Raw genomic sequence first — 57,671 nt, 5'->3', positions numbered from 1 at the left:
CGGTACATCGTGCCGAGCGAGTTGCAATAGGCATCCCAGTCGGTTTCCTCGCGAAGCTTCGCCAGCCACGAATCGTGCCGGCTTGCGTGCACCACGTGAGGCTCGCACGAGGCGAGCTGGTACAACTCGATCCCTTCGTTCATGTAGGGCAAGTGGACGAAATCCGCTTTGCACCGATGACATACCGCGTGCCACGCACCCGCCACGAGGGTCGGCGCGGATGGACCGCCTTCCATCAGAACGCTCGTATAGTCACCCGCTTCAGGGCTCAGCGGAACCATGTACGTCCACAAATACCGCTTGTGGGTGACAAGCGGCCAGACCATGACCATTCGCCCCTTCTCGCGGCCGACAATGCATCGGAGCTTTCTGCCGCGAGGTTTGGCGACATGCCGCCACGCTAGCCAGCAGACGCGGAAGGCCTGATCATACCGGCCGTGCGCGCGTGCCCAAAGATCATCCCATTCATGCTGCAAAGCGCGAAATCCGTCTTCATCGCCGACGATTTCGTACTGCAAGTCTGTATCGTTCATATCGCATGTATAGAATGATCGTGACTGCATACCGCTGAGCCGCCGCTTCGCGCCAGCAGGGATCCGAACGCATTCCAATCGTGACGCGGCCGATACAGGTTCATGCCAATCAATACGGCCGTCATGCGGCAATCATACTGACGGCAAAATGAAATAACAATGAAGTGCAAAAGAATGGTTTATGAAAGCACGGCAATAGAGTGCTCTTTGCTTCGATAGTCAAATCAGCAGGAAACCGCGGCGACAAAGAAGTGCTCGCCCCGCGTGACTGATTCCATCAAAGTATGGATCTGAATCGACGAATACCTGTCTTGCGGCGTCTTTCATCAAGACTTCTTTTTGACACATTGATCCACTTTTCTCGGCGTTGAATGAGCCCTCTAGAACCGACTATGCGTGATATCAAAAAGGTCACTCTTCCCTGCGGCCTCCCGGTCCCGGCACTTGGACAGGGCACATGGAACATGGGTGAATCAGCGGGAAGCGCGGCCGCCGAAGTCCGGGCGCTGCAGCGGGGCATCGAACTCGGCATGACCCTGATCGACACCGCCGAGATGTATGCCGACGGTGGCTCCGAAAAGGTGGTGGGCAAAGCCATCGCGGGGCGCCGCGACAACGTCTTTCTCGTCAGCAAGGTATTGCCTTCGAACGCATCGCGCCGCGGCACGATCGCCGCGTGTGAAGCGAGCCTGCGCCGCCTCGGCGTCGAACAGCTCGACCTCTACCTGCTGCATTGGCGTGGGCGGTACGCGCTCGCCGAGACGATCGAAGCCTTCGAGACATTGATCCGCGACGGCAAGATCCGGCAATGGGGCGTCAGCAACTTCGACACCGACGATATGGAAGAACTTCGCGAGCTGGCAGGCGGCGATCGGGTGCAGACCAATCAGGTCCTTTATAACCTTAGCCGCCGCGGCATCGAATATGATCTTCTGCCGTGGTCAATCGAGCACGGGGTGCCGGTCATGGCGTACTCGCCGATCGAACAGGGCCGCCTGTTGCTGCAGGCATCCGTCATGGACGTTGCGCGCCGGCATTGCGCGACACCGGCCCAGATCGCACTCGCATGGGTGATGCGCAATCCTGGCGTCATTGCAATCCCGAAGACCGGCTCGATCGCGCATCTCGAGGAAAACCGCGCGAGCCTGGACATCGAGCTCGACGCCGTCGATTTTGAAGCGCTCGAGCGCGCCTTCGCCACACCGAAACGTAAACGCCCGCTCGAGATGCTATAGCGAAATCCTGCGCCAGGTCACTTGCTCCATGACTCTGCCGGCATCAGGCGGCCCACGGTGACGAGTGCCTGCTCGATTTCCCTCGGCCATGGAAAACTGTCATTCAGCCGGACATCGTTCTGGTACACGTGCTTGCGTATCGCTCGCCGGGCAGCAACACCCCTGCCTACTTGACTCGACTTCCTCGGGCGCTTTGACGAGTGAGGTCACGGGCGTAGTCCGGTTCGCCGGGCCACCTCCGCCGCCGACTGCGCCCGTGTGAAAACCACCAGCTTCGCCACCAGGCGCTGGACCATATCCCCCGCCTGGTTGAACGTCTCGGACGTCATCGTGACCACACCCTGACCCGGCTTCGATTTCGAAGGCCGGATCTCGCCAACCGTGCTCACGACATGCAGCCTGTCCCCCGGTCGAGTCGGCCGCGGCCATGAAATTTCGCCACCGAGACCCACGATGCCGTCGGCAAGCGGTATGCCGCCGGCAGTCATCAGACGCATCGTGAGTGCCGCCGTATGCCATCCGCTCGCGGCGAGCCCGCCGAAAAGCGACTTTCGCGCCTCGGCGTCATCGAGATGAAAGGGCTGCGGGTCGAACTCGCCCGCGAAGCGCTTGATATCGGCTTCCGTGACTTCGAGCTCAGACGATGTGTATTGCGCGCCGGTTTCCAGATCGTCGAGATAGAGCTTTTCCATGCATGTCTCCGGTTGTGCGGGCCTGTGACCCTTTGTTTTGTCCGTCGGCGCGGCGATGTGAATTCGCGCCGGTTGCGCATCGAGGTGCCAAGACCTGAGACCCAAGTGTTCCGGAATGTGGGATTCGGGAAGCCCCGGGAACCGGGGGTTCCTTTAGTGGCCGTTATACCCGAGAATACCCTCGCTCCGCGGCATTTGCCTGGCTATGAGGCACCCCTCGGTGGACCCTCCGCTCGCCCCCTAGCGACGCCCGCCCCTCGGGGAACGTCGGGTACGAGTGGTCGACCGGAGCACTTTGCTGCAACGCAAGAAAATCTGCCGTCCACAGCTGCCGTCCGAATCCGCCGAAGCCCCGTCCAGCAAGCCTCAGAGCCACCATAGCCTATCCTAATCGTCCGCATTGATTTAAGTGATTTCACAAATCATAGCGGGCTAAGGATACTGGTGTAGTTGCAAAAAACTTCTAACCCAGCAAGGAACTCTAGATGCCTATCATCAATACCCAAGTCAAACCGTTCAAGGCAACCGCTTACAAGAATGGCGAATTCGTGCCGGTCAGCGAAGCGGATTTGAAGGGCAAGTGGTCAGTCGTGGTGTTCTATCCGGCCGACTTCACGTTTGTCTGCCCGACCGAACTGGGTGACTTGGCGGACAACTACGCTGAATTCCAGAAGCTCGGCGTTGAAGTCTACGGCGTGTCGACCGACAGCCACTTCGCACACAAGGCCTGGCACGACACGTCGGACACGATCAGCAAGATCAAGTACCCGCTGGTCGGCGACCCGACCGCCGTCCTGGCTCGCAACTTCGACGTTCTGATCGAAGAAGAAGGCATGGCCCTGCGCGGCACGTTCGTGATCAACCCGGAAGGCCAGATCAAGCTGTGCGAAGTGCACGACAACGGCATCGGCCGCGACGCCAAGGAACTGCTGCGCAAGGTGCAAGCCGCGCAATACGTCGCAGCGCATCCGAATGAAGTCTGCCCTGCCAAGTGGACGCCGGGCGCTGAAACGCTGGCTCCCTCGCTGCACCTCGTCGGCAAGATCTAAGTCTAAACGCCGGGAAAAACCGGCTTGGCGAGGCCTCTCGCACAAGCCGGTTCCATTGCCGCAAAGTCCGGGCGCAGCGGGCGCTGCCCGGACCCCACTCTCTTATACGCTGTATCGCTACGGATCGGATATTGACATGCTGGATGCAAATCTCAAGACCCAGTTGAAGAGCTATTTAGAAAAAGTCACCCAACCGATCGAGATCACTGCCTCCATCGACGATAGCGACAAATCGCGCGAGATGGGTGCATTGCTTCAGGAAATCACGACATTGTCGGATCGCATCACGCTGATCGAGCGACGCGACGACAGTCACCGCAAGCCCTCTTTCTCGCTGAACCGCCCCGGTTCCGATATCGGCATCCGTTTTGCCGGTATCCCGATGGGCCATGAATTCACTTCTCTCGTGTTGGCCCTGCTGCAAGTCGGCGGCCATCCGGTCAAGCTCGAAGATGACGTGATCGAGCAGATTCGCAATCTCGACGGCGACTTCGAATTCGAGACCTACATCTCGCTGTCTTGCCAGAATTGCCCGGATGTCGTGCAGGCGCTCAATGTGATGGCGCTGATCAATCCGCGCATCCGCCAGGTCACGATCGACGGCGCGCTGTTCCAGGAAGAAGTCGAGCAACGCCAGATCATGGCCGTGCCGACGATCTATATGAACGGTGAAGTGTTCGGCCAAGGCCGCACAGGTATCAAGGAAATCATCGCCAAGCTCGACAGCAATGCTGGCGCGCGCAGCGCGGAGAAGCTCGCCGCGAAGGACCCGTTCGACGTGTTGATCGTCGGCGGCGGCCCCGCGGGCGCGGCTGCCGCGATCTATGCCGCACGCAAGGGTATCCGCACCGGCGTCGTCGCTGAACGGTTCGGCGGCCAGGTACTCGACACACTGGCGATCGAGAACTTCGTCTCGGTCAAGGAAACCGAAGGACCGGAGTTCGCTAACGCGCTCGAAGAGCATGTGAAGACTTATGAAGTCGACGTGATGGACGTGCAGCGTGCCGAAGCACTCATCCCGGGTGAGAAGCTCATCGCAGTCAGACTGGCGAACGGCGCGGTGCTCAAGAGCAAGACCATCGTGCTTGCGACCGGCGCTCGCTGGCGCGAAATCAACGTGCCGGGTGAACGCGAGTATCGCAACCACGGTGTGGCCTATTGCCCGCACTGCGACGGCCCGCTGTTCAAGGGCAAGCGCGTGTCGGTGATCGGCGGCGGCAACTCGGGCGTCGAGGCCGCGATCGATCTCGCCGGCATTGTCAGCCATGTCACGCTGCTCGAATTCGGTGCCGAGCTGCGCGCCGATGCCGTCCTGCAACGCAAGCTGCACAGCCTGCCGAACGTCACCGTGATCACGCAGGCTCAGACCACGGAGATCACCGGCGACGGCAAGAAGGTCAACGGCATCTCTTACACGGACCGCACGAGCGGCGAGTCGAAGCATGTCGAGCTCGAAGGCGTGTTCGTGCAGATCGGCCTCGTGCCGAACACGGAATGGCTCAAGGGCACGGTGCAACTGTCACGGCATGGCGAGATCGAAATCGATGCGCGCGGACAGACTTCGGTGCCCGGCGTGTTCGCCGCGGGTGATGTGACGACCGTGCCTTTCAAGCAGATCGTGATCGCAGTCGGTGAAGGTGCGAAGGCCTCGTTGAGCGCATTCGATCACTTGATCCGCAGCTCGGTGGACGATGATGCCCCGGTGACGGCGAAGGTTGCCGTTGCGGCCTGAGTCTGGCCTCGGGATGACGCGGGGCCTGGCCTGAATATGGCCTGAACGTCAACCGTTGAAATCGCGCGTCCTGAGCCGCGCGGACCTTGATCCCGTCTCAAGGTTTACAATTCGCCGTAGTTCCCGGTCCGCCGGCCGGCTTGCCGATGCCTTTCTCAAGGGATCGACAAGCCCGCCGGCGGCTGTGCTTCCTGTCCGGCCGCTTACCCGGACGACGTGTGCCCGGGTGAGATAAACTCGGCGTGTCGACCCGGCAGCACTCGAAATGACTCAGAACAACGCACATAAAGCCCTGCTATGGATCGTCGCGGCAGGTTTTTTCATGCAGTCGCTCGACACGACGATCGTCAACACGGCGTTGCCGAGCATGGCGCAGAGCCTGCATGTCGGTGCGCTCGAGATGCGCCCCGTCGTCGTTGCCTATGCGCTCGTCATGGCAATGCTCACACCCGCGTCGGGCTGGCTCGCCGACCGCTTCGGTACGCTGCGCGTCTATTTCACGGCGATCGTGATCTTCGTGATCGGCTCCTTGTTGTGCGCGCTCGCGCATTCGCTCAATGCGCTGGTGATCGCGCGCGTGCTCCAGGGCATCGGCGGCTCGATGTTGCTGCCGATCGGCAGGCTCGCGATTCTGCGCAGCGTATCGAGCGAGGAATATATCGCGGCGCTCGCGTTCACCTCGGTTGCCGGACAGATCGGTCCGCTGCTGGGGCCGGTGCTCGGTGGCTGGCTTGTGCAAGCTGTGAGCTGGCACTGGATCTTCCTGATCAACCTGCCGATCGGCGTGGTCGGCATGCTGGCCGTGCGCCGCTATCTGCCACGCGGCGCCACCGTCGCGGCGCCGCCTTTCGATACGGCAGGGTTCACGTTATTGTCAGTCTGCATGGCGAGCTTCACGCTCGCGCTCGATTGCCCGGTCGACACGCATCGCGGGGCGATCAGTGGTGCGCTGTTCGCGCTGAGCGCACTGAGCGCCGGTCTCTACATCGCACATGCGAAACGGCGGCCGCTGCCCTTGTTCGACCTAGCCCTGTTCCGCGAACGCAATTTCAGCGTCGGCTTGATCGGCAACCTGCTGGCGCGCATCGGCAGCAGTGCGTTGCCGTTCCTGTTACCGCTGCTGCTGCAGGTTCAACTCGGCTTCTCGCCCCTGCACTCCGGGCTGGTCATGCTGCCGATCGCGATCGTCGGCACGATCGCCAAACGCTGGGTCGCGCCCCTGATCCATCGCTATGGGTACGGACAGTTCCTGCTCGTCAATACGCTGCTGGTCGGCGGTGCAATCGCGTCGTGCGCGGCAATCTCACCAGGCTGGCCACTGAGTATCGCCTTGATCCAGCTCGCCGTATTCGGTGCGACCAACTCGATGCAGTACGCTGCCATGAACAGCGTGACCCTCAAGGGCCTGACGCCGATTCAGGCGAGCAGCGGCAACAGCCTGTTCTCGATGATCCAGATGCTCGCCATGAGCCTGGGCGTCACCATTGCCGGTAGCCTCGTGGGCGTTTTTGCGCATGCCTTCGGCGGCGGCGCGGGGACCGGCTTCCGCCTGACGTTCGCCAGCGTCGGCGCCATCACGCTCGCTTCGGCGCTCGTGTTCCGGTATCTCGATGCGTCCGCATCGAAAACACGCGGGGCGTCGATGCCCTTGAAAGCATAGGGTTTTATGGGAGCGTAAAGGCTTCGCGCCGACAAGAATCGATAAAATCCAGGGGTGGATCAGAAGTTTGCGGAACAAGCAGCGCCTATATCCGTCAAACAAACACACCTTACACATTGTAAGGTAAGGGCCAGTCAGGTATGCTGACTGCGCAGGTCCCCCCTCAGTCAAAAGGATTCGCGATGCCTTCATTCGCTGTTAAGCCCTCCCGCCGCACCGGCCTGTTTGGAAGACGGCTCGCGGTCGTGGGTCTCGTCGGCGTGCTTGCGATGGGTGCGCTGACGCCGATTGATGCGGAAGCCAAGCGGATAGGCAGCAGCCGGAGTATCGGCCGCCAGTCGCAAATGGCGCCCAGCCAGTCGCCGTCTTCCACCAACCAGCCGCAGCGTGCCCAACAAGCGCAGCCGGCTCAGCAAACGCCGCCGGCCGCCGCCGCGGCGGCCCAGCCGCGCAACCGCTGGCTGGGGCCGCTAGCCGGTCTCGCGGCAGGCCTCGGCATCGCCGCACTGCTCTCCCATTTCGGGCTTGGCGCAGGGCTCGCCGAGTTGCTGTCGAATTTCGTGCTGATCGCGCTGGTCGTGATCGCGGCTGTCGCCTTGTTCCGCTTCATCCAGCGCAAGCGTCATCCGCAACTCGCCTATCCGCAGAACGGCTCCGCGCCGCGCGACGGCGATTTCTCGCGGCCGTCCCAATATGCGGCTCAACAGTCCGCGCCAGCTTATGCGGCACCGGGAGCAAGTGCCGCGGCGGCGTCACTCGCGAGTATCAATGCGCCAAAGCTCGGCAGCATTCCCGCCGGATTTGACCGTGACGCGTTCGCCCGCGAGGCCAAGGTATCGTTCATCCGTTTGCAGGCGGCCTGGGACAAGGGCGATCAGGGCGACATCTTCGAATTCACGACGCCTGAGATGTTCGCGGAAGTGAAGATGGATCTCGAGACACGCGGCGGCCAGACGAACAGGACCGATGTGGTGCAGCTCGATGCGGAATTGCTGGGTGTCGAGGAACGAGGCAACGAGCAGCTTGCAAGCATCCGGTTCCACGGCCTGATCCGTGAGGCGGAACATGAGGCCGCGCAGCCGTTCGAGGAAGTCTGGAACTTCCTCAAGGACACGCGCAGCGAGCAAATCTGGCGTCTGGCCGGAATTCAGCAGCTCGCCTGATCAAAGAGTTGTTCATGTGTTTGGGCAATCAACCGTGTCGGTTGATTGCCCTTTTTTTATGCTGCTTTTCTGTGTAACAAACGACCAGGGAACGCGATTGCGGCATTCGCCTTGATCGTTTCAGCGCCTTGACACCGTTTTTCCGGCAAGCACTTGCCAGCCCTCAAGCAGTCACATGCGTCGGCTTGCGTACGATACTGCCCAGGCTTCCATCAGGACGTGCATACATCGTCGAGCCATAGCCGTTCTGATCGACTATCTGGATCGAGAGTGTCTGCGTGAACCCGATTTCGATCTCGGACAGGGTGTTACCGCTGGCCTGGCTGGAAGGCGTGCCGGAATCACTGCCGGATGGCTTCGATCCGTGAGCGTCGCCGGACGAAACTTTCGAACCTGCCGCATCGCCGGTGTAGCCGCTCGCCGTATTTCCCGGACTACCTGCGTCACTCTGCCCTTGTGCGCCATTTTCCGCGCCTTGCGTGCCGCCGTTCACTCCTGCACCTTGCTGTGCCTGATTGGCGAGCTTGAGCAGATCTTCGAGCAGTTTCGGCAGATCCTTGCTCGCGACGAGCGACGTCTTCGACAAGTCCGTCAACATCTGCGAGACCGTATCGTCCATGCTCTTGAGCGCCGCGCCAAGCGTTGCGGCCTCGGATGCGCTCGAACTGCCGGTACCGCTCGTCACACCGTTGTTCGACGATGCGCCAGCATTCTGGCCGCCCGTGGAGGATTGCGATCCGTCCGGACTTCCCTGGCCATTGCCCTCGCCGTCGCTGCCATTCGCGCCGCCCGAGGACGGTGTCGTAACGGTCGTGTTCACGAGCAAGACACTGGTCAGGCTCGCTTGTTGGAGCGTATCGGCCTCTGATTCAGTTACCGGTGAAGCGGCCGACGCTTGTCCGAAGCCGTTCTTGAACACATCCGGGGTGTCCTGTGCGAACTGTGAGGCGGCGGCCTGAGCCGCTGTGCCGAATCCCACGAACGACGGGGTGCCCGAACTCGAGCTTCCGGAGCCGAGGTCCCCTGCTGTCAGCGCGGTCGAGCCTGGAACGTTGCCTTGGCCCGGCAGCAGTGCAATGGTCACGACGGGCGCATTCAGCGTACCCGTACCCTTGACCTCGCCCTCATATTGCGCAGTCGAGGTCGTCTGCTCCTTGAGCGAAACATTCAGCGTACCGCTTGCGTCGATGCTGATGTTCAGCGATCCCGCACGCTCCGTCTGCGTGACGCTCTGCGCCGACCAGGTCGCGTTCGAACCGTAGGAGCCGCTGGCCGACAACGAGGACTGGGAGATGTTGTCGTAGCTCATCGAGAGCGTGAGCGGATCGCCGTTCGCGAGTTCAGTCTTGAGATTCGCCGCGGCGGCGCCGGCCTGCGCGGTGCTGAAGCCGTTCTGGACCAGCAAGGCGGTAATCGCGCTAGTCAGCTTGTCGCCCGCGCCGTTCGTGAGTTCGCGTTGGCCAGTCGTCGGATCGACGGTCGTCGCTGACTGGATCGCGCTCGCAAACGCGACGGCGAGTTGGCCAGTGCCGGTCGCGGTCGACACGCCCGACAGGTTGGCGCCGAGCGATACCGAGGCCGATCCGCTTGCCGTGGTGATCTGCTGGAGTTCGACTTCGCTGACGTCATCGAAAGTGCTCGAAGAATTCGGGCTCGAAGAATTCGGGCTCGAAGAATTCGCGAATGGCGTGAGATTCGGGGAATGCTGAAGTGTGCTGACGATGCTGGACATATCGCTTCCGTCGGAGACAGTTTTTATGGCGAGGAAACCGATGCGAAATCCCCCGCGACGGTCATTCCGCGTCGGGTCGTGGCTTCGGTTCCCTGCTTCGTGAGCTGCTTCTGGCGACCGCGTCTGGAAATTGCGTAGAGTGACCGTTCGCAAAGCTCGCTACTGATCTCGTTAACGGCAAAGTACCTTACGCCTTGAGTAATATTTCGAGAGGCTTTCGGGATATCCGCATCGTGAATCCGCTGCGAGACTCTGAGGTCGGGCGGCTGGGAAGCCGCCATGGCGCACGTCTACGTCTGTCCAAAGCCGGTGAGCCCAATCAGGCTTCCTGCAAGCAAGAGCCACAACGGGTGCACGCGCGTCTTCACCCCAAGCGCGGCGCAGGCACCCGTGATCGCCCAGAGTACCCAGCCGGTATCGGACGCCTTTGCGATCAGCATCGCGCTCGCCGCAACAATGCCGGTCGTCACGGGCACGAGACCTGCCTGGACATAGCGGCGCCACGGACGGTCCTTGAAACGCTCCCACAGATGGAGGCCGAGAAGCGTCACGATCGATGAAGGACCCATCTTCGCGATCGTCGTCACGAGCGCGCCGGGCCAGCCCGCGACATGCCAGCCGATCAGCGTGACGATCATGAGGTTTGGCCCGGGCGCCGCCTGCGCCAGCGCGAACAGCGAACTGAACTCGACCGCTGACATCCAGTGGTGCACTTCGACGACCTGCCTCTGCATCTCGGGCAAGGTCGTCGCGCCTCCGCCGAAAGCAAGCAGGGAAAGCTGGCTGAAGATGAGTGCCAGTGAAACTAGCGTGTCGGTCATCGCGCCGTCCTCGACGCAATGAAGATGCTCAATGGCGTGAGAACCAGCATCGTCGGGACCAGGGGCAGGCGCAATAGAGCGATGGCGATAAAACCGAGCACGGCAATCGCGATGGCGGCAGGTTTACCACGCAAGGGCAGTGCAACCTTGATGGCGGTCGAAATCAGCAGCCCGGCCGCCGCCGCCGAGAGACCCGCGAACAGATGATGCACCGTCGGCAAGTCCTGCGTGCGCTCGTACAGCACGCCAAGGCCGATCACGATGAGAGCCGGCCCTCCCACAAAGCCGAGCAACGCCGTGAAGGCCCCCGCCAACCCGCGGAACCGCATGCCGATCGCTACCGACATATTGATCACATTACCGCCGGGCAGGAACTGGCACAGGCCCAGCAGTTCCGTGAACTCCTCGGGCGTCAGCCATTTGCGCTTCTCGACGAACGCTCGCCGCGCGAGTGGCAACGCACCGCCGAAGGAAGTCAGGCCGAGGCTCAGGAAACCACTGAATAAATCGCGCAGCGTGACGGAGGGAGGGGAAAGCGTCGGGCTCCCGGATTCGGCGTGCATCTCTATCTCCAGCATTGCTCTTGGCAAACTTTACAGCACAGAAAAGGTGAGCTGACATCCTCCCTTCCCTCACCGTGCCATCGCAAATTCCTGCAAGGCCATGCGCACGCGATCGATCACGCTGTCCCAGTCGCCGAGCGAAGGCTGGCGAAACAATCTAGCGCTCGGATACCACGGGCTGTCGTCACGCTCGAGCAGCCAGCGCCAGCAGGTGTCGAAACGGTTGAGAATCCAGACAGGCCGCCCCATCGCACCTGCAAGGTGTGCCGTCGACGTGTCGACCGAGATGACGAGGTCGAAGTTCGCGAGCAACGCCGCCGTGTCGGCAAAATCGTCGAGCTCGCCGGTGTGGTCGACGATGGCGTGTGCATCGATATGCCGTGCGTCGGCGTGCCGCTGCGCGGCCGATCCCTTTTGCAGGCTGTAGAACTGCACGTTCGGGACGTCGAGAATCGGGCCGAACTGTTGCAGGGCAATCGAACGCCGCAAGTCGTTCTTGCGAAGTTCAGGAACGTGCGATCGGTTGCCGCCTGCCCATACGAGTCCGACTTTCAGCTTGCCTGCGGCCTCGGCCTGCATCCGGTGGCCCCACTCCGTGGCTTGTGTCTCGTCGGCGAAGAGATACGGTATGGCAGCTGGAATCGTGTCGAGGTCTGTGCCGAACGCCAGCGGCAAACTCAACAACGGGCAATGCAGATCGAATGGGGGAAGCGCCCGCCCCTGTTCGATCAGCTGCGATACGCCTTCGAGCCCCGTCAAGAGCCGCATCAGTGCTGCAGGAACTTCGAGCAGCACGGTCGCGCCGAGTTGCGCAACCAGCGCCGCGTACCGGCAAAACTGCAAGGTGTCGCCCAGCCCCTGCTCGGCATGGAGCAGGATGGTCTTGCCGGCAACCGGCGTGCTGCCAAGCCATAGGGGCACATCGAACACGCGCTTGCTTGCCTTGAGGCTCGCGCGCTCCCAGCGCCATTCATATTCGCGCCAGCCCTGGTCTAACTGCCCCATTTCCAGCCGGCAAAGCGCGCGGTTCCAGTGGCCCTCGACGTAATCGGGCCTGATCGCCAGCGCGCGTTCGTAGCACTGCAAGGCGTTCGCGTGCTCGCCGAGATCGACCAGCGTGAGGCCGAGATTGCTCCATGCTTCGGCAAAGTCCGCACGGATGTCGAGTGCGCGGCGGTAGCTGGCCTGCGCTTCACCGGGCCGGTTCAGGTCGCTCAAAGCGTTGGCCCGATTGCTCCACGCGTCCGCATAGTCTCGCCGCATCGCGATCGCCTGGTCGCAGCTTGCCACCGCCTCGGACGGCTGTCCCAGATCACGCAGAACGCAGGCACGGTTGTTCCATGCCTCAGGACTATCGTGCTTCAGTGCGATCGCATGCTCGAAACTCGCCAGCGCGTCGACAGGTTGATCGAGACCCGCAAGCGCGTTGCCGCGGTTGTTCGCGGCATCGACCAGGTCCGGCTTGAGTGCGAGCGCACGTTCCGCACTCGCCAGACCCTCTTCAAAGCGCCGAAGGGCGTTGAATGCGAAAGCGAGGTTCGAATGGATGACCGCTTGTCTGGGCTCGAGCGAGACGGCACGCTCCAGAAGCTCGACGCCTTCGTCGAGTCGCCCCCCCTGCAAAGCGAGCGTACCGAGTAGCTGGATCGCATCGAAATGCTGGGGCCGCAGCACGAGAATCTCGCGGTATAGCTCTTCGGCCAGCTCGAACGCGCCGTTCTGATGCAAGGCCAGTGCTTGCTGCAAAAGGGCATCGGCGCGTCGTTTCGAGGGAGGGGTTGCTTTACTCATGCCAATGAAAGGTAACGGTTAGCAGATCACTGGCCGACGGCGATGCGCTTGCGAGCGACGGCATGCGGCTAGGGTCTTCGACTCGGCTCGAAAACCGGTCGTGCAGTCCCTCTTATACCAGCATGACCGACTACGCATGCTGATACCGGCGCTCCTGCGTCTTGCCACCATAACCATATGCGGCGGCCCTGACATCCTGGACGTAGATGTAGCTCTCCTCATGCAGGTTGCCTAGAAGCCGTTCGAACGCCGCAAAGGCCTCGGAGATGTATTGGGCTTTCTCGGCTTTGGTATTGGTTTCGTCCGTGATCTTGATATCGAAGTAGATGCTGCTCTTGCCCTGCTCTGACAACGACTTTCCTCCGACGATCCAGTCCTCGGGATCGACATACTCGATGGCGATTGCAGTCAAGTGCGGATCCTTGCCCAGAATCCGTGTGGTGAGGTCCAGCAGGATTGCCGATATCTTCGTGGTCAGCTCGCTCGACCTCTTCGCGCCGACCTTCACATTGAGAATGGGCATGTTCAACTCCTTAATTAGCAATGCAACTACAAACAGGAAAAAACCCCCTGAAAGCCAGAAGTGCTGTTGACTCAACGGTCGCCCCATTCGGCGCTATCGATCGACTCTTCCAGTCGGTCTCTCTCTACGTGCTCTGCCAAGCACGAGCGAAGCATAGTCCAACATAGTTCCATATGCAACTATATGACCAACAATCGTCGACCACGATGCACACAGGTATGCATGCGGAAACGCCGGTCGGCAATGAAAACTCGTCGACTACATGTTCCAGCGCTTCAGATACGAATCGATGATTTCCACCAGCCGCGCCCAACCGAAGCTCGGATCGTGGCCGGCATGGACGACTTGGATCGGCAGCGTTTTGAGCCGGCGCAACGAATCGGCATAGATGTCCAGATCCATGCCCGGCCCTTCGTAGACAAGTGGACCGTCGTAGATAAGGTCGCCCGAATAGAGCGCCCCGGTCGCCTCTTCCCAGAGACAGATGCTGCCCGGCGAATGGCCGGGTGTGTGGATGATCTCGAAGCGCCGATCGCCCAGATCGACGATGTCGTCCTCGGTCACCAGGCGGGTTGGCGCCACGCCGCGCAGACGATAGTCAAGGGGGTTGTAACCCGCATGCGGAAAAGCGTCGATCAGCAATTCGTCGAACGGTGGATAACCCGCCTCGACGAACAACTGGCACAGCATGGGCGGAATGTCCGCGCAAACCAGTGTGACGATACCGGACGGATGCTCCATCTGGCTGGCTTCCGCAGGATGGACCCAGCGATGATCGAATTCGTGGATCGCGCCGATGTGATCGATATGCGTATGGGTGGCCACAGCAATGACCTCCCGCTTATCGAACAAGTCAGGAAAACTCTCGCGCAGGGGCACGATACCCATTCCGCTGTCGATCAGCAGATCGCGTTCACTCCCCCGGATATGCCAGAAATTGGCTTGCTCCAGAGGATGTACATAGGGCTCCCAGATCCGGGTCACGCCGTTGTCCAGGTCGAGGCGCCTATACCAGGCACCGGCGACCGGATAGTTCCTGTTGGCGGACAGTTGCTGTGGAGCCGAATCGACACCGGTCCGTGAATTCATGTGATTCCTTTGGTAGCGTCTGTCGACCCACTTCATGACCCACGCAAAGGTCATGCCTAGCTGGATCGATAATGACGATTCCCTACGATACCAGAGGAGCAAGCCGGTCAAGGTCGCCTGTCCAGTCGTTGCGCCGCCGGGCACGCGCCACGTTCGCTATGACGGACTGCATGCGCTGCGCCATCTGCCAGGGCACAGCCCCCACGCCAGCACGCCGAAAAACCCACCTTAAACGCCCAAATTATTCGAATCTATTCGAAAAAAAAGAACATTAGACATCCCGCAGATGAACGATCACATTTTGAGTGCCGGGAGGTCTAAATTCGATATCTAGCGCCACTAGCGGCTCACGTATATTCAAGAATTCGCTACGCACCGCATCCACAAGGTCAACGATGAGCCTCAACGCGTTTATCCAGTCCATACCCAAGGCCGAACTGCATATGCACCTGGAAGGCGCGATCGAGCCCGCCCTGATGCTCGAACTTGCGGACCGCAACGGCGTGAGCTTGCCGTGGCAATCCGAAGCTCAGATCAAGGAAGCCTATCGCTTCACCGATCTTCAGTCCTTTCTCGATCTGTTCTATCAAGGCTGCAAGCTGCTGATCACACGCGAGGATTTTCACGACCTCACGCGCGCGTACTACCAGCGGGCTCACCGGGACGGCATCGTCCACGCCGAGGTATTCCTGTCGCTGCAGAGTCACCTGACGCGCGGCATCGCACTCGATACGATTCTCGACGGCGTGCTCTCGGCGATCGACGATGCGGCCCGGACCGATCAGATCTCGGGCGGCCTCCTGATCGGAATTCAGCGGCACCGTCCCGAGGACGATGCGATCGCCCTGCTCGAGCGGCTGCATCCCTGGCGAGACCGTATTGCGGGATTCGGCCTCGGCGGTGCCGAACGGGGCAACCCACCGGCCAAGTTCGCGCGGTTCTTCGCTCGCTGTAAGGAGCTCGGCTATCGAACGACCGCTCACGCCGGCGAAGAAGGACCTGCGGAATACGTGCGCGACACGGTGCACATTCTGAAAGTGCACAGGATCGATCACGGCAACGCCGCGATGAACGATCCCGAGCTCGTCAGGGAACTCGCGGCAAGCAAGATTCCGTTCACCGTATGCCCGTTATCGAACCTCAAGCTCAATGTCGTCGCGTCACTCGAATCGCATCCGCTACGCGCCATGCTCGAGGCGGGCCTGCATGTCACGGTGAACTCGGACGATCCGGCATTCTTCGGCGGCTACCTCAACGAGAACCTGATCGCCTGCGCGGACGCGCTGGAACTCGACGTCAACCATCTTCACCGCCTCGCGCACAACAGCCTCACGGCTGCATTCATGCCCGCGGCACAACGCGACAGCCATCTTCGGCAACTCGACGCCGTGACCGCTAGCTATCGGGCGAACTGAACGAGAGTCGCCCGTCGCCCACCCCATCGCCCATCGCCCATCGCCCACCGCCGAACACCTGCGGCGGGCGGCCCGTCCTCGCTCACATCACCTTGAATTTCTGCACCTCTCCAAAACGCCGCACGAGATAGTCACCCGCCTTGACCGGCTCGTAGCGCGGAGGATTGTCGTCCGCCTGGCAGCTTGGAAGACAGGCGACTGGCGCGTCGTAGTCGAGATTGAAGAACGTCGGAATCGAGTAGCGTTCCTTGCCCGTTCGATTCACGACCCGATGAAAGTTCGAGACAAACAGGTCGTTGGTCCATACCTTGAACATGTCGCCGAGGTTCACGACGAAGGTGTTCTCGATATAGGGTGCGCTGACCCATTCGCCGTCGCGCTTCCTGAGTTCGAGTCCACCGATCGGATCCTGGGCAAGGATCGTCAGCATGCCGTAGTCCGTGTGCGGCGCGACCCCAAGTGCGCGATCGGTGTCCACCACTTGCGGCGGATAGTGGAAAAGGCGCGACTGGACCATCGGCTTGTTGCACCACTGCAGGAAAAACGACTCATCCTGTTCAAGCGCGAGTGCGAACAGCCGCAACAGGTTTTTGCCGAGTTGCGTCGTGTGCTCGAAATAGCGCATGCTCGCCTGCTCGAGCCACGGCGCCCAGGCGGGCCAGCGATTCGGTCCATGCAGGGGGCGCCGGGCGATGACTTCAGGGTCGTCGAGCGGCAAGTCCAGCGCGAATTCGTAGCTTTCCTTGAGGTCGGGCTCATAGCCCGGATGCTGGTTGATCCCGTAGGGCATGAAGCCACGCCGGAAACGGTCGTCTATCTTATCGTCGAGTCGGAGCGCCTCGGGCTCGGCGAAATAGCGGCGGGTCGCATCGAACACCCCCTCGACGGCCGACACGGGCACGCCGTGCCCCGTGACATAGAAAAACCCCGTGCCGGTACAGGCGGCATGAAGATCCTTGACGAGCGGGTCGGCCGGGCCGCCGGCAAGCCAGCCGGACAGGTCGAGCACCGGCATCTCTGAGAACGAAGCCTGGCGTGGAGCAGGAATCATGGAAGTCCCCTAAACGGTGGAAGGATCATCAGGCGCCGGTCGGATCGACCGTCGTCTCGGCCCAGAAGATGACGCGCCGGCCGATTGCGGCGACAAGTGCATGCAAGCCGATGCCGATCAGCGACAGCACGATCAGGATCGCGAACACGCCGGGCGTATCCATTGAAAAATTGCGCTGCAGGATCAGGTATCCGAGGCCCGCCTGTGCGCCGACGAACTCGCCCACGATCGCCCCGATGACCGCGAGCACGATGCCGATATCGAGGCCCGCGAAGATATAGGTCAAGGCATGCGGGATGCGCACCATCCGGAAGACCTGCCAGCGCGACGCTGTCATTGCCGTCATCAGGTCGACAAGGTCGGCGGGTGCCGAGCGAAGACCGACGATGGTATTGGCCAGCACCGGAAAAAAGACGATGGTCGCCGTAATCACGATCTTCGACGCGACACCGAAGCCGAACCAGACCACGAACAGCGGCGCGATGGCAACCTTGGGCATGGTCTGGAAAGCAACGACGTACGGATAGAGCATGACCTCGGCCCAATACACCTGCCCGATCAATGCACCGAGGACAAAGCCCGCGATGGCACCGATCCCGAAGCCCGCGAGGATCTCATAGAGCGTGACGCCGAAATGCACCGCGAATTCACCGGTACGGACACCGCTCCACAAAGCCTTCGCAACGCCGACCGGCGTCGGGAAGAGCAACGGCGACACATCGAACGCCGAGATCCCTACCTGCCACGCGACGATCACGAATACAAAGAATGCGCCGACCGTCAGGCGCTCGACACGACGGTTCGTCTTGTTCGGACGCGAAGTATTCATTTCAGTCCAGCCCCCCGACGGCATTCAAGTGCGCGCGAATGCCCGACACATAGGCACCGAACATGTCGGTGTTGATGATGCTGATCGGCCGCGGCTTGGGCAGATCCACCTCGACGATCTGCGTGACACGGCCTGGACGCGGCGACATCACGACGACCCGGTCGCCCAGGAAAACCGCTTCCGGAATGCTGTGCGTCACGAGCATGACAGTCGTGCCGCTGCGCTCCTTGATCTTCAGCAACTCGACATTCATGGTCTCGCGCGTCATCGCATCGAGCGCGCCGAACGGTTCGTCCATCAGCAGCAGCGCCGGATGGTTGACGAGCGCCCGCACGATCCCGACACGCTGCTGCATGCCGCCCGACAATTCACGCGGATATTTGGTCTCGAAGCCTTTCAGGCCCACCAGTTCGAGATAGTCCATCGCCGTCTTGCGCGCCGCGGCCATATCGCGGCCCTGCACTTCGGCGGGCACCAGCACGTTCTGGAGAATCGACCGCCAGGGCATCAAGACCGGCGACTGGAAGACAATACCGATATCGCGGTCCGGCCCGATTACGACGCGGCCACCGATCGACACGGCGCCGCTGCTGGGTCGCCCGATGCCGGCGAGAATGCGCAACAGCGTGCTTTTGCCGCATCCGCTCGGCCCCACGACCGTGACGAATTCGCCGCGCCGCACCGAGAAATCGACGTCATGCAGCGCGATCGTGTCATTGCCGTCCTTGCTGCGAAAGACCTTGTTGAGCCCGGCGATATCGAATGCCACGTCGGTCGTGGCGGACACCGACGGTGCAGGCGCGCGCGCATTCATGCGGACTCCATGGCTTCGAACTCTTTGAGTAGATGGTCGATGAAGGTCAGCCCGATGATCGGCAGACTGCGGCCCTCGCGTACGCAGACCGTGAAGGTCTCATGCGTCACGTTGCGATCGACGATCGGAATTTGTCGATGAAACCCCCCTCGCTGCCCACCCAGGGCGGGATGCTCGCACACGATCGCAATCGACATCCCCGCTTTTGACACGCTGCGCAGCAACTCATAGGAGTTGCTCGACAGGACCTTGCGCGGACGGATCCGGGCTTTGGCAAACATGTCTTCGTAGAGACGCTTGGCGCTGATCGCGCCCTCCGGCATTGCGATTCCGTATTCGGCAAGATCCGAGACCCGCAGCGATTTGCGCTCCGCGAGCGGGTGGTCGATATGGACCAGCGCACACGTCGGGACCTCGCGCGTATAGAGATGCCGGACATCGGAGGCGGCCGGCGGATTGAACGTCAGGGACAGGTCCAGTTCGCCGTTGCCGACCATTTCGACGAGCCGTGTCGACCCCGCCACTTCGACGTAATAGGTAATACCCGGAAAACGCTGGTTGAATCGCGCGAGAAACTCGGGGATGAAGTCGCGCGCGAAGGACTCCGGCACGCCCAGACGGAGATGCCCCTTGCGCTCGCCCTTGAGCGCCTCGATGTCCGAGCGGACCCGCTCCATCTCGCTGTCGACGGTAATCGTGTACTGCATGAGGATCTCGCCGGCCGCCGTCAAACGAAGCGCACTGCGGCCGCGGCCGCGCTCGAGCAGCGGCGCGCCGATCTCCTGTTCGAGCAGCAGGACATGGCGGCTGATGGCGGACGGTGCAATGCAGAGCTTTTCCGCTGCGGCGCGATAGGAACCGCATCGCGTCACTTCAGCAAAATAGCGCAGGGCGGTCGCGGAAATCATGTGAATACCAGGTGACGGAACCAAGGCCGCAGCCGGCGTCATGCACCGGCTGCCCACGGGCACTTCAATACGCCGTTCAGGAACCCTTGCAGGTCTTCGCGTCGTTGATCACCGCCTGGTGATCGAAATGATTGACCGCCTCGATGAAGCCCGGCTTGTCGATCAGCAACTGTGCTGGCGGGACTTTCGTCGTGATCTGCTTTTCGTCGAACATGAAGTCCTGGAACCGCGAGTAGGCGTTGACATCCATCGCGCCGATCAGCTTGCCGCCGTTCATCTGATACGCCGCATGCAGCGTGTCGAGCTGGGCATCGAGGAGATTCAGGTCCCAGCGGGCAACGGTGTCAGGGGCCGCGCCGGTCGGCTTTGTGCTCGGGAAATGGGCCCAATGGATCTTGCGGGCGCAATCGGGGTTGGTCCATGCGAAGAGCGTCGCCTCGGCCGCACCTCTCACGATGGCCTCGACCATCGCAGGGTCCTTGTCGATGGTTTTCTGCAGCGTCACCAGCGTGAAATCGGGCATGCTGCTCCAACGCGGATCGTGGAACACACGCAGCTTCGCACCGACATTCTCGAAGCCCGTCAATGCCGACTGCCAGAACATCAACGCCTGCACGCGATCGTTGTTCAACGCATCGAGTGCGGGACCGCCACCGCCGACCGCGATGATCTGCACGTCGGCGTCGGTCATGCCGTTGCTGCGCAACATGCTCTTGAGCAGCGCCATGCCACCTGTCGCGAAACTGACGATGCCGATGCGCTTGCCCTTGAGGTCCTTGATCGATCGAATCGGGCCGCCGTCCTTGACGGCGAGACCCCAGTCAACCACCCCGTTGCCCATGATTCCACGCAGCGCCACATGGCTTTCGGTATTCGCCTGGATGAGTCCTGTCGAATTCGCCTCCGCGAACTCGATATCGCCTGCGGCAACTTGTTGCATGCCTTGGGTCGAGCCCGAGACACCGATGACCTGCACGTCATAGCCTGCGTCACGCCAGTAGCCGAGCGCGATGGGAAGCGTGAGCCATGGATAGGAAGCGTTCACGACCTGGCTGCCCACGGCGATCGTGACTTTCCTGAGCGGACGCGTCTGAGCCTGTGCCGATCCGGCTGTCATCAACCCCGTTGCGATGGCGAGCGCGGCAAGCGCGCGCCCGAACTTCAGGGGCACGACAGCGGTAAGGCGGCCCAGCTTCTTCGACAGCATGGCAAGTTCTTCCCGTAAACGTTAATTCACGGGAATTTATCACTGTCAAAAGTCGCGCAAGACATCTTATTTCGGGACTTATGTTCTTAAATTTGGAACATAGAATTGACTTGTTCGAATGTGCCTGTTCGCGCCGCCGCTTGCCGGGAGCGAAGACTCGAGGCCAGGACCCGGCCTGTTCACGTCACACTCAAGCTTTCATTCTCCTTGTTTCTTGAAGAGTTCAATATGTATGCTCGACAAGCGACGAGTTATTCGACTTTCGATAGGGAGGAAGCCATGCTCACAGGCGGCTGTTATTGCGGCAGTGTGCGATACGAGACGGACGGTGTGCCATTCAACCCCAACATTTGTCACTGTGTCGATTGTCGACGCGTATCGGGTGCACCCGTCGTCGCATGGTTCAGCGTCAAGCCGTCGCAGTTGCGGTTCGTCACCGGCGAGCCCAGATACTTCGCATCGAGCGAGAAAGTCCAGCGCAGTTTCTGCCCCGACTGCGGTACGCCCTTGACCTATTGGAACAAGGACTATCCGGACGAGATCGACATCTCGACATGCAGCCTCGACAAGCCGGAATCCGTCCCGCCGGAAAATCAATGTTGGACCACCAGAAAATTGCCCTGGGTTCATATCAACGACGATTTGCCGATGCGCCCGGGTTGATGTCGCGTGAAACGCGATCGACCGAGGCCTGAGCCTGCCGCTGCCTAGCTCGTCAGCTCATGCAGCCGGCGCATGCCTTCTCTCAGCCATTGGAACAGGCCCGTTTCGGTCTGGACGGCCGGCGCCTCTTCGTGAATGAACGTCCGGCTGTAGTCCTGGCGTCGCGCGAGCATACGGCACATCGTCTGACCGAGTTCGGGGCGTTTCTTGAGTAAAGGGGTGAGTTCCTCCTTGTCAAGGCGATACAGGATCACGCGCGTCATGGCGATGATATCCACGGTCATTGGCACGCCGGACAAGACGCCTGATTCACCGAAAGCCTCACCGGGCCCCAGCCGCGCGATTTCGACAATTTCGTTCGGCTGGCCGGGGCTCTTGCGGTTGACAGTGACCGACAGCACGCCTGAGGCGATGATCAGCAGGCATTTGCTGATCTGGTCGGCTTTTACAACGGTCTGCGAGACTTCGTATTCGTGCCGCGACATGCGGCTCGCGAGTTGGCGGATATCGTCGCGATTGAGCACTTCGAACATCTCGACTCTCGAGAGCAGCCTCACGCGATGATCGGACTGTTCATCGGGCGGCGGAGCAGGTACGCCGAGCGGGCGCAGGTCAATCTGCGCGGCGGCAAGATGGCGGTAGGCGAGGTCGAACAAGGCGTTGGTCGCCTCGACCTTCTTCGAACCCTGGTCGACGAAACAGGTGATTTCATATGAAATGGATTGGGTGCCGGCGCGGCTGACAACGACTGCCGGCGCCGGATCGCGCAGCACGATCCGGCAACCGTAGACCGCGCGCTCGAGCGCCGCGACAACGACAGCCGGCCGCGCTTCAGGCGTGACTTCAAGGGTGATCGTCACGCCGTTGAGCGTGGCCGGCCGGCTCACATTCGTGATCTTCGTCTTTGCCGCGACGTTGTTCGGCACCACGACGGTATTGCCCTTCGCATTCAGGATATGCGTCGCGCGCCAGTTCATTTCGACGACGGTGCCTTCCACCCCGTCGACATTGATCCAGTCACCCGGCTGATAGGGCTGCGTCGTATTGATCACGAGTCCCGAGAATACGTCGCTCAGCGTGCTCTGCACGGCCAGCCCGATGATGATCGCCAGCGCGCCGGAGGTAGCGATCAGTCCACGCACGGGCCAGTGCAAGACATAGGCGATCGATGCCACCATTGCGGCGAGAAACACCACGGCGCCGAGCAGGTCCTGGAACAGCCGCTCCTGATGCCAGCTCCGCCGCATGAACACGACGTCGAGCAGCATGACCCCGAGCCGCGCCCCCATCAGCCACCACAAAATTTCCAGCACCTGCGAGACGATCTGGACGACCGGCTGCCCTGGCCATGCGGGGCCCTCGATGGGCGACATGCCATGCGTGAACAACAGCCACGAGAAACCCACGAACAACACGAGGCGAATCGCGGTCAGCGCGAGTTTGTGCCGGGGCGCGATGGCACGCCACGTGACGAGGTAAACAACCACGATGGCCGCGCCGAGTATCTGGGGATTCAAGGCAGTCCTGATGCGGGTGTGAACGGCACTACTCTATCCGATTTACCGGAAACCGCGTGCGGCGCGGTTCAATATGCGCGGCCCCTTTCAACGTGCTCAACCGCCAGCCCCGATGGCCTGCGGCGAATACCCCCTTTATTCTCCGCATATTCTGCGGAGAATAACCTGTCTATGCGGAGATTGAGCCTCATAATCTCCGCATGAAACGCGGAGATTGGCTCTATATCTGGCAGGCGCCTGAATGGCCTGCGATGCGCTACGACCTGTCGAGCCTTGCCGGGCCGCTCGCTGAAGTGTCGCGTGCGCAGGGCATCCTGCTCGGCCGGTTGGCCGACGTCGGCATGGGGCTGCGCGATCAGGCCAGTCTGACCTCGCTCACCGAAGACGTACTCAAGACCAGCGAGATAGAAGGTGAACGGCTCGACGCACAGTCCGTCCGATCATCGATTGCCCGCCGCCTCGGTATAGATATCGGGGCGCTCGCTCCCGTCGACCGGCATGTCGAGGGCGTGGTCGAAATGGTACTCGACGCCTCGACACGCTGTGACGAACCTGTCGATGAAGAGCGATTATTCGGGTGGCATGCGGCCCTGTTTCCCACCGGCTTCAGCGGCATGTCGCGAGTGAGAGTCGGCCAATGGCGTGACGATGCGAGCGGCGCGATGCAAGTCGTTTCCGGGCCCATCGGCCGGCGCAGGGTCCACTTCGAGGCACCGCCCGCCGACAGGCTCGGCCTGGAGACTCGTCGTTTTCTCGAATGGCTCAACGGCGATTCCGGGGAGCCACCGGTACTCAAGGCGGGGCTCGCTCATTTGTGGTTCGTTACGCTGCACCCGTTCGACGACGGCAATGGCCGCATCGCGCGGGCGATCGGAGACTTGCTGCTGGCACGCGCGGACGGCAGTCCCCAGCGTTTTTATAGTCTTTCCGCGCAAATCCAGCGCGAGCGCAAGGCCTACTACGACATTCTCGAACGCACCCAGAATGGCACGCTCGACGTGACCGCATGGCTCGCTTGGTTTCTCGAAGCCCTCCATCACGCCGTCGACCATGCCGAGCACAACCTCAGCGCCGTGTTGGGGAAGACGCGCTTCTGGCAGCGCTGGGCAAACACACCGATGAACGCGCGCCAGATCAAGATGCTCAATCGTCTATTCGACGGCTTCGACGGCAAGCTCACAAGCAGCAAGTGGGCGGCAATCGCCAAGTGCTCTCCGGACAGCGCCCTGCGTGACATCGGCGAACTCGTCGCACTCGGCGTCCTGCGCAAGTCCGCGGGAGGTGGACGCAGTACGTCCTATGAACTCGCGGACTGACTGCTTTCAGAATGTATCATTCGTCCGGAGCACGCCAATCGCGTGGCCCCCTTATTCGCAGCGGTCGTGGTATTCCGATCGCGGAGAAACCCATGACGAGATTTGTAAAGGCCCTGTTCGGCGACGAGCGGGGTCAGTTGCGACAGAAGATTTCAGCTTTGTATGCGCTGCTGGTTGCTTTCAATATTGCTGCCTGGACCTGGGCATTCGTCGCTTTTCACCATTACCCCCTTTTGATGGGCACGAGCCTGCTCGCCTACTCGTTCGGCCTGCGCCATGCCGTCGACGCGGACCATATCGCGGCGATCGACAACGTCACGCGCAAGCTCATGCAGGCCGGCAAGCGGCCGATCACCGTCGGCCTGATGTTTTCGCTCGGTCATTCGACGATCGTGGTGCTCGCCTCGGTAGGCATCGCCGCGACAGCCATGGCCTTGCAGCACCGCATGGACGGCTTCAAGGAAGTCGGAGGCGTGATCGGCACACTGGTGTCGACGGTCTTCCTGTTTGCGATTGCCTGGATGAATCTGCTGATTCTTCGCTCGGTCGTTCGCGCCTTTCGCCGCGTACAGCGGGGCGAGCCCTATGTCGATGAAGACTTCGACATGCTCCTCGCCAACCGCGGCTTTCTCTCCCGCCTGTTCCGGCCGCTGTTCGGCCTGATCACGAAGAGCTGGCATATGTATTTTCTGGGCTTTCTTTTCGGGCTCGGCTTCGATACCGCGACGGAGGTCGGCCTGCTCGGCATCTCGGCAGCCAGTGCCGCACAAGGCATGCCGATCTGGTCGATTCTCGTGTTCCCGGTATTGTTCACGGCCGGCATGACGCTGATCGATACGACCGACAGCATCCTGATGCTCGGCGCCTATGGATGGGCATTCGTCAAACCGATCCGCAAGCTCTACTACAACATCACGATTACGACGATCTCGGTCGTCGTGGCCCTCATTGTCGCCAGTATCGAGGGGCTCGGCCTGGTCGCGGACCGATTCCATCTGGGTGGTGCATTCTGGGAAGGGATCGGCAGCCTGAACGACAACTTCGGCTTGATCGGCTATGTGATCATCGCGGTGTTCCTCGTCAGCTGGCTCGTGTCTGCCGCGATCTACAAGTGGAAACGGTTCGAAGACATCGAGATTCGTTCCGAATCGGCCTGAGGCCCCGGGGCCGTGGCCTTGCTCGTTCGCGCTTTCACGATTGCGATACCCGACCCGTTGGGACCATGACTGATCGGACTCGTTACGTCGCCTTTTGAGGTTAAAGCTATGATCGTCGAGTAGCCGCTCGCTGTGGCGGCAGCGCTATTTGTCTTGTTGGCAGGTTCATCTAGTTGGCAGGTTCAACGTGACCGACCCCCTACACTTGAGACGTGCGACTCTCGAAGACGTGGGCGCAATCAGCGATGTCTATCTGCGCTCTCGCCAGACGATCGCGGCCTACGCCCCTCTGATGCATTCGGACGAGGAGGTTCGCCAGTGGATCGCCGAATTCCTGGTGCCTTCCGGTGAAGTCACCGTCGCGCTCGATGGCGACCGCATTGCCGGCATGAGCGCAATGTCGCGTGCCTATGGCGTCGTATGGCTCGACCAGCTCTATGTATCTCCCTCATCCTTCGGTCTCGGCATCGGCTCCCGCTTGCTTGCCGACGTCATCGATCGCGCACTTACCGTCGTTCAACTCTACACCTTCGTACAAAACACACGTGCACGCGCTTTCTACGAACGGCACGGCTTCGAGGCGATTGAATACGGCGACGGAAAGAACAATGAAGAAGGCTGCCCGGACGTGCTGTACCGCCTGCCGTACCGCGATGCCTGCAAGAGATGACGCAGCTCCCCTCAGCGACGGCGAGCACGATAGGCGGCGTTACGCTATCGTAGGCGCCTCGGTCGCCCACGCTTGGCGGCCTTGACTGCAAAACGTCGTCCCCCACCACCAAGGAGAATCCATGAACATCAGCATCATAGGCGCCGGCAATATCGGTGCGGTACTCGCATTGCGACTCGTCGAACGTGGCCATGAAGTACGCATCGCCAATTCGCGCGGTGCCGAGACGCTGGGGGAAATCGTCCGGCAGACGGGCGCTCAAGCCGGCAATCCAAAGGACATCGTGCGTGGGGCCGACGTGATCGTCGTGACGATTCCGCTCAAGAACGTGCGCGACCTCCCGTCTGACCTGTTCGCCGGCGTGCCCGACACGGTCACCTTCATCGATACGTGCAACTACTATCCGCAACAGCGCGACGGACGCATCGCCGAGATCGAACAAGGCTTGCCCGAGAGCCGCTGGGTGGAACAACAGATCAAACGACCCGTCATCAAGGCGTTCAACAACATCTATGCCGCCAACCTGCGCGACAAGGGTGTACCCTCCGGCAAGGCAGGCCGCATCGCGCTGCCGGTCGCGGGTGACAACGCGGCAGCAAAGGCCATCGTGATCGGGCTCGTCAACGATCTCGGTTTCGATGGTGTCGATGCAGGTCCCCTCGACGAATCCTGGAAGCAGCAACCCGGATCACCCGTCTACACCAGCGACTTCGATGCCGCCGGCGTGCGCAATGGGCTCAATGCGGCCAGCCCGCAACGTACGGCGGACTGGCGCGCAAAGGCTTGAGCTCGCCTGAGCTTGCTTGACGTGGTTGAGGTGGGTTGAGGTGGATTGAGGTGGCTGGAGGGTTGGCTTTGAAGGCCGCTCGGCCACCTCGACGAACGGCAAGCGCTTCACGGCCCTGCCGTTCCCTTGCTTTTGTCATGTGCCGCCCTCACCCGGGCGGAATTTGGTCTACTTCAAGGCGCGTCTACCGCGTGGATACGGCTGCCTGAGCCTCGCCTGCTTTAGGTGCTTTAGATGGATAGGGCATCGCCAGCAAGATGACGGCGATGGCCGCCGAGGCATTCTTCAAGGCCCGCGCTTCACCGGGCGCGAGTCGACAGGAATCGTGCTTGCGCAGCACCGTCTCGCCGTCGTCAGTCACGACCGTCACCTCGCCCTCGAGTACGACGTAGTGCTTTTCGACGGCCGATGCATCCGATGTCGTGTGGCCGCCAGGCTCGAGCGTCGACACGCCGAGCCAGAGCGTATCGGCAGGCCCGGCTTCATGGCCTTGCAGGCGCACGCAGCCCATCTGGAAATGATTGGCGGGGTAATAGGCGGGGGCTTCGGAAAAGCGAGTGACGTTCATTGTCTGGAACCTCTTTATGCAAACGATTGCATTATAAAAACTCCTGTTGTCCCGGTCAATTGACAGAGGCTCGCCCTGCACACGGGAGCGTATCTTGCTCTAATCGCATCTGTTGCAATGATCGCCTTGCGGCGCCCAGGAGAAACATCATGGTCAAAGTTGCATTGTTCGTTCGGATGGAAGCCAAACCCGGCAAGGAGCAGGAGGTCGAAGACTTCCTCATCAGCGGTCTTCCGCTCGTGCTTGGCGAACCCGGCACGACGGCATGGTTCGGCATCCGTATCGGACCGACGACGTTCGGCATCTTCGATGCGTTCCCTGACGAGGCGGGGCGCCAGGCCCACCTGTCGGGCAAGGTTGCCGCCGCGCTGATGGCGAAGGCCGGCGACCTGTTCGCCAGCCCGCCGACGATCGAAAAGATCGACGTGCTCGCCGCCAAGCTGCCGGGCTGATCGTCGGAGCCGCCATGTCAGAACCTTTCACTGCTTCCCTTGCTTCCTCGCCGTCCACGCAATCCGGCACCGCGGCGCGCTTCCTGCATGAAATCTGGGGCGCGCTGGGCGGCGATGCGCAGGCGCTGCACCGTGCCGCATTCACGGCGTCCGGCAACCTGCCTTCGGCTTTCGCGGCCACGGACCTCGCGGCTGCATCGATCGGCTCGGCCTGTCTGGCGCTCGCAGAGTTGGTTCGTGCCGCGAACGGCACGTCGCCGCGCGTCAAGATCGATCGCCGGCTCGCCTCATTCTGGTTTGCGACATCGTTGCGGCCACAGGGCTGGCAGCCTGCGCCGCTCTGGGATGCCGTGGCGGGCGACTACCGGACGGCCGACGGCTGGATCCGCCTCCACACGAATGCCCCCCACCATCGCGATGCGGCCCTTGCCGTACTCGATGTGCCGGTCGACCGTGCCCAAGTGGCCCAGGCCGTGGCGAGGTGGAACGCGACCGCGCTTGAAACCGCGGTGGTCGGAAACGGTGGCTGCGCGGCCGCGATGCGCACCATCGACGAATGGGCCGTCCATCCCCAGGGTCGCGCGGTGGCGGCCGAGCCCCTGTTCCATATCGCAGCACCGTTTGCGGCGGCGGCGCCCCGATGGCGTGTCGCGTCCGAGCGGCCCTTGCGCGGCCTGCGCGTGCTGGATCTCACGCGGGTGCTCGCGGGGCCGACCGCGACCCGCTTCCTGGCCGGGTTCGGTGCTGAAGTATTGCGTATCGATCCACCGACCTGGGATGAGCCGGCCGTGGTTCCCGAGGTCGTCCTCGGCAAACGATGCGCGCGGCTCGATCTGAAGAACGCGGCCGATCGCGAGCGCTTCGAACAACTGCTCAGCGACGCCGATGTGCTGGTTCACGGCTATCGGTCCGACGCGCTCACGTCGCTGGGGCTCGGCGAGGACCGACGCCGCGAACTCAATCCCGGCCTGGTCGATATTTCGCTGGATGCGTATGGATGGTCGGGCCCGTGGACGACCCGCCGGGGCTTCGACAGCCTCGTCCAGATGAGCACGGGCATCGCCGATGCGGGAATGCGCGCCGCGGCTCGCGACAAGCCAACACCGCTCCCCGTGCAGGCCCTCGATCATGCAACGGGGTACATGATGGCCGCGGCAGCGATTCGCGGGCTGCTGCACCGCTTCACGACGGGCGAGGGATACGGCGCACGCATGTCGCTTGCGCGCACAGCCCGGCTGCTCGTGGACGGCGCCGGTGGATCGCCCGACGACACGGGTGCGCTCGCAGTCGAAACGGCCGACGACCTCGCCGACACGATCGAGTCGACCTTCTGGGGACCCGCGCAACGCGTCAAGCCACCCGCGTTCGTGGACGGCGCGCCGATGCACTGGGACATCGCGGCCGCGCCGCTCGGTACATCACCAGCGGCATGGTGAAACGGCTGGCCGAGTGGCGCCCGGTGCTGTAGCACACAAGCGTGGCTGACACCCCGTCCGCCACGCTCTCAAAGTTTTTCGCTTTCCTGCCCTTGACAACCGCCACGTCGTCGCCCAATACTAAACCTTATGGTTAATCATTCAGATCAGGCGCTCGACGCGGTCTTCGCCGCCCTCTCCGACCCCACGCGCCGCGCCGTGCTCGAACAGCTCGGCACGGGCAGCCAATCGGTGACCGAGATGGCGCAGTCCCACGCGATGTCGCTGCCCGGCTTCATGAAACACCTGCGCGTGCTCGAGCAGGCAGGCCTGATCGACCGCCTCAAGGAGGGCCGGGTCGTGCACTGTGAATTGCGTGCCGGTCCGATGCGCGATGCGTCGGACTGGCTCGCGAAGTACGAGAAGTTCTGGACCGGTCGTCTCGACGCACTGGGCCGCTATCTCTATCACCAGGAGGAGGTTCAACCATGGACAGCACCGACATCGACGAGCGCCCCAAGCTCTACTTCAAACGCGTCTTCAACGCCGCGCCCGACAAAGTCTGGCAAGCGTGGGTCGACCCCGAAGCGCTGAAGCGCTGGTTCGGGCCCAATGAGCCCGACCCGGTCCTCGTCGCGGAAACCGATGTACGCGTCGGCGGCCGCTACCGCATCGTCTTCCGGTCCAATGGCGAGCAGCACGAAGTCAGCGGCGTGTACCGCGAAGTCGACGCGCCGCGCAAGCTCGTCTTCACCTGGGCGTGGAAAAGCACGCCGGAGCGCGAGTCGCTCGTGATCGTCGAGCTCGTTGCGCTTTCTCAGGGAACCGAACTGCACTTCCGGCAAGAACAGTTCTTCGATATCGAAGCCCGCGACGCTCACGAAAAGGGATGGACCGGCGCCTTCGAAAAAATCGCACGGTATCTCGATTCGCTCTGAATCCTTTTTTCACGGGAGTCAACGACGATGCAAACCGATCACGCAGTCGTATCGCAGGACCAATGGCTCGACGCGCGCAAGGCGCTGCTCGAGCGTGAGAAAGCCTATACCCGGATGCGCGACGAGCTCGCGCGCGAACGCCGCGCACTGCCGTGGATTCGTGTTGACAAGCCTTATGTCTTTGAAGGCCCAAGGGGCAGGCAATCGCTCGCGGATCTCTTCGCGGGTCGCAGCCAGCTGATCGTCCAGCACTTCATGTTCGGTCCCGACTGGGAAGAAGGCTGTGTCGGCTGTTCATTCCAGGTCGATCATGTAGAGGGCATACGGGTTCACCTCGAGCACCACGATGTCAGCTTTGTCGCGGTATCGCGTGCGCCGTACGCCAAGATCGAAGCGTTCAGGCGACGCATGGGCTGGCAGTTGAACTGGGTCTCGTCGTTCGGCAGCGACTTCAACTACGACTTCAATGTGTCGTTCGGCCCCGACGATGCGCAAGACGGAGTCTTCTACAACTACCAGCGTCAGCCATTCATGATCGACGAACTGCCAGGCAACAGCGTGTTCTACAAGGACGACGAGGGGCAGGTATTCCATACCTACTCGACTTATGGCCGCGGCTTCGAAGAGGTCCTCGCCGCCTATGCCTGTCTCGACATCACGCCGAACGGCCGCAACGAGCAAGGGCCGGGGCACAACCTGACCGACTGGGTCCGCCATCACGACCGCTATGCAGACAGCAATAGAGCGGGTGAACAGGCCGGCACATCCCAGGCGGCCGGCGGCGAGGCATGTCACGGTAGCGTCCGGGCGGACGCCACGCACTAGCGGTGTACAGGCCTAGATCATGTCCGTCCAGGCCGTCGCACGCATGCTCAGCGTGGAGACCCGGGCGGGCGTCAGGCGCCCGAGCGCCTCGCACCCTGCCGCGATCGCATCGGCATCGCCACGCTCGACCGCCTCGGTGACCTTGAGCATATCGCCAAGCCTGCCTTGGCGATCCACCAGCGCGTCTCGCAGGGGCTGCGCAAGACCGAGTTCGCTGCACAGCTTCGGCGTCGGCATATCGAGAATCACGTGGGCGAACGACAACACGCCGGCCATGAAGGCGGCATCGACACTCGCATTGACGTCGGCAGCCGCACCGAACTCGCCGGCCAGAAGCTCCATCAATCTGGCGCGCGTGCCGACGAGCTGGAACAGCGGGTCCGCCTCGGGCGCCAGCGAACTGCCGTCCGCATAGACGAGCAACTGAACCCAGCGCGCAATCTTGAGCGTGCCGACGGCGAGAATCGCCTCGCGGATCGAAGCGATCCGCCGCGACGCGCCATACGCGGTCGAGTTCGCGAAGCGCAGCACGCGCATCATCAATTGCGGGCTCCGCTTGAGCGCCTGCTCGATCTCGGGAATATCGGCCTCGCGCGACAGCGCGATCAGCATATTGAGCACACAGCGTTGCGCCGGTCCGGTGCAGCGCGTCCTCAGGACCTGCGGCCGCGCGAAGAAGTAGCCCTGGAAGAGATCGAAACCCAGCAGTTTCGCCAGATCGAAATCGGCCCGGGTCTCGACTTTTTCGGCCAGCATCGTCTTACGCTCGCGCTTGAGGAGGCCGGCGAGTTTCGGCAGGCGAGTCCGGTCGCATGCGAGGAAATCGACCTTGACGAGATCGACATGCCGGATGGCGTCGACGAGTTCGGGCGTCCACCCTGCCACGTCGTCCATGGCGAGCCGGAAACCGGCCTTGCGCAGCTCGGCGCAACGCCGGATCAAATCCGCGTCGAATGCCGTGTCTTCAAGGATCTCGAGAACGAAGCGTTTGCGCGGAATCAGGTGAACCACATCGCTGAACAGCAGCTCACGCGAGAAATTCAGGTAACCCAGATGCGGCCCGATCGCGTCGGCAAGGCCGAATTCGCCAAAGGTCCGCGCCAAGACGTAGGCCGTCGCCTCCAGATCGCTTTTGATGACCGCACGATTTTCGCCGCTCGCACGAAACAGCAGTTCGTAGCCGTGCAAGGCACCGCCGTGTTCGAGAATCGGTTGCCGGCCGAGGTAGGCCAGCGCCGACTGTGCCAACTTGCGTTCCATGCGCGCTGCGGCGATCACTGGCTCAACAATCAGGGACTCGGTGGCCTGTTGAACCGATTGCATATAAGGTGAGCTCCGATGCGTTACCAACTCTTTCCAAATAGACCGGATGCCGTTTACCCGCCGCTTGGGCAGGGCGTGAACAGACTCCGCCCACATAATAACGGCAGGTCGGAGCGCATTCTTGATAGCAAAATGGTCATTGAAGTCGATTTTTGTCGGCACCCATAAAAATCGACATCTTCCTGCAAAACGATCCCTATTTCAGCCCCTCGAGCAAGGCCTTGTAGAACGCGGGCGGATCCTGCATCTGGGGGGCGTGACCGAGATCCGCGAACTCAACGAGGGCGGCATTCGGAATCGCCGCCGCAGCCCGCCTGCCGAGTTCAGGATAGTGTCCGATGACAGCCTGCACTTCGGGAGGGGCGGCGTCCTTGCCGATCGCAGTGGTGTCCTTATCGCCGATCATCAGCAAGGTCGGCATTTTCAGGAGGCCCAGTTCATAGACCACCGGCTGGGTGTAAATCATGTCGTACAGCAATGCGGAGTTCCACGCGACGATCTGCTTGCCGGGCCCGCGGTACATGCCCGCGAGCATCTGCACCCATGGCTCGTAGGCGACGCGCCATTCACCCGCGTAGTACGTCGCCCGTTCGTAGCGCCGGATGCCGTCGGCGCTCGTCTTCAGCTCGCGCTGATACCACTGGTCGACACTGAGCGACGGAACGCCCTTGGCCTTCCAGTCCTCGAGACCGATCGGATCGACCAGCACGAGTTGACGTGTCTGCTGCGGATACATCAAGGCGTAGCGCACGCCGAGCATGCCGCCTGTCGAGTGTCCGATGATCGTCGCCTGCGCGATGCCGAGCGAATCGAGCAGCGCATGTGTGTTGCGTGCGAGCTGCTGAAAGCTGTACTGATAGTGCGCCGGCTTGCTCGATTTGCAAAAGCCGATCTGATCGGGCGCGATCACGCGATAGCCGGCCGCCGTGAGCGTGCGGATCGTGCCCTCCCAGGTTGCCGCGCAAAAGTTCTTGCCGTGCAGGAGGACCGCGGTACGGCCATTGGACGTCGCGGTCGGCGGCACGTCGAGGTAGGCCATATGCAGCGACTCGCCCTGCGAGTCGAAACGGTATTGCGAAACGGGGAAAGGATACGAAAAGCCTTCAAGTTCGGGACCATAAGCGGGTCCATCGGCGGGTCCGCCAACTGGGCCATCCGTTGGTCCGGCAACGGCACTCGCAGCGACAGCAGAACCCGGATTCTCGCCAGCCATCGCGGTGGGCGCGCTGAACGATGCCGCAAGTGCGATGCACAGCGCGGGCAGCATGACCGCCATGTGGATCGATCGGCGTTCCGGCACACACGCCGAAGCCCACTTTTCAATACGCCCTGCGACAGTTGGCCACGGACTCGAGAAGCCCGGAAAAGAAAGAACGGACATGACATTCCCATTGGATTTCAAGTTAGCGAACTGTATCGCGAAGCGCGCGATTTCGCTGTAATCTGGTGCGCTCGCGCAAGCACGGCGCATGACGACGAGGAAAGCATTCATGACCGACGACAGCCAGATGCAAACTCGCCACGGCGGACGTGTGCTCGTCGATGCCCTGTCGCACAACGGTGTCGATACGGTCTACTGCGTGCCCGGCGAAAGTTACCTGCCGGTGCTCGATGCCCTGTATGACGCCCCCGGCATCCAGACCATCGTCACACGCCATGAAGGTGCGGCGGCGAATATGGCCGATGCCTACGGCAAGCTGACCGGCCGCCCGGGCATCTGCTTCGTCACGCGCGGTCCGGGTGCAACCCACGCGAGCATCGGCGTGCACACCGCAAGGCAGGACTCGACTCCCATGATCCTGTTCGTCGGCCAGGTCGAGACGAAGTTCATGGGACGCGAGGCATTCCAGGAACTGGACTATCGGCAGGTGTTCGGTACCCTTGCAAAATGGGTCACCGAGATCGAAACGTTTTCGCGGATTCCGGAGATCGTCGCGCGCGCCTTCGCGGTCGCGACATCGGGACGGCCCGGGCCGATTGTCGTGGCGCTGCCGGAAGATGTGCTGTTCGCGAGCGGCAAGGTGGCGGATGCGGGCACGGCCCAGCCTGTGAGCGGTTCGCCCGGCGAAGCGAGCCTGCAGTCGCTGCGAGCACTGCTCGCCCGCGCGCAGCGCCCTCTCCTGATCGTTGGAGGCACGGGCTGGGACGCCCAGGCGCGCGCCTCGCTCGCAGACTTCGTACGGCTGAACGACCTGCCTGTCGCCGCCTCGTTCCGCCGCCAGGATCTGTTCGACAACGACGACGAACACTATGCCGGCCAGATCGGCATTGGGATCTCGCCCGCGCTTGCCCAGACCGTCAAGTCCGCCGACCTGCTGATTGTGCTCGGTAGCCGCCTCGGCGAGGTACCGTCGGGCGGCTACGAACTGGTCCGCAGCCCGGTTCCCGTACAGACGCTGGTGCATATCCATCCGGATCCGCAGGAACTCGGCCGTGTGTACCAGGCCGGGTTACCGATCAATGCGGGGGTCGCCTCGACGGCTCGTGCGCTCGCGCAACTCGCACCCGTTGCATCGGCCGCCTGGAAAACGTGGCGTGCCGACGTACGCCAAGCCTATCTCGAACACTCGACACCCCTCACCCGCGCCGAAGATGCAGCCTGCGTCGATCTTGCCCAGGTCGTGCTCTATCTGCGCGAGACCCTGCCGCCCGATGCCATCATTGCCAATGGCGCCGGCAACTACACGGTATGGGTCCACCGCTTCTACCGTTACCGCCATCCCGCGACCCAGCTCGCGCCAACCAGCGGCGCGATGGGCTACGGCTTTCCCGCTGCCATCGCCGCCAAGCTCAGGTACCCGCGGCGCACGGTCGTCTGTTTCGCGGGCGACGGATGCTTCATGATGTATCCGCAGGAACTCGCGACAGCGATGCAATACGGCGCGGCTGTCATTGTGATCGTGGTGAACAACGGCATGCTCGGCACGATCCGGATGCATCAGGAACGCGAATATCCCGGCCGCATATCGGCGACCGGACTGCGCAACCCCGACTTCGTCGCCTTCGCGAAATCGTTCGGGGCCTATGGAGAACGCGTCGAACGCACCGAAGCGTTTCCTGCGGCGTTCGAACGCGCGCAACAGGCAGGCGTCGCGGCCCTGATCGAACTACGGACCGACCCGCGACAGATCACACCCGCATTGCGGTTGAACAGCACGGACGAGTGAGGCGCGCTCGGCACGCGGCCCGTGCTGCTTGGGACCTAGCCAGGGAGCTTGTCGAGGACGCGCAGGATGCTGTTCTCCAGCAGCTCCGGTGCCTGCCCGCGAAAAACAGCGACATGGGCGGCCTGGCTATGGACCTGAAGCAGTTCAGCGCTTTCCCACAGCTCGATAAAGACGAAGGTGCGCGGGTCCTTGATATCGCGGTGCAGGTCATAGGTAATGCAGCCGGCATCCCGGCGACTCGGTTCGACCAGCGCTTGCAACGCGGCCTCGAGTTTGGCTTCCTGACCGGGCTTGGCGGTATTGATCGATACGACGGCGACCTGCGACATGAATGACTCCTCGTTTGAAAAGGCATCCACGATACTGAGGTTTGCCGAAACTGCTGTAATCCTGTTCGCTTCGGCTCCCGGGTGCACATTCCTTAAAACATCGCTGTACTCAGCTTCTGCAGCGTAGTTCGGGAGAAACGCAAATCGAAATTTTGATGAACTACGCTCTGCGCAGCGACGCAACTCTCGTTCATCGGGCATTTGCCTCATTTAATTCAAGAATAAATGATTGTTTCAATCAAAGCCACGTCGTGCCGCCTCCTGCCTTGACGGCTCACGCTCTAGAAATAGATGTGTTTACCTACACATGTTTGTCCATACTGTGTACGTTGTACTTGCGGATTTGGACTTGCAATGCAATTGGGCGATACTTCCCGCCGTCGGCCCGAAGTAAGCCTCGCCTCAGCCAGAAATCGGTTACTCGACCGAACCACTGACAGGCGACGCCCTCTTTCAAAAGAAGAATTTTTGTGAATTCAATCGCACTTGAACCTTTAGCATTCGGTCATTTTAATTCTTACATGTGCGCCACGCATAAAAAAATAATATGAACCAGATATTGAAGTCATCTCCGTTATTCCGTAAGCTGCGCGCTTGCCGCTGATTTTAATCCGGTGTTTCACCCTTATTCACCGATCGCGTAGAACCCGTTTATTGCAAACAGACAGGAGCCCCTGCTGTGTCAGTAGCCGAACGCACGCAAGATGCTTTACTTCGCCCCGCCTTGCTGCGGGCCGCTGTTTCATTGATCGAGGAAAGTGGCATCGGGGCGGTATCCGTGCGCGAAGCGGCCAAACGCGCAGGTGTCTCACCCTGCGAACCGTTCAATTTCTTTGCGAGCAAGGGTGAATTGCTGACGGCCATTGCCGAAGAGGCCATGGAGAGCCTCGTCACGGCCCTGCAGGCGGCAATTCTCGACGCCTCGCATTCATCGGCGATGAATCAGTGCCGTGCGACGGGCCATGCCTTCCTGCGTTGGGCCTTCGACAATCCCGTCCATTTCCAGGTGATGTCGACCCCCGCATTGCTCGACTTCGAAAGCTCGGGGCTTGCCGCGAGCCAGCAACACATTCGCGCGGGCCTCAAACGCCTGATTGCCGCCGCAGCCGCGGAGGGCGACCTCTACTGTGTATCGGTCGAAGACACGCTTCTGGCAGCGCGCGCCTTCGTCTATGGTCTTGCCCGCATGCAGATCGATGGCCAGATGCCGGGCTGGGGCGTGCCGCGTGAGACTTCGCTCGAAACCATGCAACGGCTCTTCGATGCCTATCTGTTCCGCCTGCGGCGCGGCTGAAGCGCCGGCAAACAATCGGGGACGCGCACCGCGGTGGCTGGCATGCTTGACTAGTCGAGCCGCCCCAGCACGGACAAGCGAATCCGAACCGAATTTTCATCGCTTTCAGGATCACCGCGCGATCGCCAAGCACAAAAAACCCACAAGACTCAGCGACTTCACGCTTTTGTCATGCGGCGCACGCGATAGGCCAAACTTGGGCAAAATTGGTTTTTGCCAAATTTCCCGGTCATTCCGATGAACACGCTTGCTCTAAGCCCCATGACCTTTTCCCGCTCGCTGTTGCGCGCCGCCGTATTGACGGCGGCAACCCTTGGCGCGGCCATCGCGCCGCCTGCCGCGTTCGCCGACGCCCCCGCCGCGGCGGACCCGCTCGATGCGGCGATCAACGGCCCGCAGAGAACCGAAGCATTCCGTGCGCGGGACGTCTACCGGCACCCCGAGGAAACCCTGGTGTTCTTCGGGGTCAAGCCCGACCAGACGATCGTGGAGATCGCGCCCGGCGGGGGCTGGTACACCGAAATTCTCGCACCGTATCTGCGCGAGAACGGCAAGCTTTATGAAGTGCTCTATGAAAGCGACCACCCCGAACTCGCGGAGGATTTCGAACAGGAGCGCAAACGGTTCGGCCAGAGGCTGGCACGCGACCCCGCTGTATTCGATCGCGTTTCGGTCGGCAGCCTGCACGCCGGACAGATCATCGGCTTACCCCCCGATAGCGCGGACATGGTGTTGACCTTCCGCAATATCCACAACTGGATCAAGGACGGGCAGTTCGACGCGAATCTGCGGGCGTTCTATACCGAGTTGAAGCCGGGCGGCATCCTCGGCGTCGAAGAGCATCGCGCGAACCCCGGCATCACAATCGAGCAAGTCATCAAGACCGGCTACGTCCCCGAGGCCTATGTGATCGAACACGCGCGGGCCGCCGGCTTCGAGCTCGCGGGACAAAGCGAAGCCAACCGCAATCCGCTTGATACGAAGGACTATCCGGACGGCGTCTGGTCGCTGCCCCCGACGCTCGAGGGCGCAGCCACCGAACGTGCGCGCATGCTCGCAATCGGCGAGTCCGATCGCATGACCTTGCGCTTTGTGAAGCCTCGATAGCCGAAGTCTGCACCCCGGCATTTTCATCCATCACTATGGAGTCTCGACCTTCCATGTTCACAACCTGCAGCTGGCTGAACGAACCGGATGACTGGCGGCTCGATGGCGATACGCTCGACGTCGTCACGAATGCCAGGACTGACTTCTGGCGCGAGACTCACTACGGTTTTACGCGCGACAGCGGGCACTTCTTCGGCCGCGAGGTGACAGGGGACTTCACCGCCGAGCTTCGCGTGCGCGCGCACTACGAGGCGCTCTACGACCAGGCCGGCATCATGGTGCGGATCGACGAGACTCAGTGGATCAAGGCGGGGATCGAAATATCGGATGGCGAGCCGCTGCTCGGCAGCGTCCTGACGGTGGGCCAGTCCGACTGGGCGACCGGCCGTTACGGCCGCGACGCCTCCGACTTCAGGATTCGCGTGACGCTCAGCGAGGGCGTGCTGCGGCTTCAGGCATCGAGCGATGGCAAGGTCTGGCCGCTCGCACGACTCTGCCCGTTTCCGCAGGCCGCGCGCTATCAGGTCGGCCCGATGTGTTGCACACCGGAACGCGCGGGGCTGCGCGTACGATTCTCGGATTTCCAGGTCGGGCCCGCGTCGACGAAGGCATTGCACGATCTGGCATGAACCTGCGCCGGTGGCGCCGGTGAGCCAGCCCGACACCGGCTCGTTCAATACACGCCCGGCATGCCCTCCGGGCGGTGCTTGAAGCGCCGGTGAACCCAGTAGTACTGTTCCGGAAACCGCATGATCTGCGCTTCAAGGAAAGCGTTCATGGCACGCGCATCGGTTTCGTCGCTTCCGGACGGAAACGCCGCGAGCGGTTCGAAGATCTTTAGCTTGTAGCCGCGAAAATCCGGCAACACCTCGGTCACGAAGGGCACGACACGCGCCCTGCTCAGTCTGGCGAGACGCGAAATCGAGGTCAGCGTACACGCGTCCACGCCGAAGAACGGTACGAACACCGAATTCTCGACACCGTAGTCCATGTCCGCCGCGAGCATGACGGCCTTGCCCGAACGCAGCAGGCCGACGATCTTGCGGGCGCTAGTCGATCGCTCGATCATCTCCGCGCCGAACCGGCCCCTTTGTCGCTTTGCGACATCGCACAGGCCCGCATTGGACATGCGCGTATAAAGGGCAGCAACCGGCAGCCGGGTCGAGTACAGCATGCAGCCGACCTCGATCCCCACGAAGTGAAATCCCATGAAAATGGTCGGCGGGGCGTCCTTGTCATCGAGGTCGATATCGCTCTCGAGCTCGACGAGCCGCTGGATCGATTTCTCGCTGCCGAACCATTGGATACCGCGCTCGAGATAGCTGCGCACGACATGGCGGAAATGATGGCGCGCAAGGTCGTTGTATTCCTGCTGGGTCTTCCCCGGAAAGCAGAGGCGCAGATTGACAAGGACGATATGCTTGCGGCGGCTGGGAAACATGAACAACGCCGCGCCGAGGAAACTGCCAAAGCGCGCGACCACCCGGTAAGGGAGTGTTGATATGGCACGCAACAGCCCGACCATGAGCGCGACGGTAAGCACAGGCAAAGGGGAACGCTCCCGAATTGGAGGGAAGGCGGGGCCGAAAAGAAGGTTGCGGCTCGCTTAAAGCCACAGCACATTCGTCGGAAGAGTAGACGCGCCCGTACGCTTCGCGCGAAACCGCCAGCAGGCAAGCCGCTGGGGAGCAATGACGACCCTGCTCGTTCAGGCCTTTCCGACACGTCGGCGCAAACAATTCGTCAAAACTTGACCGCGCTCACACGCGCAGCGATGAGCTCATCAGCCCGTAGTATGTCATCGCGTTGGACCCCGAAGATTACAAATCGGTAAAAAAATCCCGCTTTCTGATCCATTTCACATTGCCAAATATCTCAAAATTGCTGAATGCACCTCCGTGTTTAGCGGCTAGAATTCGAATCGTAAGCCGTCTGTAACTTGCACCGGCAGCCGAGGCCGCGCCATCGTCAGAAGCATCACCCTGGTCGCGAACACTATTTCCCTTCATCGCGCCGAGCGAATTCATGCGAATCCTTTTGATCGAAGACGACCGGCCGATTGCCCGTGGCATCCAGAGTGGCCTCGAGCAGTCCGGCATGACGGTCGACCTGGTTCACGACGGCGTCTTCGCCGAACAGGCGTTGACGCACAACAAACATGACCTCGTGATTCTCGACCTCGGCTTGCCGGGTATCGACGGCATGACCTTGCTGCGGCGCTTTCGCAAGAACAACCAGGTCACCCCAGTCATCATCCTGACCGCGCGCGACGAACTGCACGACCGCGTGCAGGGGTTGAACAGCGGGGCGGATGACTACATCATCAAGCCTTTCGAGCCCGCCGAACTCGAAGCGCGCATCAATGCCGTGCTACGCCGAAAAGGTCCGAGCGGCGAACCCATGCGGCCCGAAATCATGCTCGGCGGCATGCGGCTGTCGGGGGTCGACCAGCGCATCTTCCAGGACGGCAAGCCGATCGAGCTGTCACCGCGCGAGTTCGCGGTGCTCGAGATGCTGCTCGTGCGCCATGGGCGCGTGATCAGCAAGGCGCAGCTCCAGGACCATCTCACGCGTTCGGGTCGCGATATCGGCGACACGGCGATCGAGGTGTACATCCACCGTGTGCGCAAGAAGATCGATCATTGCCGTGTCGAGATCGTGACCGTGCGCGGCTTCGGTTATTTGCTGCAGGAGTTGCGGGACGCGCCTTAGAACGCCCAGCCGAACTCGTGACTATCCCGCCGCTCCGCACACGAAATTCGCACGGAGCCGACGTGCTCGCCCTCAGTCGCGCGACATCGCCGTGACGAACTCGACGACCACGCTCGTTCCAAGTTGAACGAACAACTGACGCTCTCGCGAGATCGGCACATCGGCAGTTTGATAAGGAATCCGGTTCGCATGCAGCCGGTCGAGCAATGCCTGCCATTCTTCACCGGTCTGCACGCGCAAGGCCAGATGATCGATGCGCGTGGCGAGCCGGCCATTTGTCGACGACTCGGACCTTGCTCCCGAGCCAATCAGGTGGATGACCGCCCGCCCGTCGAGATAGAGCCAGTACCCGCTGATGCCGAACGGTGGCCGCGGCCCTTCGGTCATGCCGGCAATATCGACAAAAAACCGCCGCATGCCCTCGCAGTCGGGCGCGACGATCGTGACGTGGTCGAGCTGCATGGTGGGCCTAGAGCAAGCCGCCGCCGTCGACATCAACGGTCGTGCCGTTCATGAAGCCATTGCGCATCAGCAGCATGTAGGCGTCCGCCACCTCGTCGCTCTGCCCCACGCGGCCGACTGGAATGCCCGTGCCCACCTTGGCGGCCATCGCCTTGCGCTCCTCATCCGACATCGGCCCCCACATCTCGGTCTCGATCATGCCCGGGCATACGGCGTTGACACGTACGGGAGCGAGTTCCTTGGCGAGTGTGCGCGTCATGCTCTCGATGGCGGCGTTCATGGTTGCCTTCACGAGGGTGCCCGGCGTGGCCTTGCGCGAAAGCAGGCCGGAGGTCAGCACGATCGAGCCGTCTTTGGCGATCACGCGGGCCGCATGTTTGACCGCGCGTATCTGGCCGAAGAGCTTGATATCGAAGGCCTGCTTGAGCGCATCGAGGTCGAGGCCGGCCAGCGGTGTCGCGCCGATCACGGGGCCGGCGGTCGTCACCAGATGATCGATCGCGCCCAAGCTGGTAAAGAGCTTCTCCACCGCCCCTTCGTCGCGCACATCGAGCTTCGCGATCTCGATCTGCGGCGACCAGTCCGCGGGGGCCGCGCGGCGCCCTGCCGCGATCACGCGCGCACCTTCGCGGGCGGCTCGCTCCGCGACAGCGCGTCCGATGCCGGACAGGCCTCCGATCACCACTATGGTCTTGCCTTTCATTGTGGATTCTCCGTCGAATTTATAAGGCGAGTATAGATTGGTCTCCGGGTTGCGTGTGTCTGAGCACTTTTTTGTCTTCAGTGATGCCGAGATCAATGTACGAGAGAACGACACATATCCATTCTATTTTTTAGGATCGTGCTCTGTTCTTTGAAGACACCTACCTTTTCGCTTCTGCAAGGGGAATGACTGCAGGAAAGTCACTAAACCACCTCTCAAGCTTTTTCCTTGCGGGCCTGCGATACTGCGAACGTGACCGGACAAGATGACACATTGGGCGGCAGCTTTCCGGTGCGCGCTTTCTCAACGATATTGAATGGATGAAGTCCGACCATGCAGCCATCGCGTCGCAACTTTCTCGTTTTCAGCCTGGGCGTAGGCTCGTCGCTTGCCTTGTCGCGCATCAGCCTGGCTGACGGTTCGATGTTGAGCGAAGCCGATCCCGCAGCGCAAAAACTGGGGTACAAGCAGGACGCCACGACCGTCGACAAGACTCGGTTCGCCAACTACGCCGCGGGTCAGGAATGCAGCAACTGCTCACTCTATCAAGGCAAGACAGGCGAACCGTCGGGCGGTTGCGTCCTGTTCGGAAGCAAGCAGGTCGCGCTGCATGGATGGTGCAGTTCGTATAGCAGTTTTTAGGCGGTAGCCGGTACCTCTCCTTGTGGTAAAGGCACGTTGCACCCAACAAGGAGCCCCCAGATCATATGCAAAAACCGACAGAAAACCACGGGTTTTGCATATGATCTGGGGGGCGCTCAAGCGTGCATGGATACGCCGTCAAACAGGCGCCTCCATGCTGTCTGAAGGCTTGCGCCTTCCCGACTCTGTTACCGATGGTCCGGCCCGTGGTCGTGGTCGTGACGCGGATCATGAGCGTGCGGGTGATGATGCATCCAGTCATCATGCGCCCAGTAACGATGGCCGTCATAGTAGCGGTCGCCATGCCAGCCAATATTGATCCTGAGGTCCACAGGCATCATGTCCGGCGACGCATAGGCCGCACCCTGCGGCGCGTCGCGGTACACGAGCGTATCCGCATGTGCGAGCGAGGTACCGGCACCCAGCAAGGCGGTACTCGCAAGTACCGTGGCAACGACCGAACGCGATGTGTTGATCCAGCTTTTCATTATTGGCCTCTAGAAAGATTGCGAAATACGCCGGTCGCCTTTCAAGTATCTTTCATGCGCGTCATGGCTATCCGGCGCTGCTGGAACGTAATGTACCGAGGTCGAGGATTTAAAAGCGTGAATGGTTGTAAAGATCGGTTTCACTGCTTGCAAGCAGATTTACTGCATGTTTCGGTACGCGAAGGCTGCGCGGCCGGGACAATGAATCCATGCGACCCGGCGCGCAACGATCGCGCGTGTCAGGCTCCGTCACATTTATGACGAGGAAACGATGATTTCGGCGACGGTCGACACCGGGAACCTGACCGATTGCGCAATGAAACACATGTGATGCGCATCTGTATGCAGATCGATAGCTTTTTGCCGGTCATTGCCTGAGGCGATCGTGACAATCGGCTTCAGCACGACGCTTTGGAAGGCTCCGCCACCATCGTCCGCTTCGCGCATCACACCGGCGGCCACGTCGCGATAGGCAATCACGCTGATGCCGTTCACCGAACAAAGATGCAGGTACCAAAGCATATGGCACGACGAAAGACTGGCGACCAGCAGTTCTTCCGGATTGTAGCGCGCGCCGTCGCCGCGAAAAGCCGGATCGCTGGAGGCTGGAATGGGTGGCTTGCCCCTTGCTTCAACACGGTGATCGCGCCGATACGCGGAATAGCTACGCGTCCCGGCGCCATCGTTGCCCGTCCATTCGACGGTGATTGAGTAGTGGTGGCTCTTCATTCGTCCGCTCTCCAATTCTGGCGTGAGAATTGGTAAAAAAGAATGCTGTGTTTAAGCTGGCATCGCGGTCAATCGTCCGATACGGTGTCGATGAAAGTTCGAATGGGTAGTGTCGACTGAATGCAGTACGGATCAGCTGGATACGATATGGGCTGTCCAATGCAATGAGCCTGCGCGGCTTGCCCGGCTCGACACGACAGACACCACATGCGACAAGACTATACATTTGTATGCATACACCCTTTGCGGCGGACCCGGCGCCCAGCCGTGCCATCCTGCAGGAAGCGATCGGCCTGCATATGAAAGGGCAGTTCGAGGGCGCGGCAGCGCTCTATGAAAAACTTCTCGAGCGAGAACCCCGCAACCCCGACATCCTGCAACTTCTGGGCATCTGTGTCCTCGCGCGCGGACAGGCCGACCGCGCCGTCGAACTACTGGGCCTGTCGATCGAACTCGATCCGGACCAGCCTCCCGCCCATGCGAACCTCGGGCGCGCGCTCAAAGAGCTGGGACGGGGCGATGAAGCGATCGCAAGCTTCGATCGTGCCATCGTCGCCGCACCCGGCTATGTCGACGCATGGATCGACCGTGGCAACACCCTCTCGGCATTGGGCCGCATCAATGAATCCCTGGCCAGCTTCGATGCTGCGCTTTCGGCTGATCCTGGTCACGTCGGCGCATTGAACAACCGAAGCGCCGCATTGCGGGAACTCAAGCGATATGACGAAGCGCTTGCATGTCTTCACCGCGCGATCGAGATCGAGCCCGACAACGTCGACACCTTGCTGAATCTCAGCACCGCGCTGAGGAACGTCGGTAACGACGAGGAATCGATCGCCTGCGTCGATCGCATTCTCGCGCGCGACCCACAGCATGCCCCGGCGCTGAACAACCGCGCCAATGCGCTGGCCAATCTGCGTCGCTATCAGGAAGCCCTGCCGACGCTCGACCAGGCGATTGCAATTGCACCCGGCCTGGCGTCGGCCTGGGTCAACCGTGGAAATGTATTGGCGGCCTTGTGTCGGCATGACGACGCTCATGCCAGCTTCCAGCACGCGCTCGCGATCGCGCCCGACTCCGCGGCGACTCGATGGAATGCAAGTCTGCTGGCACTGCTGCTAGGCCATTTTCCGTCCGGCTGGCAAATGTACGAGTCGCGCTGGGCGATGCCTTCGTTCGAACCCAGGCGGCATACGCACCTCCCTTTCTGGCTCGGTGACGCGGATCTGCGCAACAAGCGCGTGGTGCTATGGCACGAACAAGGATTGGGCGACACGCTGCAATTCTGCCGCTACGCCATCATGGTTGCGGCGCTCGGCGCGGCGGTCGTGCTCGAAGTCCCGCCCGCATTGAAGACCTTGCTTGCCCAAAGCCTCCGCGGCATCGCCATGGTGGTCGCAACGGGCGAGCCCATTGCGCCATGTGATTTCGCCACGCCATTGATGAGTCTGCCATTCGTGTTCGGCACGCAGGCGGACACGATACCCTTTGCGCCCGCCTATCTCAAAGCCGATCCGCACAGCGTCGCCACCTGGGCGCAGCGGCTCGGACCACGCCGGCGCAAGCTTCGCATCGGGGTGACGTTTTCGGGCAATGCGGCTCACAAGAACGACCGGGAACGATCACTGCCGGCGGATCAGTTTGTCTCGCTGTGCAATGACGCCGAGTGGTTCATCATCCAGAAAGGAATGCGTGACGCAGGTGAGCTGGCGTACTCGCGCCTGCCGCATGTACATTATGTCGGCGATGAACTCGCGGACTTCAGCGACACGGCCGCGCTGATGACCCACCTCGACCTTGTCATCAGCGCCGACACGGCCGTAGCGCATCTCGCCGGCGCATTGGGAAGGCCCGTATGGGTCCTTCTGCCCGCGAACCCGGACTGGCGTTGGCAACGGGAACGAACCGACAGCCCGTGGTATCCGACAGCAAGCTTGTTCAGGCAGCAACGAGCAGGCGATTGGGGTGATGTGGTTCAGCAAGTCGTGCGCGCACTTCTCACCCTAGCGTACCCACGTCGCTAGGGGTGCCGGCGCGATGCTCCGGGTCACACCGTGGCGCTGCTGGGCCGCTCTCGCGCCAAGCAGGGGCTCCGGATGCCCGATCGCATAGCCTTGCGCATAGTCCACACCCAGGCTCTTGAGGCACGCGACGATTTCGTCGCTTTCAGCAAACTCGGCAATCGTCATCTTACCCAGCGCGTGGCCAATCTGATTGATCGATTCCACGATGGCCTTGTCACTCGGATTGTCGAGAATTTCCTTGACGAAGCTGCCGTCTATCTTCAGGAAATCGACGCTCAGATGCTTGAGATACGTGAACGAAGACATGCCCGCACCGAAGTCATCGAGCGCGAAGCGGCAATCCAGTTCATGAAGACGACTGATGAGGGCAGCCGCCTTGGTGAAATTCGTGATCGCCGCCGTTTCGGTGATTTCGAACACGACTGAACTCAACGGTACGCCGAACATCTGTTGCTGCTCGATGATGTACGCAAGAAACCGGTCATCTCCAATCGATGCGCCGGACAGATTGATCGCCCACGTATGGATCGAGCCGGGGTCCGCCGCCATGACTTCGGCAAGCGCGCTGAAAGCGTTTTTGATCACCCACCGGTCGATCTCCGGCATCAGGCCGAAGCGTTCCGCCGAGGGTATGAAAGCCACCGGCTCGATGAGCTGTCCGTCATCGTCCAGCATGCGCAACAGGATTTCGACGTGCTTGTCCGAGGCCGGTCTTGCTTCCCCGAGTGCGACGACCTTCTGTGTATAAAGGCAAAACTGGTCGCGGCGTATCGCGGACTTGAGCCGCTCCACCCACTCCATTTCGTTGTGCCGCGCGCAAAGCGCCTCATCGTCACGGCTGAAGACCTGCACCTGGTTCTTGCCGCTTTCCTTCGCGATATAGCAGGCGATGTCCGCGGCCTTCATCACGTCCTTCAAGCTGCGCATGCCCGGCGGCGGCGTGAAGAGCCCCACGCTCACGCCGGTGAAAAATGTCCGGTTGGCCCAGACGAAGCCGAGTTCAGCGATAGTCCGGCGTATCTCTTCCGCAATGCGAAGCGCCTGTGTACTGGCGCAGTGGGTCAGCACGATGCCGAATTCATCGCCGCCGAGCCGACCCAATATGTCCGCACTACGCAGGCCTCGCATCAACGTCGCGCTGATCGAACGCAGCAGGTCGTCGCCCGCGGCATGCCCGCACGTGTCATTGACGATCTTGAACTGATCGAGGTCAAGGAATAGGACAGCATGTTCGGAATACGCGGACGCGCTCTGGTCGAGCAGCGTGCTCAGCCGCCGCTCGAACTCACCGCGATTCAATATGCCGGTCAGCTCGTCATGCGTCGCCTTATAGGAAAGCTGCGCCGCGTGCTTGCGTTTCTCCGTCACATCGCGCAGCACGATGACGCTTCCGATCACGCGAGCCTGGGCGTCATGCATGGCCGCAACGGACCGCTCCACCCAGATCTTCTCGTTCGCCGGCCCGCGCAGGTAGATATCGGTGGTCGTCTCGGCGGACCTCTCGGAGCGCAACACACGCTCGAGCGCATCCGGCGCGGGCGCATCGCCGTCCTGGTTGAACGTCCTGCAAATCTCACTGAACGGAAGCATCAGCATATCGGCGCTGACGCGTCGGAACATGCGTTCGGCCACGCGATTGCAATAGGTGATCCGACCCGCGTCATCGGTCCGGATCACGGCCTCGGCAATCGATGCGAGGGTGACCTGGGCAAGCTCATGCTCGACATGGGCGTCCGCTTCCGCATGCTTGCGGTCCGTGATGTCGAGGAGCGATCCCACCATGCGGGTCGCATAGCCCCGCTTGTCACGTATGGCCTGCCCTCGCGTCTTGCACCATATGAGACTTCCGCCAAAAGCCTTCACGCGAAATTCGACGTCGAAGACATGGTTTTCCTTGAGGTGCCCGCGCAATGCATTGCGGACTTGTTCAACATCTTCGGGATGAACGAACTCGGCAATGGCATCCGAAGCCCTTGTCAGCGCGTTTCTCTCGTAGCCCAGCAGCTCACTGATCCAGTCCGAATAGTAGATGCGGTCCTGAACGATGTCCCAATCCCACAATCCCGCGTTGCTGCCTCGAAAGCCGAGGCTCAAGCGCTCTTCGCTCTTGATCAGCTTGGCCTGCAGCTGGTTGCCGCGCGCAAGGGAGCGGTGCACGAACATGGCGCAAGCCGCAAGCAGCATCAAGGCGGAAAACACCAGCATACTGATCAACGCGACGGTCGTTCGACGGAATGCGTGAACAAACGAACGCGAAAATCCATCCTCGATGGGCCCAAGCGCTTCGTCGATCGCCCTCACGCGCACCAGCAGCGATCGGGTCGCAGGGCTGTCCCGTTGCCCGGTCAGAACCAGGCTGCGCAACTGGTCGCCGATGTCGCGCAATTGCAGGATATAGCCGTCGCTCTGCTCCCAGTACTCAATGCCACGCCGCATCAACGGCAGGTACTTCGATGCGCCGTAGAGCCGCCGGATGCCGCCGATGTCCTGTTCGGCGGCGCCTCCCGCCATGAGACCGCGTTTGACTATTTCGTGGTCTGGCGTGGCCTTGTTCATTTCGAGCCGGGCGATCCGGACGCCGAGCGGCACGCTCAGCTTGTCGAGAAACCGCCGGAAGTCCTGCTCCGAACCGCTCGAGGCATACGCGTTCAGTGCCAGGACTGCGTCCTTTTCGGCCTTCGCCCATGAGCTTTCGCCGCCGATATAGGCGCGCAGATTGGACTGGACGCCCAAACTGAGCGCGGTCAGAAATATCAGAATGATGACTACAAATGCGAACGGCAGCAAAAGCGCTGCCGTGCGGCGTCCCTCCATTGCATCGGGAATATGGCGAAGAATCGGTCTCATAGAATTCTTCGAGGCGCAACCCGGACACCCCCCCCGGGCGCCCGACATCGCTGTGTCGGGCGAACGCCCCTTCCTGCCTCATCTTTTTTTCGGTTCCCAGAATCCAGCCGGACACTTTCTTTCAGGGACATTTCTTATTTCTATCGATTCACCGACATCACCCTGACACCTACCGGCCTGGTGTCCCGGAATAGTTTATGAAAGATCTGATTCCTCGAATTCTATCGGTTGTAAGCTGCGGTTTTCATAAAATCTTTGTGTTCCCTAAACAGTCGCGCCACGCAATCGACGAGCGATCCGGTCCGAAGCGTGCACTGCGGCGCGCCGCAGTGCACGCTTCAGGGTTGTCCCGTAGCGCTTCCCCGGGTGCACTTCGCGGTGATGAGCCCTCCCTGCTCTCCGCCCGATCTAAAGTTTCATACCGGCGTGCCGATAGTCACTAGAGAGGGCATCACCGGCCGCAACAACGGTATGCCTTGATCAATCCGCCGCAGAATACGAGCATGTCGCCGAGCGCTTCGGAGCTCCCTCAGGAACTGGGCCGCTTGCATGCGCCATTCAAATTTCGTCCGATACTTCCTGCTGCTGCATGTGTTGCTGTTCACGCTCGCTCGAGCAGGTTCGGTCTTCGCTCGACCCTTGATTGCTCCGGACGCGCCGCTCAACGAAGAAGTGCTCAGGGTTCCCGTCAGCACTGCGCCGCTAGTCAGGCTCGTCGTCACCCTATACATGCCGTCGGGCGCAGGCCCCTACCCGCTTGCCGTCATCAATCACGGCTCGTATTTTGACCCGCCGAGAGCGCCGCGCATCAGTGACAACTTCGCCGCCTACTATTTTCTATCACGCGGCTATGCCGTCGCGATGCCGATGTTGCGCGGCTATGCAGGATCGGATGGGCAATGGACGCCTCACGGTTGCGACATCATCGCGACGGGCCTCGACGCGGCGCGCGACATCCGCGCAACCATCGACTATCTGAAGCACGTGCCGGGTATCGACCCCTCAAGGATCGTCGTGGCGGGGAAAAGCATCGGCGGCTGGAACACACTCGTGCTCGGCACGCTCGATGTCAGCGACATCAAAGGCCTGATCAGTTTTGCGGGCGCGATGAAGGAGTCCGATTGCAAGACACCCGATGCGACCCTGATCAGCAGTGCGGCTCAATTGGGTGCCCACACGAAGATCCGGTCGATCTGGTTCTTCGGTGACAACGACCAGATCTTCGCGACGCCGACGTGGCGTGGCATGTTCCAGCACTACACGGCCGCAGGCGGCCCCGCCGAACTGGTGGCCTTCGGTACATTCCTGAACGATGCCCATGCCATCTTTGCGTCGGGCGAAGGGCTGCGAAGCTGGGTGCCGAAGCTCGACCAGTTTCTGGCGAAGATCGGCATGCCCAACGACGAGGTGCATCCGGAATACTTGCCGAGCCCTCCTCCGCCCGTCACGCATTTCGCGGATGTCAACGACCTGACGAGCGTCCCGTACCTGGATCAGGCGCAACTGGCGCTCTATCGGGCCTTCCTTGCCGCGCCGCTACCGCGCGCGATCGCGATCGGACTGGGGGGAGCAGCCGTCGCATCGGGGGGCTTCGACTCCGCGGTCGCCGCGATGGACCAATGCTGGAAGCAGGCCACGTATTGCCAGCTCTATGCGATCGACAGCGACGTCGTCTGGCCCAGGCAGCCGGCGGAACCCCAGCCGACGCGCTTCGCGGCGCTCGCGGATGCAGCCAGAGTGCCTTACATGAATGAGCGCGGCCGCATGGCCTACAAGCAGTTCCTCGCGCTGCGCCGGCCGCGTGCGTTCGCCGTCGCGCAGGACGGCGGCTATGCGGCGGCCTCAGGCACGGACCCGATCACCGAGGCCCTGGCTTCATGCAGCCAGGGGCGCCCGGGTTGCGAGCTCTATGCAGTCGATGGCGATATTGTCTGGCCCGAGCACCATTAACTGCTCGCCCGCTTCCCAGGTCCGTCGGCGCAATGCATCGCGCTTACGACAGATGATGCACTTCCTGCAGCCCGAACACCGGTGTGGGCAGGCCTTCATAGCGCGCTTTCAGTTGCAGCGACAGGTACTGCGAATAATGTCGCGACTGGTGCAGGTTGCCGCCGTGGAACCACAACGCGGTTTGCTGCGTCGGCTTCCACATATTGCGTTCCTCGCCCTCCCACGGTCCCGGGTCCTTCCTCGTATTCGAACCCAGACCCCAGACCTTGCCGACCTTGTCCGCGACCTTCCGTGAGATCAGATCCGCAGCCCAGCCGTTCATCGAACCGTAGCCGGTCGCATAGACGACCACATCCGCTTCGAGTTCGGTGCCGTCGCTCAGCACGACGGAGTGCGCCTTCAGCTCCTTGACGTCGACGCCGCTCTTCAGCTTGATCTTGCCGTCCGCCACCAGTTCCGATGCGCCGACGTCGATGTAGTAGCCCGAGCCGCGCCGCAGATACTTCATGAACAGCCCGGAGCCATCGTCGCCGAAATCGAGCATGAAGCCGCGTTTCTCCAGGCGGTCATAGAGATTGGCGTCCAGCTGCCTGATTTTCTCGTAGACCGGAATCTGGAATTCATGAAGGATCTTGTACGGCACCGATGCAAAGGTCATGTCGGCCTTCCATGTCGTCATGCCGGACGCCACCGCGCGTTCGGAATAAAGAGCGCCGAGCGCATGCTCCATCAGGGAATCGGACTTGACGATATGAGTCGACGAACGCTGCACCATCGTGACATCGACACCCGCCTCCCACAGCGCCGCGCAGATGTCGTGCGCCGAATTGTTCGCGCCGATCACCACGACTTTCTTGCCCGCATAGCCGTCCGGGCCGGGATGCTGCGACGAGTGATGCTGCTCGCCCTCGAAGACGTCCATGCCCTTGAACGAGGGCGTGTTCGGCTTGCCCGACATGCCGGTCGCCAACACCAGTTGCTTGGGCCGCAGCACGATCTGCTCGCCGTCGTGCTCGACCACGACCGTCCACTCGGAGGTGCCTTCGTCATAGGTCGCCGATTTGCATGTCGTCGAGCCCCAGTAGTTCAGCTCCATCACTTTCGTGTACATCTCGAGCCAGTCGCCGATCTTGTCCTTCGGCGAAAAGACGGGCCAATTGTCGGGGAAAGGTAGATACGGCAGATGGTCGTACCAGACCGGATCGTGCAGGCACAGCGATTTATAGCGATTGCGCCAGTTGTCGCCGGGCCGGGCGTGGCGATCGACGATGATGGCCGGCACCCCGAGTTGCCGGAGCCGCGCACCCAGTGCGATACCGCCCTGCCCGCCACCGACGATCACGCAATACGGCTGTCGCGAACGTCCGAGTTCGGTGAGCTCGGCCTCGCGTTGCTCCTTCCAGGTTTTGCGATCCGGATGCGCGCCATGCAAGGCACCCATCGGCCGCTGAAAGCCTTTTGGTTCTTCATGGGACTTGAGTTCGCTCATGGCGGTGAGCAATGTCCAGATCTGGCCGTTCCGGATGCGGATGAAGCCGTTGCCGCGCGCGGTGGCGGTTTCGAAGGTAATCCAGCTTTGGGCGAGACCGTCCGCTTCGCTGGCCTGCTCGCCTTCGGCGATGCGCCATGAGGACGGCTTGATCGCGGCAAGCTGTGCGGACAGCATGTCGGCGATCTGCTGCCGGCCCTCCATCGTCTTGATATTCCACGTGAACGTGACCAGGTCGCGCCAGAAGCCATCGGGCTCGAATAGCTCTGCGGCGGTCTTCGCATCGCCTCGCTGCAATGCAGTATCGAGTTTTTCCAGTACGCCGGACACCGTCTCGTTAGGATTCGGGTTCTGCTCAGGCATGGTTGCTCCTCCATGTACAACGGATAACGATCGGGCGATCGGAACCGCGGAGTTCTGAGCCCGCTCGACTGGTAAGCCGCTTTTTTACATGCGATTTGCTGATTGCCGTGGCGCGACTTCGCACCTGGTACCGGAAGGGTATCCGCTACGCAGCGCAGCATGCAATTCGCTATTGCCCGGAATGGGCGTTGAAAAGTGTGCGCGATAGCCGGGCGGCGGTCGACTGGCCGACCGCCTGCCCTTACACGGCAGGCATGTCGAACGGCCGATTTCAGGTCGAAAACCGGCGAGGTACTCGCGCTTTGCGTGCGCGGGTCATGGTGATGGGCCGTTCATGGCCGTTTGCATCGGTGTTAGAACGTTTTCCAGTCAGCTTCGGCTGCGACAGGGGGCGCTTCGCTCACTGCAGCATGCGATTGAGATTGCGAGGACTTCGCTGGCGCGGGGCGCGCAGCGATTGTCTGGATCGGCGTCCTGTCCGGCGTGCGGCGCGGCATGACGCTACGGGATGCTGTAACCGCCGCGCGCGTCGAGCCGGGGTTGCCGACCGTCGCATCGACCTTGAAGACCGCGACGGCCTCACGCAGTGACTGAGCCTGGTCGGCCATCGACTGCGCCGCGGCCGACGCTTCTTCGACCAGCGCGGCGTTTTGCTGGGTCACCTGGTCCATTTGGACGACGGCCTGATTGACCTGCTCGATGCCGGTGCGCTGTTCTTCCGAGGCCGACGAGATTTCGCCCACGATGTCGGCAACCCGCTTGACGGACTGGACGACTTCGCTGATCGTGCTGCCCGCTTCCTCGACAAGCTTCGAGCCGGCGTCCACCCGGCTCACCGATTCGCCGATGAGGTCCTTGATCTCTTTGGCCGCTGCCGCGCTGCGTTGAGCGAGCGTGCGCACCTCGCCCGCCACCACGGCAAAGCCGCGTCCCTGCTCGCCAGCGCGTGCCGCCTCGACCGCCGCGTTCAGCGCCAGGATGTTGGTCTGAAACGCGATGCCTTCGATCACCGTGATGATCTCGCCCACCTTCGCCGAGCTGTCGGAGATCCCGCGCATGGTGTCGACCACATGCCCGACCACTTCCCCGCCCCGCTGCGCGATGCCCGAGGCCGTGGTGGCCAGCGTGGTCGCCTGTTGCGCGTTATCCGCGTTCTGACGCACGGTGGTGGTCAGTTCCTCCATGCTCGAGGCGGTCTCTTCCAGCGAGGCGGCCTGTTCTTCCGTGCGTTGCGACAGATTGGTGTTGCCCGCCGCGAGCTGTTGCGTCGCACTCGATATCGATTCGCTGGCGTCCTTGACCCCGCCCACGATCGCCGCCAGGTTGGCAATCGCCTGGCTCAGAGACGCGGCCACGGCGCCCACTTCGTCTTGGCGAAGCACAGCGATTTTGACCGACAGATCCCCGCGCGCCAAAGCCTCGGCGCCATCGACTACGCGCTGCAGAGGACGGACGATTGAGCGCGTCACGATCACCCCCAAGAACGCTGCAATGATCAGGGCCAACGACGCTAATCCCCACAGCACTGCACGCGCCATCTCGTAGGAATGGGCGCCTTCCTGCACGGCCTCATCCATCGCGCGTGCTTGGGCAGTGGCAAAATCGTCGATCGCGGTGATGGTCGCGACTTGGAGGGGCATCACCTTCAACAAGGTCGCGCGTGCCCCATTGCTGTCGTGAGCGGCCAATTGCGCATTAACCGGCTGAAGCGCCTCCGCGTAGGGCGTTCGTACCTGCAGCATGTGATCGTAAGCGGCCCGGTCGCTGTCTGTGTCTAGCCGGCTTTGCAGGTCAGAGTAGAGCGCCGTGTTTGCTGTCGTTTGGGCCTTGAGTTTCGCAAGGTCGGACTGTTGCGCTTCGGGGGTCGGTTCGTCCAGCGCGCGGTATAAGAGCAGCGCTACGTGGTACGTGCCCTCCTTGATCTGATTCGCGACGCTTACCTTTGCCATGCGGTCGTTGACGATATCTCGCATGTTCGCATTCATATGCGACATCTGCGCGCTGACCGTGACACAAATTACCAACAACAATGCGAGTATCGCCCCGAACGTGGCGGTAAGTCGCGACCCAATTTTCATTTCCATGCTGACACCTCTCCGATAGTAAATGGTTATCGGCACGGCGCGGCGATAATTTAGGGGGGCGGGGGGGGGGGGGGGGGGGGGGGGTGGGTGGCGGCTGCAGCAATTGTTCGGACCTTGGCCGGGTGAGCTTGCCAGCTGATTCGAGAATCGGTGGCTGACGGGCATGCTCAGGTGGCTTCCTTCGAGCGCTTTTGGATGACGCTCGTCGCAGGCATCGCAGAGGGGCGTATGAGGTTGCTAACCTGCCCGAATGTCCCGACTCAGCGCGGCGGAGAATGGCATTGGTGAGTTCAAGCAAGGCCGAGTGATGTTCGGCGGGTGTTCGAAAATTTCAATGTCGACGATGCCGAAGGTCACGTCGCTTACTAGCATGTCGACTTGTCTCGGCGGTGCTTGCGCTACGGTGTGATCGCATTGCTTGCCACTGCGGCGAGCACTTCTCTTCTGCCGCATCACCGTCCGCCTTTTCGCGGATTCCTTGATCTGATTCGCGAGCCTTACCTTGTTCGGACCTTGGCCAGGTCTTGCCACCTGACTCGAGAATCCCGTGGCTGACGGACATCGTCAGGTGGGTTTCTCCAAGCGCTTTTAGATGACGTTCGTCGCCGGCATCACAGAGGGGCGTACCTGCGCTGTATACGGAGCAGGACGGGAAAGGGTACCAAGAACGACATAGGTCTTTCCGATCGTCAACAGCGGATCACGACCGCCTCCTTTGTACCCACGCTCTCGAACATAGCGACTCATCATGGCTCCGCCGCCCTTTCACCTATAGCAAGCTTCGATGGTGGCAAGTGCATACTTTCCGCTCTCGGACAAAAACGCCTCCACTTCATATGCGACCGGCTTATCGGGATCTCCGAACACGAGAACGACAGTGACGACGGTTCCCGGAGCTAGCACGACAGACTCATGCTCTCCAATCACTGTCGCGTCGACTGGTCTTGTCAATTCAAACGTGTCGTTTTCTTTCATTGCCGTCATTTTTTTGCAGGAATCCCTGTCACAAGTCGAACCGTGCCCGTGTTGTCCTGCAGGAACACAAACGTCGTGTTGATCGTCTTTCCGTTGACCCCCGCAATGGGGATGACTTGCTCATAAGTTTGCCCGTATTGAGTACTCTTGGTTGCCACCGCAGTGGCAGGGTCAAAATAAAGTTGCGACGCTAGGTTCTGCCAGTTGCTCTGATTGAAACCCAGAGCCTGGTCGAACCAGTTCGCCTTCGTCTGATTTTTCGGGTGTGCAGGGTCGAGCAAGTATTCATGAAGTTTGCTTTCGAGGTTTGACGTGTCAAACCCTGCGGAACTCTATGCGGCTTGCTGGTTATCCGACGATGGTTTCGAATTCGAAGCTTGATAGCCCGAATCATCGTTCCCACCGTTCCCGCTCGACCGCATCGGCGCACCCGGCGTCACCATCGGCGACACACTCACCATTGGACACAGCACGCCAGGCCCACACGGTATAGCGCTTGGCGTTACCACCGCGGTCGCGGTCGGCGGCGTCCTGTCGCTCCCACCGCCTGTTATATCGGTCTGCGGACTCGCATCGCCCTGCTGCACGTCGCCCGGCATCCCAACACGCGCGTTCGCGACATCCCGCGGCAGGTTCTTCACGTCCTGCCCGAACTGCTCCACGCCACGTCGGAACTGATCCAGCTGACTGAACCCAAGATCCTTCGCCTGCTGAGGCAACGTGTAGACAAACAGCCCGCTCTGCACCTTCTGGCTGTTCACCCACTGCAACTCCGGTCCCAGATCCTTCGCGTCCTCTGGACTCACATAGTTCGCTAGCCATTCCGGACTGTTCGGCGAGAACTCCGCCCAGCACTGCACAACGTAACATGCGGCCGCCGTCAGGCGCTTCTCTTCTGCCGCATCACCGTTCGCTTTCTCACGGATCGCCGTTTTTTCATCTGAATGTAACTGCCGATTGTACAGATCAGCATTCAACGCCCCGCCGGCCCCACTCGTCGCGCCTGATACTCCACCCAGCGCTCCGCCGGCCACCGCACCCGCCAGCCCCGACGCCGCATTCGCTATCAGCGTCCCGCCCAGCGTGTCGCCCGCCGCACCGCTCGCACGGCTCATCGCACCACTGACCGCATTGCCCACCACATCGCCGGCAACCGTGCCACCGAGTGCCCCCGCAACATGGCCTCCCCCCAACGCCGCACCCAGTCCCGCCACCGCCGCATGCGAGGCAATCCGCGCTGCTCCGTCGTTCCCCCACAGCGTGACCTGCTGCGTCGCCGCGTCGTAGTCCGCCTGAGCGTGGGCCATCCCGGCGTGATCGCCCGTTGCCTTCGCGTTCTCGTACGCCAGCGCCGCCGTGGCTTGGGCCGCACTCGCACGGCTTTCCAGCGCGCCTGCCACATCGCCCACCACCTGCATCCCGACCTGACCGACGCCCCGCTGGACCGCCAGATCGTTCTGCACCTTTTGCGCATCGAATGTGTTCTGCACCGAACCATTCGCGCTCGTGGTATCGCGACTCAGGGTGTCGCGGCTCAAGGTGTCGCGACTCAGGCCGGCCGTGCTGTCCTGCCCCGTTCCTGCATCGCCACGAACCGTGATCGTGCCGGAACTGACCACCGCATGGGTCGTCCCCGACGCCTCCGAACTCGTCCCCGCCGTCGAGAAGCCACTCGGCCCCAAGCCTTGCGAGTTCAACGGTCCAGGCGTGCTACTTCCCCCCTGCATCACCGGTGTATCGAGGTTCACTCCACCCAGCGTACTCTGTCCGAAGCCACCGCTTGCACTCAAGCCGATCGTGTCACCCGAATCGCTCGCGTGATTCTCCAGATCCGTGTAACCGAATGTCTGCGTCGACAGACTGTTTCT

The 57,671-nt window shown here is 61.5% G+C and carries 52 protein-coding genes and 2 pseudogenes (1 of these 54 running past the window's edge); 24 read left to right on the top strand and 30 right to left on the bottom strand.

Annotated features, from left to right (window positions below):
- Positions 1–533, bottom strand: partial view of a GNAT family N-acetyltransferase gene (locus HV670_RS16275; RefSeq protein WP_175105832.1) — the 5' portion only. Its footprint begins 607 nt before the window's first position; the window shows 533 of its 1,140 coding nt (coding positions 1–533); the start codon lies at positions 531–533; its stop codon lies off the left edge, out of view.
- A gap of 392 nt (positions 534–925) precedes the next feature.
- Between HV670_RS16275 and HV670_RS16270 the strand changes: the two genes are divergently transcribed.
- On the top strand, positions 926–1,768 hold the full coding sequence (locus HV670_RS16270; RefSeq protein WP_175105831.1) for an aldo/keto reductase: 843 nt from the start codon (positions 926–928) through the stop codon (positions 1,766–1,768).
- 206 nt (positions 1,769–1,974) lie between these two features.
- On the opposite strand, the gene HV670_RS16265 is transcribed toward HV670_RS16270, so the two are convergent.
- Complete coding sequence (locus HV670_RS16265) at positions 1,975–2,460, bottom strand: MaoC family dehydratase (RefSeq protein ID WP_175105830.1); 486 nt, start codon at positions 2,458–2,460, stop codon at positions 1,975–1,977.
- Between the two features lie 485 nt (positions 2,461–2,945).
- On the opposite strand from HV670_RS16265, the gene ahpC reads away from it, so the two are divergent.
- From ahpC to HV670_RS16245, 4 genes are all read left to right on the top strand, one after another.
- Positions 2,946–3,509 (top strand): alkyl hydroperoxide reductase subunit C, encoded by a 564-nt coding sequence (gene ahpC / locus HV670_RS16260; RefSeq protein WP_175105829.1) that lies wholly within the window; start codon positions 2,946–2,948, stop codon positions 3,507–3,509.
- 136 nt (positions 3,510–3,645) lie between these two features.
- Positions 3,646–5,241, top strand: a complete 1,596-nt coding sequence (gene ahpF / locus HV670_RS16255; protein WP_175105828.1) for an alkyl hydroperoxide reductase subunit F — start codon at positions 3,646–3,648, stop codon at positions 5,239–5,241.
- A 265-nt stretch (positions 5,242–5,506) separates the two neighbouring features.
- Positions 5,507–6,901 carry a multidrug transporter subunit MdtD gene (mdtD, locus tag HV670_RS16250; protein ID WP_175105827.1) on the top strand — a complete coding sequence of 465 codons (1,395 nt, stop codon included), beginning with the start codon at positions 5,507–5,509 and terminating at the stop codon, positions 6,899–6,901.
- Positions 6,902–7,083: 182 nt separating this feature from the next.
- Positions 7,084–8,064 (top strand): Tim44 domain-containing protein, encoded by a 981-nt coding sequence (locus HV670_RS16245; RefSeq protein WP_175105826.1) that lies wholly within the window; start codon positions 7,084–7,086, stop codon positions 8,062–8,064.
- Positions 8,065–8,227: 163 nt separating this feature from the next.
- Here the strand turns inward: HV670_RS16245 and HV670_RS16240 are convergent, their stop codons facing one another.
- The 6 genes from HV670_RS16240 to HV670_RS16215 form a co-directional block, all read right to left on the bottom strand.
- Positions 8,228–9,796 carry a hypothetical protein gene (locus HV670_RS16240; protein ID WP_175105825.1) on the bottom strand — a complete coding sequence of 523 codons (1,569 nt, stop codon included), beginning with the start codon at positions 9,794–9,796 and terminating at the stop codon, positions 8,228–8,230.
- 290 nt (positions 9,797–10,086) lie between these two features.
- The gene (locus HV670_RS16235) at positions 10,087–10,617 is read right to left on the bottom strand and encodes a chromate transporter (RefSeq protein ID WP_175105824.1); all 531 of its coding nucleotides are present in this window, start codon (positions 10,615–10,617) and stop codon (positions 10,087–10,089) included.
- Positions 10,614–11,180, bottom strand: a complete 567-nt coding sequence (locus tag HV670_RS16230; protein WP_175105823.1) for a chromate transporter — start codon at positions 11,178–11,180, stop codon at positions 10,614–10,616. The genes HV670_RS16235 and HV670_RS16230 overlap by 4 nt, the downstream gene beginning before the upstream one ends.
- Before the next feature lie 69 nt (positions 11,181–11,249).
- Entirely contained in the window at positions 11,250–12,971 is a 1,722-nt protein-coding gene (locus HV670_RS16225) for a tetratricopeptide repeat protein (RefSeq protein ID WP_175105822.1), read from the bottom strand.
- A gap of 130 nt (positions 12,972–13,101) precedes the next feature.
- Complete coding sequence (locus tag HV670_RS16220; RefSeq protein ID WP_175105821.1) at positions 13,102–13,494, bottom strand: tautomerase family protein; 393 nt, start codon at positions 13,492–13,494, stop codon at positions 13,102–13,104.
- Positions 13,495–13,752: 258 nt separating this feature from the next.
- Entirely contained in the window at positions 13,753–14,583 is an 831-nt protein-coding gene (locus HV670_RS16215; RefSeq protein ID WP_175105820.1) for an MBL fold metallo-hydrolase, read from the bottom strand.
- 395 nt (positions 14,584–14,978) lie between these two features.
- Here HV670_RS16215 and HV670_RS16210 point away from each other — a divergent pair, with 395 nt between their 5' ends.
- Entirely contained in the window at positions 14,979–15,998 is a 1,020-nt protein-coding gene (locus HV670_RS16210; protein ID WP_175105819.1) for an adenosine deaminase, read from the top strand.
- 82 nt (positions 15,999–16,080) lie between these two features.
- Here the strand turns inward: HV670_RS16210 and HV670_RS16205 are convergent, their stop codons facing one another.
- The 5 genes from HV670_RS16205 to HV670_RS16185 form a co-directional block, all read right to left on the bottom strand.
- A complete protein-coding gene (locus HV670_RS16205) occupies positions 16,081–17,049 on the bottom strand; it encodes an isopenicillin N synthase family dioxygenase (RefSeq protein ID WP_175105818.1) in 969 nt (322 codons plus the stop codon).
- Between the two features lie 28 nt (positions 17,050–17,077).
- Entirely contained in the window at positions 17,078–17,878 is an 801-nt protein-coding gene (locus HV670_RS16200) for an ABC transporter permease (RefSeq protein WP_175105817.1), read from the bottom strand.
- Position 17,879: 1 nt separating this feature from the next.
- On the bottom strand, positions 17,880–18,692 hold the full coding sequence (locus HV670_RS16195) for an ABC transporter ATP-binding protein (RefSeq protein WP_175105816.1): 813 nt from the start codon (positions 18,690–18,692) through the stop codon (positions 17,880–17,882).
- On the bottom strand, positions 18,689–19,600 hold the full coding sequence (locus HV670_RS16190; protein WP_175105815.1) for a LysR family transcriptional regulator: 912 nt from the start codon (positions 19,598–19,600) through the stop codon (positions 18,689–18,691). The genes HV670_RS16195 and HV670_RS16190 overlap by 4 nt, the downstream gene beginning before the upstream one ends.
- Before the next feature lie 76 nt (positions 19,601–19,676).
- A complete protein-coding gene (locus HV670_RS16185; RefSeq protein WP_246257526.1) occupies positions 19,677–20,807 on the bottom strand; it encodes an ABC transporter substrate-binding protein in 1,131 nt (376 codons plus the stop codon).
- Between the two features lie 279 nt (positions 20,808–21,086).
- Here HV670_RS16185 and HV670_RS16180 point away from each other — a divergent pair, with 279 nt between their 5' ends.
- Positions 21,087–21,470, top strand: a complete 384-nt coding sequence (locus HV670_RS16180) for a GFA family protein (protein WP_175105896.1) — start codon at positions 21,087–21,089, stop codon at positions 21,468–21,470.
- Between the two features lie 44 nt (positions 21,471–21,514).
- Here the strand turns inward: HV670_RS16180 and HV670_RS16175 are convergent, their stop codons facing one another.
- Positions 21,515–22,987 (bottom strand): mechanosensitive ion channel domain-containing protein, encoded by a 1,473-nt coding sequence (locus HV670_RS16175; protein ID WP_175105814.1) that lies wholly within the window; start codon positions 22,985–22,987, stop codon positions 21,515–21,517.
- 200 nt (positions 22,988–23,187) lie between these two features.
- Here HV670_RS16175 and HV670_RS16170 point away from each other — a divergent pair, with 200 nt between their 5' ends.
- From HV670_RS16170 to HV670_RS16155, 4 genes are all read left to right on the top strand, one after another.
- Positions 23,188–24,303, top strand: coding sequence for a Fic family protein (locus HV670_RS16170; RefSeq protein WP_175105813.1), 1,116 nt, complete (start codon positions 23,188–23,190; stop codon positions 24,301–24,303).
- Positions 24,304–24,395: 92 nt separating this feature from the next.
- Positions 24,396–25,460, top strand: coding sequence for a HoxN/HupN/NixA family nickel/cobalt transporter (locus tag HV670_RS16165; protein WP_175105812.1), 1,065 nt, complete (start codon positions 24,396–24,398; stop codon positions 25,458–25,460).
- A 205-nt stretch (positions 25,461–25,665) separates the two neighbouring features.
- Positions 25,666–26,130 carry a GNAT family N-acetyltransferase gene (locus HV670_RS16160; RefSeq protein ID WP_175105811.1) on the top strand — a complete coding sequence of 155 codons (465 nt, stop codon included), beginning with the start codon at positions 25,666–25,668 and terminating at the stop codon, positions 26,128–26,130.
- 85 nt (positions 26,131–26,215) lie between these two features.
- Positions 26,216–26,917 carry an NADPH-dependent F420 reductase gene (locus tag HV670_RS16155; RefSeq protein ID WP_281362411.1) on the top strand — a complete coding sequence of 234 codons (702 nt, stop codon included), beginning with the start codon at positions 26,216–26,218 and terminating at the stop codon, positions 26,915–26,917.
- Positions 26,918–27,101: 184 nt separating this feature from the next.
- Here the strand turns inward: HV670_RS16155 and HV670_RS16150 are convergent, their stop codons facing one another.
- A complete protein-coding gene (locus HV670_RS16150; RefSeq protein WP_175105809.1) occupies positions 27,102–27,485 on the bottom strand; it encodes a cupin domain-containing protein in 384 nt (127 codons plus the stop codon).
- A gap of 149 nt (positions 27,486–27,634) precedes the next feature.
- Here HV670_RS16150 and HV670_RS16145 point away from each other — a divergent pair, with 149 nt between their 5' ends.
- The 5 genes from HV670_RS16145 to HV670_RS16125 all read left to right on the top strand — a co-directional run bounded on the left by HV670_RS16145 (position 27,635) and on the right by HV670_RS16125 (position 31,115).
- Complete coding sequence (locus tag HV670_RS16145; RefSeq protein WP_175105808.1) at positions 27,635–27,937, top strand: putative quinol monooxygenase; 303 nt, start codon at positions 27,635–27,637, stop codon at positions 27,935–27,937.
- Positions 27,938–27,951: 14 nt separating this feature from the next.
- On the top strand, positions 27,952–29,373 hold the full coding sequence (locus HV670_RS16140; RefSeq protein WP_175105807.1) for a CoA transferase: 1,422 nt from the start codon (positions 27,952–27,954) through the stop codon (positions 29,371–29,373).
- 129 nt (positions 29,374–29,502) lie between these two features.
- Positions 29,503–29,946, top strand: coding sequence for an ArsR/SmtB family transcription factor (locus HV670_RS16135; RefSeq protein ID WP_175105806.1), 444 nt, complete (start codon positions 29,503–29,505; stop codon positions 29,944–29,946).
- Positions 29,841–30,290, top strand: a complete 450-nt coding sequence (locus HV670_RS16130) for an SRPBCC family protein (RefSeq protein WP_175105805.1) — start codon at positions 29,841–29,843, stop codon at positions 30,288–30,290. Before HV670_RS16135 ends, HV670_RS16130 begins: the two co-directional genes overlap by 106 nt.
- Before the next feature lie 27 nt (positions 30,291–30,317).
- Entirely contained in the window at positions 30,318–31,115 is a 798-nt protein-coding gene (locus HV670_RS16125) for a DUF899 domain-containing protein (RefSeq protein ID WP_175105804.1), read from the top strand.
- A 12-nt stretch (positions 31,116–31,127) separates the two neighbouring features.
- On the opposite strand, the gene HV670_RS16120 is transcribed toward HV670_RS16125, so the two are convergent.
- Positions 31,128–32,438, bottom strand: coding sequence for an EAL and HDOD domain-containing protein (locus HV670_RS16120; protein WP_175105803.1), 1,311 nt, complete (start codon positions 32,436–32,438; stop codon positions 31,128–31,130).
- A gap of 196 nt (positions 32,439–32,634) precedes the next feature.
- A complete protein-coding gene (locus tag HV670_RS16115) occupies positions 32,635–33,705 on the bottom strand; it encodes an alpha/beta fold hydrolase (protein WP_175105895.1) in 1,071 nt (356 codons plus the stop codon).
- Between the two features lie 223 nt (positions 33,706–33,928).
- On the opposite strand from HV670_RS16115, the gene HV670_RS16110 reads away from it, so the two are divergent.
- Positions 33,929–35,605, top strand: a complete 1,677-nt coding sequence (locus HV670_RS16110) for a thiamine pyrophosphate-binding protein (RefSeq protein WP_175105802.1) — start codon at positions 33,929–33,931, stop codon at positions 35,603–35,605.
- 35 nt (positions 35,606–35,640) lie between these two features.
- Here the strand turns inward: HV670_RS16110 and HV670_RS16105 are convergent, their stop codons facing one another.
- Positions 35,641–35,934: a putative quinol monooxygenase gene (locus HV670_RS16105; protein ID WP_175105801.1), complete on the bottom strand. Its 294-nt coding sequence runs from the start codon at positions 35,932–35,934 to the stop codon at positions 35,641–35,643.
- 679 nt (positions 35,935–36,613) lie between these two features.
- On the opposite strand from HV670_RS16105, the gene HV670_RS16100 reads away from it, so the two are divergent.
- The 3 genes from HV670_RS16100 (at position 36,614) to HV670_RS16090 (ending at position 38,964) form a co-directional block, all read left to right on the top strand.
- Complete coding sequence (locus tag HV670_RS16100) at positions 36,614–37,228, top strand: TetR/AcrR family transcriptional regulator (RefSeq protein ID WP_175105800.1); 615 nt, start codon at positions 36,614–36,616, stop codon at positions 37,226–37,228.
- A 237-nt stretch (positions 37,229–37,465) separates the two neighbouring features.
- Entirely contained in the window at positions 37,466–38,335 is an 870-nt protein-coding gene (locus HV670_RS16095; protein WP_246257523.1) for a class I SAM-dependent methyltransferase, read from the top strand.
- A gap of 53 nt (positions 38,336–38,388) precedes the next feature.
- Positions 38,389–38,964: a DUF1349 domain-containing protein gene (locus tag HV670_RS16090; protein WP_175105799.1), complete on the top strand. Its 576-nt coding sequence runs from the start codon at positions 38,389–38,391 to the stop codon at positions 38,962–38,964.
- A gap of 44 nt (positions 38,965–39,008) precedes the next feature.
- On the opposite strand, the gene HV670_RS16085 is transcribed toward HV670_RS16090, so the two are convergent.
- Both HV670_RS16085 and HV670_RS16080 read right to left on the bottom strand, forming a co-directional pair.
- The gene (locus tag HV670_RS16085; protein WP_281362408.1) at positions 39,009–39,884 is read right to left on the bottom strand and encodes a lipid A biosynthesis lauroyl acyltransferase; all 876 of its coding nucleotides are present in this window, start codon (positions 39,882–39,884) and stop codon (positions 39,009–39,011) included.
- A 271-nt stretch (positions 39,885–40,155) separates the two neighbouring features.
- Positions 40,156–40,362: a hypothetical protein gene (locus tag HV670_RS16080; protein WP_175105798.1), complete on the bottom strand. Its 207-nt coding sequence runs from the start codon at positions 40,360–40,362 to the stop codon at positions 40,156–40,158.
- Here HV670_RS16080 and HV670_RS16075 point away from each other — a divergent pair.
- Positions 40,361–41,047: a response regulator transcription factor gene (locus HV670_RS16075; RefSeq protein WP_175105797.1), complete on the top strand. Its 687-nt coding sequence runs from the start codon at positions 40,361–40,363 to the stop codon at positions 41,045–41,047. The genes HV670_RS16080 and HV670_RS16075 overlap by 2 nt on opposite strands.
- Before the next feature lie 72 nt (positions 41,048–41,119).
- Here HV670_RS16075 and HV670_RS16070 read toward each other — a convergent pair whose 3' ends face one another.
- Both HV670_RS16070 and HV670_RS16065 read right to left on the bottom strand, forming a co-directional pair.
- Positions 41,120–41,509 (bottom strand): VOC family protein, encoded by a 390-nt coding sequence (locus HV670_RS16070; RefSeq protein ID WP_175105796.1) that lies wholly within the window; start codon positions 41,507–41,509, stop codon positions 41,120–41,122.
- Between the two features lie 7 nt (positions 41,510–41,516).
- Positions 41,517–42,212: an SDR family oxidoreductase gene (locus HV670_RS16065; RefSeq protein ID WP_175105795.1), complete on the bottom strand. Its 696-nt coding sequence runs from the start codon at positions 42,210–42,212 to the stop codon at positions 41,517–41,519.
- Positions 42,213–42,545: 333 nt separating this feature from the next.
- Between HV670_RS16065 and HV670_RS16060 the strand changes: the two genes are divergently transcribed.
- Complete coding sequence (locus HV670_RS16060) at positions 42,546–42,854, top strand: high-potential iron-sulfur protein (protein ID WP_175105794.1); 309 nt, start codon at positions 42,546–42,548, stop codon at positions 42,852–42,854.
- A gap of 188 nt (positions 42,855–43,042) precedes the next feature.
- Here HV670_RS16060 and HV670_RS16055 read toward each other — a convergent pair whose 3' ends face one another.
- Together HV670_RS16055 and HV670_RS16050 are read right to left on the bottom strand one after the other, a co-directional pair.
- Positions 43,043–43,342 (bottom strand): hypothetical protein, encoded by a 300-nt coding sequence (locus tag HV670_RS16055; RefSeq protein WP_175105793.1) that lies wholly within the window; start codon positions 43,340–43,342, stop codon positions 43,043–43,045.
- A 255-nt stretch (positions 43,343–43,597) separates the two neighbouring features.
- Positions 43,598–44,071, bottom strand: a complete 474-nt coding sequence (locus HV670_RS16050; RefSeq protein ID WP_175105792.1) for an OsmC family protein — start codon at positions 44,069–44,071, stop codon at positions 43,598–43,600.
- Between the two features lie 230 nt (positions 44,072–44,301).
- On the opposite strand from HV670_RS16050, the gene HV670_RS16045 reads away from it, so the two are divergent.
- A complete protein-coding gene (locus HV670_RS16045; protein ID WP_175105791.1) occupies positions 44,302–46,095 on the top strand; it encodes a tetratricopeptide repeat protein in 1,794 nt (597 codons plus the stop codon).
- On the opposite strand, the gene HV670_RS16040 is transcribed toward HV670_RS16045, so the two are convergent.
- Complete coding sequence (locus tag HV670_RS16040; protein WP_175105790.1) at positions 46,075–48,942, bottom strand: EAL domain-containing protein; 2,868 nt, start codon at positions 48,940–48,942, stop codon at positions 46,075–46,077. The two genes, HV670_RS16045 and HV670_RS16040, sit on opposite strands and share 21 nt — an antisense overlap.
- 549 nt (positions 48,943–49,491) lie before the next feature.
- On the opposite strand from HV670_RS16040, the gene HV670_RS16035 reads away from it, so the two are divergent.
- Positions 49,492–50,892, top strand: a complete 1,401-nt coding sequence (locus HV670_RS16035; RefSeq protein WP_175105789.1) for an alpha/beta hydrolase family protein — start codon at positions 49,492–49,494, stop codon at positions 50,890–50,892.
- 43 nt (positions 50,893–50,935) lie between these two features.
- Here HV670_RS16035 and HV670_RS16030 read toward each other — a convergent pair whose 3' ends face one another.
- From HV670_RS16030 to HV670_RS31060, 5 genes and pseudogenes are all read right to left on the bottom strand, one after another.
- Entirely contained in the window at positions 50,936–52,744 is a 1,809-nt protein-coding gene (locus tag HV670_RS16030) for an NAD(P)/FAD-dependent oxidoreductase (RefSeq protein ID WP_175105788.1), read from the bottom strand.
- Between the two features lie 353 nt (positions 52,745–53,097).
- Positions 53,098–54,828, bottom strand: coding sequence for a methyl-accepting chemotaxis protein (locus tag HV670_RS31875; RefSeq protein WP_175105787.1), 1,731 nt, complete (start codon positions 54,826–54,828; stop codon positions 53,098–53,100).
- 765 nt (positions 54,829–55,593) lie between these two features.
- Complete coding sequence (locus HV670_RS30575; RefSeq protein WP_217478439.1) at positions 55,594–55,812, bottom strand: hypothetical protein; 219 nt, start codon at positions 55,810–55,812, stop codon at positions 55,594–55,596.
- Positions 55,809–56,090, bottom strand: a pseudogene (locus HV670_RS16020) (DUF6883 domain-containing protein); the annotation flags it as partial. The gene HV670_RS30575 and the pseudogene HV670_RS16020, both read right to left, overlap by 4 nt.
- 45 nt (positions 56,091–56,135) lie before the next feature.
- Positions 56,136–57,671, bottom strand: a pseudogene (locus HV670_RS31060) (hemagglutinin repeat-containing protein); the annotation flags it as partial.

The sequence above is a fragment of the Pararobbsia alpina genome (assembly GCF_902859895.1).
GTDB lineage: Bacteria > Pseudomonadota > Gammaproteobacteria > Burkholderiales > Burkholderiaceae > Pararobbsia > Pararobbsia alpina.
The sequence above is the reverse complement of the archived record's forward strand: the minus strand, read 5'-3'. Positions and strand labels throughout refer to the sequence as shown.

Bases quoted from the DNA above. Each gene is read 5' to 3' on its own strand.
- HV670_RS16145 (WP_175105808.1), top strand. From the start codon at position 27,635: ATGGTCAAAGTTGCATTGTTCGTTCGGATGGAAGCCAAACCCGGCAAG.
- HV670_RS16070 (WP_175105796.1), bottom strand. From the start codon at position 41,509: ATGCAGCTCGACCACGTCACGATCGTCGCGCCCGACTGCGAGGGCATG.
- HV670_RS16245 (WP_175105826.1), top strand. From the start codon at position 7,084: ATGCCTTCATTCGCTGTTAAGCCCTCCCGCCGCACCGGCCTGTTTGGA.
- HV670_RS16235 (WP_175105824.1), bottom strand. From the start codon at position 10,617: ATGACCGACACGCTAGTTTCACTGGCACTCATCTTCAGCCAGCTTTCC.
- HV670_RS16270 (WP_175105831.1), top strand. From the start codon at position 926: ATGCGTGATATCAAAAAGGTCACTCTTCCCTGCGGCCTCCCGGTCCCG.
- mdtD (WP_175105827.1), top strand. From the start codon at position 5,507: ATGACTCAGAACAACGCACATAAAGCCCTGCTATGGATCGTCGCGGCA.
- HV670_RS16195 (WP_175105816.1), bottom strand. From the start codon at position 18,692: ATGAATGCGCGCGCGCCTGCACCGTCGGTGTCCGCCACGACCGACGTG.
- ahpC (WP_175105829.1), top strand. From the start codon at position 2,946: ATGCCTATCATCAATACCCAAGTCAAACCGTTCAAGGCAACCGCTTAC.
- HV670_RS16210 (WP_175105819.1), top strand. From the start codon at position 14,979: ATGAGCCTCAACGCGTTTATCCAGTCCATACCCAAGGCCGAACTGCAT.
- HV670_RS16200 (WP_175105817.1), bottom strand. From the start codon at position 17,878: ATGAATACTTCGCGTCCGAACAAGACGAACCGTCGTGTCGAGCGCCTG.
- HV670_RS16045 (WP_175105791.1), top strand. From the start codon at position 44,302: ATGCATACACCCTTTGCGGCGGACCCGGCGCCCAGCCGTGCCATCCTG.
- HV670_RS16135 (WP_175105806.1), top strand. From the start codon at position 29,503: ATGGTTAATCATTCAGATCAGGCGCTCGACGCGGTCTTCGCCGCCCTC.
- HV670_RS16265 (WP_175105830.1), bottom strand. From the start codon at position 2,460: ATGGAAAAGCTCTATCTCGACGATCTGGAAACCGGCGCGCAATACACA.
- HV670_RS16220 (WP_175105821.1), bottom strand. From the start codon at position 13,494: ATGCCCATTCTCAATGTGAAGGTCGGCGCGAAGAGGTCGAGCGAGCTG.
- HV670_RS16120 (WP_175105803.1), bottom strand. From the start codon at position 32,438: ATGCAATCGGTTCAACAGGCCACCGAGTCCCTGATTGTTGAGCCAGTG.
- HV670_RS16140 (WP_175105807.1), top strand. From the start codon at position 27,952: ATGTCAGAACCTTTCACTGCTTCCCTTGCTTCCTCGCCGTCCACGCAA.
- HV670_RS16240 (WP_175105825.1), bottom strand. From the start codon at position 9,796: ATGTCCAGCATCGTCAGCACACTTCAGCATTCCCCGAATCTCACGCCA.
- HV670_RS16090 (WP_175105799.1), top strand. From the start codon at position 38,389: ATGTTCACAACCTGCAGCTGGCTGAACGAACCGGATGACTGGCGGCTC.
- HV670_RS16075 (WP_175105797.1), top strand. From the start codon at position 40,361: ATGCGAATCCTTTTGATCGAAGACGACCGGCCGATTGCCCGTGGCATC.
- HV670_RS16225 (WP_175105822.1), bottom strand. From the start codon at position 12,971: ATGAGTAAAGCAACCCCTCCCTCGAAACGACGCGCCGATGCCCTTTTG.
- HV670_RS16055 (WP_175105793.1), bottom strand. From the start codon at position 43,342: ATGAAAAGCTGGATCAACACATCGCGTTCGGTCGTTGCCACGGTACTT.
- HV670_RS16080 (WP_175105798.1), bottom strand. From the start codon at position 40,362: ATGAATTCGCTCGGCGCGATGAAGGGAAATAGTGTTCGCGACCAGGGT.
- HV670_RS31875 (WP_175105787.1), bottom strand. From the start codon at position 54,828: ATGGAAATGAAAATTGGGTCGCGACTTACCGCCACGTTCGGGGCGATA.
- HV670_RS16105 (WP_175105801.1), bottom strand. From the start codon at position 35,934: ATGTCGCAGGTCGCCGTCGTATCGATCAATACCGCCAAGCCCGGTCAG.
- HV670_RS30575 (WP_217478439.1), bottom strand. From the start codon at position 55,812: ATGACGGCAATGAAAGAAAACGACACGTTTGAATTGACAAGACCAGTC.
- HV670_RS16205 (WP_175105818.1), bottom strand. From the start codon at position 17,049: ATGATTCCTGCTCCACGCCAGGCTTCGTTCTCAGAGATGCCGGTGCTC.
- HV670_RS16095 (WP_246257523.1), top strand. From the start codon at position 37,466: ATGAACACGCTTGCTCTAAGCCCCATGACCTTTTCCCGCTCGCTGTTG.
- HV670_RS16185 (WP_246257526.1), bottom strand. From the start codon at position 20,807: ATGCTGTCGAAGAAGCTGGGCCGCCTTACCGCTGTCGTGCCCCTGAAG.
- HV670_RS16190 (WP_175105815.1), bottom strand. From the start codon at position 19,600: ATGATTTCCGCGACCGCCCTGCGCTATTTTGCTGAAGTGACGCGATGC.
- HV670_RS16110 (WP_175105802.1), top strand. From the start codon at position 33,929: ATGACCGACGACAGCCAGATGCAAACTCGCCACGGCGGACGTGTGCTC.
- HV670_RS16150 (WP_175105809.1), bottom strand. From the start codon at position 27,485: ATGAACGTCACTCGCTTTTCCGAAGCCCCCGCCTATTACCCCGCCAAT.
- HV670_RS16065 (WP_175105795.1), bottom strand. From the start codon at position 42,212: ATGAAAGGCAAGACCATAGTGGTGATCGGAGGCCTGTCCGGCATCGGA.
- HV670_RS16215 (WP_175105820.1), bottom strand. From the start codon at position 14,583: ATGAATTCACGGACCGGTGTCGATTCGGCTCCACAGCAACTGTCCGCC.
- HV670_RS16165 (WP_175105812.1), top strand. From the start codon at position 24,396: ATGACGAGATTTGTAAAGGCCCTGTTCGGCGACGAGCGGGGTCAGTTG.
- HV670_RS16180 (WP_175105896.1), top strand. From the start codon at position 21,087: ATGCTCACAGGCGGCTGTTATTGCGGCAGTGTGCGATACGAGACGGAC.
- HV670_RS16035 (WP_175105789.1), top strand. From the start codon at position 49,492: ATGCGCCATTCAAATTTCGTCCGATACTTCCTGCTGCTGCATGTGTTG.
- HV670_RS16115 (WP_175105895.1), bottom strand. From the start codon at position 33,705: ATGCTGCCCGCGCTGTGCATCGCACTTGCGGCATCGTTCAGCGCGCCC.
- ahpF (WP_175105828.1), top strand. From the start codon at position 3,646: ATGCTGGATGCAAATCTCAAGACCCAGTTGAAGAGCTATTTAGAAAAA.
- HV670_RS16130 (WP_175105805.1), top strand. From the start codon at position 29,841: ATGGACAGCACCGACATCGACGAGCGCCCCAAGCTCTACTTCAAACGC.
- HV670_RS16040 (WP_175105790.1), bottom strand. From the start codon at position 48,942: ATGAGACCGATTCTTCGCCATATTCCCGATGCAATGGAGGGACGCCGC.
- HV670_RS16060 (WP_175105794.1), top strand. From the start codon at position 42,546: ATGCAGCCATCGCGTCGCAACTTTCTCGTTTTCAGCCTGGGCGTAGGC.
- HV670_RS16030 (WP_175105788.1), bottom strand. From the start codon at position 52,744: ATGCCTGAGCAGAACCCGAATCCTAACGAGACGGTGTCCGGCGTACTG.
- HV670_RS16170 (WP_175105813.1), top strand. From the start codon at position 23,188: ATGAAACGCGGAGATTGGCTCTATATCTGGCAGGCGCCTGAATGGCCT.
- HV670_RS16125 (WP_175105804.1), top strand. From the start codon at position 30,318: ATGCAAACCGATCACGCAGTCGTATCGCAGGACCAATGGCTCGACGCG.
- HV670_RS16050 (WP_175105792.1), bottom strand. From the start codon at position 44,071: ATGAAGAGCCACCACTACTCAATCACCGTCGAATGGACGGGCAACGAT.
- HV670_RS16230 (WP_175105823.1), bottom strand. From the start codon at position 11,180: ATGCACGCCGAATCCGGGAGCCCGACGCTTTCCCCTCCCTCCGTCACG.